This window comes from Streptomyces glaucosporus (assembly GCF_039533345.1).
GTDB lineage: Bacteria > Actinomycetota > Actinomycetes > Streptomycetales > Streptomycetaceae > Streptomyces > Streptomyces glaucosporus.
Map to the genome: position 1 here is coordinate 56,858 of NZ_BAAATJ010000023.1, position 44,298 is coordinate 101,155.

Below are 44,298 nucleotides of genomic sequence, written 5' to 3' on the forward strand. Positions count from 1 at the left end.
CCGGCGCTCGCGCTGCGCATCCGGCGCGGCCGTTCGCCCGCACTCCCCGCCGTGCCCGCAGCCGCACCCCCCGCCGTGCCCGCAGCCCGGCCGCGGGCCGGACGGGCTGGAGCCTCGGGAAGCCGCCCCTTGAGGGGCCCCCACTCGTTGGGATCGGGCACGCCCGGCGGCAGCGCCTGCCGCCGCCTCGGACCGCCCGCGCCGGACTCCCCCGGCTCCTTGGCCCCCGGCCACGCCTTGGCGACGCGGGCCGCCAGCACGAAGTCCTTCCGCAGCGGATGACCCTCGAAGCCGTCGGGCAGCAGCAGCGGCGCCGGGTTCGGGTGGCCCGCGAAGACGACGCCGAACATCTCGTACGTCTCCCGCTCGTGCCAGGCCGCCCCGGCGTACACCCCGGTGGCGGTGGGCAGCTCGGGCGCCTCGTGCGGCACGGTGGTCCGTACCAGCAGCCGCCGCACCGGCGTGCCCAGCGCGGCCAGGTGGGCGCAGACGCGGAAGCCCGTGCCCGGCTCGTCCACGGCGCTCAGCCAGTCGAAGTAGGTGCAGCCCAGCCCGTCGCGCGCGGCCGTCAGCGCCTGGATCCAGCGCTCGGCCGGCACGTCGACGGTCAGCAGCCCGTACGCCTCCGAGGCGCTCGCGCCCGCTCCGAAGACCTCCTCGGCCGGCCGGGGCAGCCATCCGGTGCCGGACGGGTGGGGACCGGTCACGTGCGGTCCTCCTCCGCTGCCGCGCCCGGGGCCGGGGGCGGGGGCGGGGGGACCAGGCCGCTGGTCAGGGCGGCCTTCGAGGGCGCGGACGGCGCCGGCGGCCCGGACGGCGCGGCTCGGTGGCCGTGGCGCTCGGCGGGCGACTCCCGGGCGATCTTCTCCTGGAGCTTGAGGATGCCCTGGAGGAGCGCCTCGGGCCGCGGCGGACAGCCGGGCACGTAGACGTCGACCGGGATGATCTGGTCCACGCCCTTGGTGACCGAGTAGGAGTCCCAGTAGGGGCCGCCGCAGTTGGAGCAGGCCCCGAAGGAGATCACGTACTTCGGTTCGGGCATCTGCTCGTAGAGCCGCCTGACCGCCGGGGCCATCTTGTCGGTGACCGTGCCCGAGACGACCATCAGGTCGGCCTGGCGCGGACCCGGCGCGAAGGGGATGACGCCGAGGCGGATGAAGTCGTGGCGGGACATCGACGCGGCGATGAACTCGATGGCGCAGCAGGCGAGCCCGAAGTTGAAGACCCACAGGCTGTAGCGGCGGCCCCAGTTCAGGACCACCTTCATGGGTTCCGGCGCCAGCCGGGCCAGCCCGCCCAGCCGGCGGGGCTCCGGCAGGTCCGCGGGCGGCGGAGAGGCGGGCGGTGCGGTACGGGGGGTCACGTCCATGCCAGGACGCCCTTCTTCCATGCGTAGAGCAGCCCCACGGCCAGGAAGCCGAGGAAGACGAACATCTCCACCAGTGTCACCCCGCCGAAGCCGGGTGCGGCGAAGACCGTGGCCCAGGGGAAGAGGAAGACCGAGTCGACGGCGAAGACGACGTAGAGGAAGGCGTACACGTAGTAGCGGACCTGGGTGTGCGCCCAGCCCTCGCCGACGGGATCGACCCCGCACTCGTACGTCAGCAGCTTCTCCGGCGTCGGCGCCTCCGGCCTCAGCAGCCGTCCGGCGCCGAAGGCCGCGGCCACGAAGAGCACCCCGACGACCGCGACCAGCCCGACGACCGCGTAGCCGTGGAAGTAGTCCGGCACGTCCGTCCCTCGCTCGGTGGTGTTCGCATCAGTGCAGCGCTCCGTCGGTAGGCGAGTCTAGGCCCTGCGTCCGCCGGAGGGACCGCCCCGTCCGGGGGCGGGGTGGGGCCGGCCCCCTTCCCGTGTCGCCCGCCCGCCCCATGGCGGCGCGCACCCGGCGCGCGGCAGTCTGTGCGCATGACCGCGAGTTCCCCGACCCCCGGCCGCGTACGGCACGACGGCCCGCACAGCACCCGCGTCCCCGGCGCCGTCCGCGGTTCCGGAACCGGTTCCGGAAGGAAGCACGACGGCGGCGACGGCGACCGGCTGCCCCCGCCGCGGCCCCCGCTCGGCGCGCCGACCGTGAAGGAGATCGCCCACCTCCTGCTGAACCTGCCGCTGGACGTCCTCGGCTTCGTCTACGTCTGCGCGTGGTTCTTCTGCGGGGCGCTGCTGTCGGTCACCGTGGTCGGGCTGCCGGTACTGGTCCTCGGCCTGGTGGGCTGCCGCCGGCTCGGCGCGCTGGAGCGCGCCCGGGCCCGGGTGCTGCTGGGCGTGCGGATCGACGCGCCGACCCCGATCCCGCACCGGGCGCACGGCGGTCTCCTCCCCCGGCTGTGGGCGGGGCTGAAGGACCCGGTCGGCTGGCGGCACGCGCTCTACTCCTTCATCCGCCTGCCGTGGGGGATCACCACCTTCGCCGTGACCCTGGCCTCCCTCTTCGTCGCCTGGCCCGTCCTGCCCTGGCTGGCGCGCGGACTGACCCACGTGGACCGGGTGATGGTGCGCGCGCTGCTGTCCCCCTCGGACGAACTGGAACGGCGGATCGCCGAGCTGGAGTCGGGGCGGCGGGTGGTCGCCGACACCGCCTCCGCCGACCTGCGCCGCATCGAACGCGACCTCCACGACGGCGCCCAGGCCCGCCTCGTCGCCCTCGCCATGGACCTCGGCCTGGCCAAGGAGAAACTCCTCGAAGACCCCCAGACCGCCGCCCGCATGGTCGACGAAGCCCACGGCGAAGTGAAACTCGCCCTCGCCGAACTCCGCGACCTCGCCCGCGGCATCCACCCCGCCATCCTCACCGACCGCGGCCTCGGCCCCGCCCTCTCCGCCCTCGCCGCCCGCTGCACCGTCCCCGTCACCATCACCGACGACCTCACCACCCGCCCCGCCCCCGCCATCGAGGCCATCGCCTACTTCACCGCCTCCGAACTCCTCCAGAACATCAGCAAACACAGCCACGCCACCACCGCCACCCTCGACCTGTGGCGCACCGACGACCGCCTCCTCCTCCAGATCACCGACAACGGCCACGGCGGCGCCACCCCCGCCCCCGGCACCGGACTCGCCGGCCTCACCGAACGCCTCGACTCCGTCGACGGCCTCCTCCTCATCGACTCCCCCACCGGCGGCCCCACCACCATCACCGCCGAACTCCCCTGGCGGAACTGAACCCGCACACCCACCACCGCGCCCCGGTTCCCCGGACCGCGGCGGTGGGGAAAACCCCCGGGCCGGGACGCCGACACGCTCCATGGCCCCGCTCCCCGCCACGGACGACCCTGGGGTGCGGGCCGCGCGGCGGCCCGGCCCGCACCCGGACGACGCCCACGGACACGCCCACAACACGTCCGCGGGCACGTCCACGGAGACGCCCCCAGAACGGATGGCCCCATGACCACCGCCCGCCCCCTCCCGGCGGCCCGCCGGCCTCGTGTCCCCGCGGCGCTGCGCGCCCCCTTCGGGGGGCACGCCTGGCGGGAGTTCCTCCACGTCCTGACCGGTCTGCCGCTCGCCGCCGCCGCCTTCGCCCTCACCCTCGCCCTGACCTCGGCCGGCATCGGGCTGCTGGTCACCTTCCTCGGCGTGCCGCTGCTGGCCCTCGCCCTGGCGACCGCGCGGGGCATCGGCGCCCTGGAGCGCGCCCGCGCCCGCGCCCTGCTGGGCATGGAACCGGGCGACCCGGAGCCGGTCGGCGCCGAACGGCGCGGCAGGGGCGCGACGGCGTGGGTGTGGGCGCTGCTGCGGAGCGGGACGTCCTGGCGGCACCTGCTGTACGCGCTGCTCCACTTCCCGTGGGCGGTGTTCTCCTTCTGCGTGGCGCTGCCGTTCTGGGCGCTGGGCTGGGGGATGGCGGCGTACCCGCTGTGGTTCTGGGTCCTCCCCCGCTACGCCGACCAGCCGGGGCTGCAGATGTACGGGGACGGCCGCGGCAACGGCTGGTACCTGGACAGCCCGCCGGAGATCGCCGCGACCTGCGCCACCGGGCTGGTGCTCGTCCTGCTCGCGCCGTGGGTCGTGCGCGGGCTGACCGGGGTGGACCGGGTGCTGGTCCGGGGCCTGCTGGGGCCGTCGCGTCTGGCCTCCCGGATGCGGGAGCTGGAGTCGGGGCGGCGGGTGGTCGCCGACACCGCCTCCGCCGACCTGCGCCGCATCGAACGCGACCTCCACGACGGCGCCCAGGCCCGCCTCGTCGCCCTCGCCATGGACCTCGGCCTGGCCAAGGAGAAACTCCTCGAAGACCCCCAGACCGCCGCCCGCATGGTCGACGAAGCCCACGGCGAAGTGAAACTCGCCCTCGCCGAACTCCGCGACCTCGCCCGCGGCATCCACCCCGCCATCCTCACCGACCGCGGCCTCGGCCCCGCCCTCTCCGCCCTCGCCGCCCGCTGCACCGTCCCCGTCACCATCACCGACGACCTCACCACCCGCCCCGCCCCCGCCATCGAGGCCATCGCCTACTTCACCGCCTCCGAACTCCTCCAGAACATCAGCAAACACAGCCACGCCACCACCGCCACCCTCGACCTGTGGCGCACCGACGACCGCCTCCTCCTCCAGATCACCGACAACGGCCACGGCGGCGCCACCCCCGCCCCCGGCACCGGACTCGCCGGCCTCACCGAACGCCTCGACTCCGTCGACGGCCTCCTCCTCATCGACTCCCCCACCGGCGGCCCCACCACCATCACCGCCGAACTCCCCTGGCGGAACTGAACCCGCACACCCACCACCCGCACGCCCCCCGTGCGTCCCGCGGCCCGGCTCCCGCCCGGTCCCGAATCCTGGGATGCTGGGGGCGGCATCGGTACTACCGGGGGGGACGGAAAGCGTGGAGAACACGGTGCGGGTGGTCATCGCCGAGGACTCGGTGCTGCTCCGGGAGGGCCTGACCCGCCTCCTGACCGACCGCGGCCACGAGGTCGTCGCGGGTGTCGGCGACGGCGAGGAGCTGATCGAGGCGGTCGGCGGGCTGGCCGCCGCCGGAGAGCTGCCGGACGTGGTGGTGGCGGACGTGCGGATGCCCCCGTCGCACACCGACGAGGGGCTGCGGGCGGCCATCAAGCTGCGTGCCGAGTACCCGGACCTGGGGGTGCTGGTGCTCTCGCAGTACGTCGAGGAGCAGTACGCCACCGAGCTGCTGGCCGGGGCGGGCCGGGGCGTGGGCTACCTGCTGAAGGACCGGGTCGCCGAGGTCCGGGAGTTCGTCGACGCGGTGGTCCGGGTGGCGCGGGGCGGTACGGCGCTCGACCCCGAGGTGGTGGCGCAGCTCCTGGGCCGCAGCCGCAAGCAGGACGTGCTGGCGGCGCTCACGCCGCGCGAGCGCGAGGTGCTGGGCCTGATGGCCGAGGGCCGCACGAACTCCGCGATCGCCCGGCAGCTCGTGGTCAGCGACGGCGCGGTGGAGAAGCACGTCGGCAACATCTTCCTCAAGCTGGGGCTCGCGCCGAGCGAGGGGGACCACCGCCGGGTGCTGGCCGTGCTGACGTACCTGAGGTCGTAGGTCCTCGGGCGGAATTCCGGGGGGATTCGACCACGGCCGGGAATATGGGGACCGCCCGTGATTGTCGTCTCATCCGGCCGTCCAGCATGTGACCGACCCCAGGAAGGTCACCCTTACCCACGTACCATGGCTGGCGAGTCGCCGCCTCGAGGAGGTCCTGTCCCGTGACCAGCCAGGTCAGTAGCCCAGCCGATCAGCAGCGTCCGCCCGGCTCGCCGGCCAAGGAGGTCAGGCGGCTGGAGCGCGTGATCATCCGCTTCGCCGGCGACTCCGGTGACGGCATGCAGCTGACCGGCGACCGCTTCACCTCCGAGACGGCGTCGTTCGGCAACGACCTCTCCACGCTGCCGAACTTCCCGGCCGAGATCCGGGCGCCCGCCGGCACCCTGCCGGGCGTCTCGTCGTTCCAGCTCCACTTCGCGGACCACGACATCCTCACCCCCGGCGACGCCCCCGACGTTCTGGTGGCGATGAACCCGGCCGCGCTGAAGGCGAACCTGCCGGACCTGCCGCGGGGCGCTGAGATCATCGTCAACACCGACGAGTTCACCAAGCGGGCCATGGCCAAGGTCGGCTATGCCGCCAACCCGCTGGAGGACGGCTCGCTGGAGGCGTACCGGGTCCACCCGGTGCCGCTGACGACGCTGACGCTGGAGGCGCTGAAGGACTCCGGGCTGGCCCGCCGGGACGCCGAGCGGGCGAAGAACATGTTCGCGCTGGGTCTGCTGTCGTGGATGTACCACCGGCCGACCGAGGGCACCGAGTCCTTCCTGCGGAAGAAGTTCGCCAAGAAGCCCGAGGTGGCCGAGGCGAACGTCACCGCCTTCCGGGCGGGCTGGAACTTCGGCGAGACCACCGAGGACTTCGCCGTCTCCTACGAGGTCGCCCCGGCCTCGGCCGCCTTCCCGCCGGGCACCTACCGCAACATCTCCGGCAACCTGGCGCTGTCCTACGGACTGATCGCAGCGTCTCGCCAGGCGGACCTGCCGCTCTACCTCGGCTCGTACCCGATCACCCCGGCCTCGGACATCCTCCACGAGCTGAGCCGGCACAAGAACTTCGGCGTGCGCACCTTCCAGGCCGAGGACGAGATCGCGGGCATCGGCGCCGCCCTGGGCGCGGCCTTCGGCGGCTCCCTGGCCGTGACCACCACCTCCGGCCCCGGAGTGGCGCTGAAGTCGGAGACGATCGGCCTGGCCGTCTCCCTGGAGCTGCCGCTGCTGATCGTGGACATCCAGCGCGGCGGCCCCTCCACCGGCCTGCCGACCAAGACCGAGCAGGCCGACCTGCTCCAGGCGATGTACGGCCGCAACGGCGAGGCCCCGGTGCCCGTCGTGGCCCCGGCCACCCCCGGCGACTGCTTCGACGCGGCGCTGGACGCGGCCCGGATCGCGCTGACCTACCGCACCCCCGTCTTCCTGCTGTCCGACGGCTACCTGGCCAACGGCTCCGAGCCGTGGCGGATCCCGGACCCGGAGGAGCTGCCGGACCTGCGGGTGCAGTTCGCCACCGGGCCCAACCACACCACCGAGGACGGCACCGAGGTCTTCTGGCCGTACAAGCGCGACCCGCAGACCCTGGCCCGTCCCTGGGCGGTGCCGGGCACGCCGGGTCTGGAGCACCGCATCGGCGGCATCGAGAAGCAGGACGGCACGGGCAACATCTCCTACGACCCGGCCAACCACGACTTCATGGTCCGCACCCGCCAGGCGAAGGTCGACGGCATCGAGGTGCCGGACGTCCGCGTCGACGACCCCACCGGTGACGCGCGGCTGCTGGTGCTGGGCTGGGGCTCCACCTACGGCCCGATCACCGCCGCGGTGCGCCGCCTGCGCGCCGCCGGCGAGAAGGTCGCCCAGGCCCACCTGCGCCACCTCAACCCCTTCCCCCGCAACCTCGGCGAGGCGCTGAGGCGCTACGACAAGGTGGTCGTCCCCGAGATGAACCTCGGGCAGCTCGCCACCCTGCTCCGCGCCAGGTATCTGGTTGACGCCCAGTCCCACACACAGGTGCGCGGCCTGCCGTTCAAGGCCGAGCAGCTCGCCACCGTTCTGAAGGAGGCCCTCGATGGCTGAGACCGCTACGGAGGCGCCCGCCTACCCGGCGCTCTCCCTGGTCCCCAAGGCCGAGACCAAGCAGACCGCGAAGGACTTCAAGTCCGACCAGGAGGTCCGCTGGTGCCCCGGCTGCGGCGACTACGCCATCCTGGCCGCCGTCCAGGGCTTCATGCCCGAGCTGGGGGTGGCGAAGGAGAACATCGTCTTCGTCTCCGGCATCGGCTGCTCCTCCCGCTTCCCGTACTACATGAACACCTACGGGATGCACTCCATCCACGGCCGCGCCCCGGCCATCGCGACGGGGCTGGCCACGTCCCGGACCGACCTGTCGGTGTGGGTGGTCACCGGTGACGGCGACGCGCTGTCCATCGGCGGCAACCACCTCATCCACGCGCTGCGCCGGAACGTGAACCTGAAGATCCTGCTGTTCAACAACCGGATCTACGGGCTCACCAAGGGCCAGTACTCGCCCACCTCCGAGGTCGGCAAGATCACCAAGTCGACGCCGATGGGGTCGCTGGACGCGCCCTTCAACCCGGTCTCGCTGGCCATCGGCGCCGAGGCGAGCTTCGTGGCCCGCACGGTGGACTCCGACCGCAAGCACCTCACCAGCGTGCTGCGCGCCGCCGCCGCCCACCCGGGCACCGCCCTGGTGGAGATCTACCAGAACTGCAACATCTTCAACGACGGGGCCTTCGACGCCCTCAAGGACAAGGACCAGGCGCGGGAGGCCGTGATTCCCCTGGAGCACGGGCAGCCGATCCGCTTCGGCGCCCCGGCCGAGGACGGCCTGGGCTCCAAGGGCGTGGTCCGCGACCAGGCCACCGGTGACCTGCGGGTCGTCGACGTGGCGGTCGAGGGCACCGACGGGATCCTGGTGCACGACGCCCACGCCGCCTCTCCGACGACGGCCTTCGCCCTCTCCCGGCTGGCCGACCCGGACACCCTCCACCACACCCCGATCGGCGTCTTCCGCGACGTGGACCGCCCGGTCTACGACACGCTGATGTCCGACCAGCTGGACCAGGCCGTGGAACAGCGCGGCAAGGGCGACCTGGGCGCCCTCCTGGCCGGCAACGACACCTGGACGGTCGTGGGCTGACCCGTCCGCCCGTCCGTGGGAAGGGGCCGGTTCCGCAGCGGCGGAACCGGCCCCTTCCCCATGTGCGCGGCTCCGTTCCGTGCCGGTCCGGGGGTGGAGCCGTCCGGCCGGAGCGGGCGGGGCGGCGGCGAGCCGGGACTCGTCAGCACCGTATCGTTGAAACGGAAATGACAGGCGGGGTGCGCGGCGTTACCGTCGTCGGATCGGTCACCGTCCCGGAGGAGGAACATTGGAGTCGCACGGCGAGCACCGCACGGGTCTGCTGCTCGGCTTCGCCGCCTACGGGATGTGGGGGCTGCTCCCGCTCTACTGGAACGTGCTGGAGCCGGCGGGCCCCGTGGAGGTCCTGGCCCACCGGATGGTGTGGTCGCTGCCCACCGCCCTGGTCATCCTGGCCCTGCTGCGCCGCTGGTCGTGGCTGCGGCCATTGCTGCGCGAGCCCCGCAAGCTCGGGCTGATCACCGTCGCGGCCGCGCTGATCTCGGTCAACTGGTGGCTGTTCATCTGGGCGGTCGGCACCGGCAAGGTCATCGAGGCGTCGCTGGGGTACTTCATCAATCCGCTGATATCCATCGCCCTCGGCGTCCTGCTGCTGCGCGAGCGGCTGAGGCCCGCCCAGTGGGCGGCCGTCGGCATCGGTGCGCTGGCGGTGGCGGTGATGGCCCTCGCCTACGGCCGGGTGCCCTGGCTCTCCATCGCCCTGGCCGTGTCCTTCGCCCTCTACGGACTGATCAAGAAGCGGGTCCGGCTGGACGGGGTGGAGAGTTTCGGTGCCGAGACCGCCGTGCAGTTCCTGCCCGCGCTCGGCATCCTGCTCTTCCTGGGTTCGCGGGGCGAGGCGACCTTCACCACCGAGGGGACCGGGCACACCGTGCTGCTCTCCCTGGCCGGGCTGGCCACCGCGCTTCCGCTGATCTTCTTCGGCGGGGCTGCGGTACGGCTGCCGCTGTCCACGATCGGGCTGCTGCAGTACCTGGCGCCCGTCTCGATGTTCCTGCTGGGGCTGCTGGCCTTCGGCGAGGAGATGCCGCCCGAGCGCTGGGCCGGCTTCCTCCTCGTCTGGACCGCCCTGTCCGTGCTGACCTGGGACGCCCTGCGCACCGCGCATCGCTCGCGGGCGCGGCTGCGCGACGCCGCGGGAGCCGCCGCGGCCGCCTCCGCCGCGAAGGCACGGGAGGCGGAGGCACGGAAGGCGGAGGACCGGCCGACGGCGGCCGGGGTCCCGTCGGACACCGCACAGGACTGAGTTCACACGAACAGCCCATCCCAGGGCGGGAAACCATCTCGGGTCGGCGCGCTCCGGTGCGCCGACCCGAGCCATGTCAGAGCAGACGCGTCCGATATTCGGATGCATATGTCCGGATTTCGCCCTTGACGTCATTCCAGTGCCACATCAGCATCATGTGCACGTCAACCCCCGCACAGGAGGCACCGATGCTCACACGCGCTGGACGGCGGCTTCCCCGGAGCGCCCCTCTGCGCCGCACCGCCCTGGGAGCCGGACTGGCCGGTGCGCTCGCGGCCGGACTGCTCACCTCGTCCGCCACGACGGCCGCCGCCGGAACCACCGCGCCGACCGTCGCGGCACCGGACATCCCGGTCGCCAACGTCAAGGCACACCTGTCGCAGCTCCAGTCGATCGCCACGAGCAACGGCGGCAACCGCGCCCACGGCCGGCCCGGCTACCGGGCCTCGATCGACTACATCAAGGGAAAGCTGGACGCCGCCGGCTTCACCACCTCCATACAGCAGTTCACCTCCGGCGGAGCCACCGGCTACAACCTGATCGCCGACTGGCCCGGCGGCGACACCGGCCGGGTCGTCATGGCCGGAGCCCACCTGGACTCGGTCAGCAGCGGCCCCGGCATCAACGACAACGGCTCCGGATCCGCCGCCGTCCTGGAGACCGCCCTCGCCGTGGCCCGCGAGGGGTACCGGCCCGACAGGCATCTGCGGTTCGCCTGGTGGGGAGCCGAGGAGCTGGGCCTGGTCGGATCGCGGCACTACGTCGGCAGCCTCTCCGCCACCGACCGGTCGAGGATCGGCGCCTACCTCAACTTCGACATGATCGGCTCGCCGAACCCGGGCTACTTCGTCTACGACGACGACCCGGCCATCGAGAAGGTCTTCAAGGACTGGTTCGCCGCCAGAGGCGTGCCGACCGAGATCGAGACCGAGGGCGACGGGCGCTCCGACCACGCCTCCTTCAAGAACGCCGGCATCCCCGTCGGCGGGCTCTTCACCGGCGCCGGACGGACCAAGACCGCCGCACAGGCCCAGAAGTGGGGCGGTACCGCGGGGCGGGCCTTCGACCCCTGCTACCACTCCTCCTGCGACACCCTCTCCAACATCAACGACACGGCCCTGGACCGGAACAGCGACGCCCTGGCCCACGGCGTGTGGACGCTCGGCTCCGGAACCACCACCCCGCCCCCGACGGGTGACACGTTCGAGAACACCACCGACGTCTCCATCCCCGACGGGGGCTCGGCCGTGGAATCGCCCATCTCCGTCACCGGACGCTCCGGCAACGCCCCGAGCGCGCTCCAGGTCGGCGTCGACATCAGGCACACCTACCGCGGCGACCTCGTCATCGACCTGATCGCACCCGACGGCAGCGCCTACCGGCTGAAGGGCTCGAACAACGACTCGGGCGACGACGTGATCACCACCTACACCGTCAACGCCTCCACCGAGACGGCCAACGGCACCTGGAAGCTCCGCGTCCGGGACCTCTACCGCTCCGACAGCGGCTACATCAACAGCTGGAAGCTCACCTTCTGACCGGCCGGACCGGGGCGGACGGACTCCCGTCTTCTCCACCCCCCTTCCCTGCCGGACGCGCGCCGTCCGCCGGTGATCCACCGGCGGACGGCGCGTCGGCGTATCACCGCCGGGCGGCCGTTCCCGGCGGGAGCGGGGCGCCCGCCGGCCGCGGACCCGCGCCCCGCGGGCGCCCCGTCACTCCTCCTCGCGGCGGGCGCGCAGCGCCCGGACCTTGTGGCGGTTCCCGCAGCGCTCCATCGAGCACCAGCGGCGGCGGCCGGGGCGCGAGGTGTCCACGAAGACCAGCTGGCAGTCGTCGGCGGCGCACTCCCGTATCCGGCGGGCGTACGGGCCGCCGAACAGGTCGACGGCGTCGCGCGCGACCGTCGAGAGCAGGTGCGCCCCCGTCGCCCCGGGCCCCCACTCCCTCCGCCAGCCCGTGCCTCCGTCCGGCCGCAGCAGCCGGACGGGCAGCGGGGGGCCGGACGCGGTGTCGTTGACCACCGCCACGTCCTGCGGGCGCGGTGCGCGGCCGTACGCCTGGTCCACGGCCATCCGCCACAGGGCGGCGCGCAGCTCCTTGGCGGCGGCCAGTTCCACCTCGGTCACCTCCGGCAGGGACGAGACGCGCAGCCGGGACCGGGAGGCCCACACCGCCAGGTTCACCGGCTCGTGCAGCACCTCGTACCGCGCGTGCCCTCCCGGGCCGCCCGTGGGGAGCAACTCCAGGCAGAGCGCCCCCGGGTCGAAGCGGTAGGGCACCCCTTCGGGTGAGTGCAGGACCAGACCTGTTGCGGGCTCCATCACGTAACCACTATAACTGGTTACGCACGGCGGGGGCGGGAGCGCCCTGGAGAAACGAGAGAAGAAGGAGCGGGAGGAGAAGCCATGGCGGACACCACGAACGTCCCGGGCGCGGCGGGGAGCGCCCGGGAGACACTCCACTGGAAGCTCGTGATCGACTGCGCCGACCCGCACCGGCAGGCCGACTTCTGGGCCGCGGCCCTGGGCTACGAGGTGGAGGACAACAGCGCCCTGATCGAGCGCCTGCTCGGCTTCGGCGCCGTGAACGAGGACATCCTGGTCGAGCACCACGGCCGCCGCGCCTGGCGCGACCTGGCGGCGGTACGCCACCCGGAGGACCGGGTCGACCCCGAGAGCGGCGCGGGGCTGGGGCGGCGCCTGCTCTTCCAGCGCGTTCCGGAGGCCAAGACGGTCAAGAACCGGCTGCACATCGACGTCCACGCGGGCGCCGGGCGCCGTGAGGAGACCGTCGCCCGGCTGGAGGGCCTGGGCGCGACGGTCATACGGCAGGTGAAGGAGCAGGGCGGCGAGTGGACGGTGATGTCGGACCCCGAGGGAAACGAGTTCTGCGTGTCCTGAGGGGCCGACCGTGCCGCACGCGTCAGACCGTGATGTCGCGGCTGGTGAAGCGGGCCCAGGCAGCCGATCCGAAGACGGCCGTGTACAGGCCCTGGAGGAGCAGGTTGTCGAGCAGCCCCTCCCAGTAGACGGGATCACGGAGTAGGTCGGCGAAGGACATCCAGTGGTGCGGGAAGAGGTAGGGGTGAAGCACCTCCAGTTGCGGGATCGCGCCGAGGATCTGCACGGTGATCAGCAGGCCGACGGTCGTGGCCATGGCGGCGACACCGCTGTTGGTCAGGGTCGAGACGAACAGGCCCAGCGCCGCCAGACCGGCCAGTGAGGCGGCGACCACCACCGCTATGGCCAGAGCCCTCAGCAGTCCCTCCTCGAAGGACACCGTGGTCCCGGACAGCAGGGTCACCTCCCCGACCGGGAAGAGCAGAGCACCGACGGCCAGGGCGGAGACCGCCACCGTCAGGGTCGCCGCCAGGCAGAAGGCCAGGACGGCGGTGAACTTGGCGAGCAGCAGCCGTGTGCGTCCGGCCGGGGCGACCAGCAGGTAGCGCAGGGTACCCGTGGCCGCCTCTCCCGCGATCGAGTCGCCCGCGACGACTCCGACCGCCATGGGGAGGAAGAACGGGAGGGTGGCGGCCAGCGCGGTGAAGACCAGGAACAGGCCGTTGTTGGTGATCTGGCCGATGAACGCCGGCCCTTCGCCTCCCCTTCCCCCGCCGGCCGTACCGCCGTCACCGGTCTCGATCCTGACGGCGATCCCGACCAGCAGCGGGATCCCCGCCAGCACGATCAGGAGCGCCAGGGTCCGCCAGCGGCGGAAGGTGACGGCCAGCTCGCTGCGGAACAGCGCCGGCGACCACAGCGGGCCGGGGCGGCGCGGGGACGTGCTCCGGTCCTCCACCGGTGCGGTACCGCCCCGCCCGGCCCGCGGCGGGTCGGTCCGCGGTGTCCCGGTCCTCGGAAGTTCAGCCCGCGACATCGAATCCCTCTCCGGTCAGTGCCACGAACACGTCCTCCAGCGAGGCGCGTTCGGTTCCGAAGGCGCGTACGCGGACGCCGGAACCCACCAGGGCCGCGTTGAGGTCGGACGGATCGGGTGGATCGACGGTCGGCAACTCGCCGGTGACACGGTCGTCGGTGACGGTCAGACCGGTCACGCCCCACTCCTTGAGGACACGGACGGCCTCCGCGGTGTCCGGGGTGGCGACCGCGAGCCGACCGCGGGCCTCCGCCGCCAGCTCGGCCACCGGGCCCTGGGTGAGCAGCCTTCCGCGGGCCATCACGGCCGCATGCGTACAGACCTGCTCGATCTCGTCCAGCAGGTGGGAGGAGAGGAAGACCGTGGTGCCGTCGTCGGCGAGTTCGCGCACAAGGGCGCGGATCTCGCGCATGCCCTGGGGGTCGAGTCCATTGGTCGGCTCGTCCAGGACGAGCAGTTCGCGCGGCTGCAGCAGCGCCGCCGCCAGACCGAGCCGCTGCTTCATGCCCAGCGAGTACGTCTTCGCCTTCTTCCCCGCGGCGGCCGTGAGCCCCACCCGCTCCAGCGCCCTTCCCACCCGGGACGCGCGGGTACGGGGGTCGGCGGTCGGATCGGCCGCGTCGAAGCGCACCAGGTTGTCGCGCCCGGAGAGGAAGCCGTACAGCGCCGGCCCCTCGATCAGCGCGCCCACCCTCGGCAGCACCCGCCGGGCCGTGCCCGGCATCGGCTCCCCGAGCAGCCGCACACTGCCGCCGCTCGGCTCGATCAGCCCGAGCAGCATCCGGATCGTCGTGGTCTTCCCCGAGCCGTTGGGCCCCAGGAAGCCGAAGACGCTGCCGCGCGGCACGGTCAGGTCGAGTCCGTCCACGGCGAGTTGCCCGCCGCGGTACCTCTTGGTGAGGCCGCGGGTCTCGACGACCGCGTCCCGGTCCGGCGGGACGGACGCTGACTGCATGCTGCTCCCCGGGGTCGGGTGGACGATCCGGCGCGGCGGCGCCGCACCGGCCCCTCCAGCTCCACCGGACGGCGGGCGGAGGGGCCGTGCGGCGCTCCGGTCACTCGGCCGCGTTCGCGGCCTCGACCAGACCGTCCCGGGTGACGGCTCCCACGTACACGGTCCCATCGTCGGTGATCAGGGCGTTGACGAGACGGGTCTTGAAGAGCCGGCCGGTGCCGAACTCCCCCTTGACCTCGTCGGTGAAGCTGCCGAGCAGGTCCCGCGCCTCCGGTGCCTTCACCCCGTCGGCGGCGCCTTCCGGCAGTTCGATCTCGGCGACCGAGTTCCAGCCCTCGCCGATGACCTTCAGGCCGGAGGGCATGCCCCGCCGGTCCTCCTTCCCGCCCGCCGCGGCGGATCCCTCCCGCGCGCCGTCGACCCTCTCCTCGGTGATCTCCGCGCCCTTCGGGGGCTTGAACGCGAAGGTCTCCGCGTCCGGCTTGGAGAAGTCCACCTGGGTGTAGCCCACGTCGATCGCGGCCTTGCCGCCGTCCTCGGGGGTGAGCGTGAACCTCAGCGGCACACCGCTGTCCGCGTCCACCGTGATCCGCACCGACTCGACCGTGCTGTTCGACTGCTTCGGCCGGACCAGCAGCTGGTACGCGTCCTGTCCGGCCACCTTCGCCGTCCCGTCGACGGTGACCGAGGTCGTCTCGTCGACCGCCTTGAGCACGTGCGCGGCCGCCTTCTGCGGAGTGATCGACTCAAGCCCCTCGGGCGCCTTCTCCCGTCCGGCGTCCTCCGGGAGGACGGTGTGGTGGACGGTGTTGCTCGCGCTGTCGTACGCCCACACGTCCTCGCCGTTGCGGATGAGGCTGTACTCCGCGGCCTCCTCGACGATGGAGACGCGCTGCCTGTCCGGTCCGTCGGCGGCGACGCGCAGGGTGTGGCTCCCGGAGGACAGCTCCGCCAGTTTGCCGCGCGGATCGGCCTCGGACGCCTTCTCCCCGCCGCGTCCCTCACCGCCGCGGTACCCGTCCTGGCCCAGGGCGGACAGGGCGGGGAATCCCAGGTCGGTGGTGATCCTCACCGTGCCGGACAGATGCTGGACGTCCGACGCGGCGATCTTCGCCACCAGCTCCTGTGCGCTGATCTCCGGCAGGTCGGGATCGCCGCCGGGAGTCGCCAGCGCCGGTACGAGGCCGACGGTCGCCGCTGCCGCTCCGGCAACCGTGGCCGGCACGGCGTAGCGCAGCGCCTTCTTGAACGATCGGGTCTGTGCCATGTGTGCGCGTACCTCCGTGGTCGGCGGCGGTTCGTCCGTGGCTCGCACTCGTCCACCCCTAGCCGCCATTCTCACCCAATCCGGTGGATGCTGACGGGTTTGATCCCATCAAATTGCTCCGGACAGGGCGTCAGCCGACAGGGGCAAACCGACGTACTACCGCAGGATGAGAGCGCTGCGCCGTCTCCTCCCCCTCGGGGGAACCACGGGCCCGGGAGAGCCCACCGGAGACTGCCGGACACGGCCGGACCAGGGAGAACACGAGCCGGCGGGGACTCAGCCCGCCCGGTGGACCACCGCGTCGCACAGGGAGGAGAGCGCGTCCTTGGCCGGGCAGTCCGGCAGGGGCGCGAGTATCGCCCGGGCCTCATCCGCACAGCGGACCGTGTCGCGGCGGGCCTCCTCCAGCGCCGGGTGCTCGCGGAACCTCGCCAGTACCTCCGCGTGCCGGGCGTCGTCGGTCAGGTCCCCGTCCAGCAGCTCGCACAGGGCCAGGTCCTCCGGCGAGCCCTCCCGCGCCGCGCGGGCGCGCAGACGGAGCACCGGCAGCGTCTCGATCCCCTCGCGCAGGTCCGTGCCGGGCGTCTTGCCCGACTCGTGCGAGTCGCTGGCGATGTCGAGCACGTCGTCCGCGAGCTGGAAGGCCGTCCCGATCCGCTCCCCGTACTGGGTGAGGATGTCGGTGACGTCCTCGTCCGCGCCCGACATGGTCGCGCCGAGACGCCCGGCCACCGCGATCAGCGATCCGGTCTTGCCCGCGATCACGTCGAGGTAGTGGTCGATCGGGTCGTCGCCCTCGCGCGGCCCCGTCGTCTCCAGGATCTGCCCGGTCACCAGCCGTTCGAAGGCCTCGGCCTGGATACGGACCGCCTCCGGGCCCAGCCCCGCCACGATGCGGGAGGCCCGCGCGAAGAGGAAGTCGCCGGTGAGCACGGCCACCGAGTTGTCCCAGCGGGCGTTCGCGCTCGGCACCCCGCGCCGCACGTTCGCCTCGTCCATCACGTCGTCGTGGTAGAGCGTCGCCAGATGCGTCAGCTCCACGACCACCGCCGAGGGCACCACCCCCGGAGCCCGGGGGTCGCCGAACTGCGCCGCCAGCATCACCAGCAGCGGGCGGAACCGCTTGCCGCCCGCCCTCAGCAGATGCTGCGCCACATCCGTCATAAAGGGGAAGTCGCTCTTGGTGGCCTCGATGAGGGCCTCCTCGACAGCCGCCAATCCCGCCTGGACATCGGCTTCCAGTGCCTGGTCCCGCACGCTCAGCCCGAGGGGCTCGACGACGGTCACGAGGGATTCTCCTGTCTGCGTACGATCAGCGAACGTCACGCGGCTTGTGGCGGCCGTCACGGTGCGTCACCTCGCCGCTGGGCCGCTGTCGCCATCATCATCCCTGGCAGCGTAGCCGGTCCCATGACGATCACTCCCCCCGCGTACCGCTGTATCCGCCTCCCGTACCGGCCCTCTTCCCGGCCCTCTTCCCGGCCTGCCGCGCGCCGCTTCTGCGGGAGATCACCACCGCGTAGCCTGTTCGCGGCCCTGACCGGCGACGACCTCGAAGGCGAGGCATCCCACCCATGTCCGACGCGACTCCGCTCCGGCTGCCCGACGACGACCTCTTCGGCCCGGACAACCTTCCCTACGGCGTCTTCACCACCGAGGACGATCCCGACCTGCGCCGGATCGGCGTCCGCTACGGCGACTACGTCCTGGACGCGGGCGCGGCGGCGGACGCCTGCGGCTCCCCCCACACCGACCTGCTCCAGCGGCCGAACCTCAACCCGCTGATGGCGGCGGGCCGGCCGGTCTGGCAGGCCGTGCGCGCCGAGGTGCGCTCCTGGCTGACCTCCCCCGAGCACGCCGACACCGTCACCCACAACCTGATCAGGCTGGAGGACGTCACCCTCCACCTGCCCTTCGAGGTCGCCGACTACGTCGACTTCTACGCCAGCGAGCACCACGCCTCCAACGTCGGGCGCATCTTCCGCCCCCAGGGCGAGCCGCTCACCCCCAACTGGAAGCACCTGCCGATCGGCTACCACGGCCGCGCCGGCACGGTCGTGGTCTCCGGCACCCCCGTCGTCCGTCCGCAGGGCCAGCGCAAGACCCCCGACGAGACCGCCCCCGTCTTCGGCCCCTCCCGCCGTCTGGACATCGAGGCCGAGGTCGGCTTCGTCGTCGGCACCCCCTCGAAGCAGGGCGAACGCGTCCCGCAGTCAGCCTTCCGGGAGCACGTCTTCGGCGTCTGCCTCCTCAACGACTGGTCGGCGCGCGACATCCAGGCATGGGAGTACGTGCCGCTGGGACCGTTCCTGGGGAAGTCCTTCGCCACCTCGATCTCCGCCTGGGTCACCCCGCTCGACGCCCTCGACGCCGCCCGCACGACCCCGCCCGAGCGCACCCACCCCCTGCTGGACTACCTGGAGGACTCCGCCGCCGGGGAGCCCTGCGGACTGGACCTGAGGCTCTCCGTCTCCCTCAACGGTCACACCGTCGCCGAGCCGCCCTTCTCCGCGATGTACTGGACCGCCGCCCAGCAGCTCGCCCACATGACCGTCAACGGCGCCTCGCTGCGCACCGGGGACCTCTTCGCCTCCGGCACGGTCAGCGGACCGGAACCCCGGCAGCGCGGCTGCCTGCTGGAACTGACCTGGTCCGGCCGCGACCCGCTCGAACTGCCCGGTGGCGAGCGGACGTTCCTGGAGGACGGCGACGAGGTCGTCATCACCGCCTGGGCCCCCGGCCCAGGCGGTTCCCGCATCGGTCTCGGCGAGGTGTCCGGGCGCATCCACCCGGCCGTGTAGCAAGCCCGGAACAGGGCCGCCGAGTCCTCTCGGCGGCCCTGTCCGGTCTGCTAGCTTGACGTGTCCTTTAACACGCATGGAGGGGGAGCACGTGCGCACGTCAGCACGGTACGCGGGAGCGGCCGCCGCCCTGGCCGCGGTGCTGCTGGTCGGCGGCTGCGGAAGCGGGGGCGGCGAATCCGGAGATCCCGAGCCGAAGGAGACCGCCCGGGAGACCGCCGAGCCCACCCAGGACGCCGGCGACAGCCCCTCGAAGGGCGGCGTGGAGGGCACCTGGAGCACCAAGAACGGCGCCGACGCCCTGGTTCTGAGCATCAGCAACGGCCAGGCGGCCCTGCTCGGCGAGACGGCCTGCTCGGGCCCGGTGGACACCGGCGCGGACCCGGTCACGTTCACGCTCAAGTGCACCGACGGAAGCACCGACCGCACCGAGGGCACGGTGAAGAGCGTCGACGGCGAGAGCCTCACGGTCGCCTGGAAGTCGGGGTCCACCGACACCTTCACCAAGGTGGAGGTCCCCACCGAGATCCCCACCGACATCGGCGACCTCCCGACCGACCTCGGCGACCTCGCCGAGGAGTGACCCGGCCGGCCCGGCGCCCCCGGACACCGCGGCACCGCGCGTACGACGGCCGCCCGGCACGGATGCCGGGCGGCCGTCGTGTGTCTCGCACGGGTGTGCGGCGGTCTCAGCGCACGAAGACCCCCGCCTGGGACGCCAGGTCCAGGAAGTACTGCGGGGCCACGCCCAGGACCAGCGTCACCGCCACGCCGATGGCGATCGCCGTGGAGGTCAGCGGGCTCGGCACGGCGACCGACGGCCCGCCCGCCCGGGGCTCGCTGAAGAACATCAGGACGATGACGCGGATGTAGAAGAACGCCGCGACGGCCGAGGCGATCACACCCACGACCACCAGCGCTCCCGCGCCGCCCTCCGCCGCCGCCTTGAAGACCGCGAACTTGCCCGTGAAGCCGGAGGTGAGCGGAATGCCGGCGAAGGCCAGCAGGAAGACCGCGAAGACCGCGGCCACCAGCGGCGAACGGCGCCCCAGCCCGGCCCACTTGGACAGGTGCGTGGCCTCGCCGCCCGCGTCCCGCACCAGCGTCACCACGGCGAAGGCCCCGACCGTGACGAAGGAGTAGGCGCCCAGGTAGAACAGCACCGACGAGATCCCCTCGGGCGTCGCCGCGACCACACCGGCCAGGATGAAGCCGGCGTGCGCGATCGAGGAGTACGCCAGCAGCCGCTTGACGTCGGTCTGGGTGATGGCGATGACGGCGCCGGCCGCCATCGAGGCGATCGCCACACCCCACATCACCGGCCGCCAGTCCCAGGTCAGCCCCGGCAGGACGACGTACAGCAGCCGCAGCAGGGCGCCGAAGGCGGCGACCTTGGTGGCCGCGGCCATGAAGCCCGTGACGGGGGTCGGGGCGCCCTGGTAGACGTCCGGGGTCCACATGTGGAACGGCACGGCGCCGACCTTGAACAGCAGGCCCATCAGCAGCAGTGCCCCGCCGATGAGCAGCAGGGCGTCGTTGCCCGTCGTGGCGGCGAGCGTCTCGGTGACGCCGCTGTTGGTGTCCGAGACGACCTGGGCGATGCCCGCGTACCTCACGGTGCCCGCGTAGCCGTACAGCAGCGCGACGCCGAAGAGGAGGAAGGCGGAGGAGAAGGCGCCGAGCAGGAAGTACTTGAGCGCGGCCTCCTGGGACATCAGCCTCTTGCGGCGGGCCAGCGCGCACAGCACGTACAGCGGCAGCGAGAAGACCTCGAGGGCGATGAAAAGGGTCAGCAGGTCGTTGGCGGCCGGGAAGACCAGCATGCCGCCGACCGCGAAGAGCAGCAGCGGGTAGACCTCGGTGGTGGTGAACCCGGCCTTGACCGCGGCCTTCTCCCCCTCGCCGCCGGGGACGGCGGCGCCCTCGGCGGCGAAGGAGTCCACGTGTCCGGCGTGCGTCCGCGGGTCCAGCCGCCGCTCGGCGAAGGTGAACACCGACACCAGCCCCACCAGCAGGATCACGCCCTGGAGGAACAGCGCCGGGCCGTCCACCGCGAGGGCCCCCATGGCGATCAGGCCCGCCTCGGTGGAGGCGCTCCCGGCGGCGGCCAGTCCGACGACGGCCGCGAAGGCCGAGGCCAGGGCGAGCCCCGACAGCAGGGCCTGGGCCGCGTACCGGGCCCGGCGCGGCAGGAACGCCTCGAACAGGACGCCGACGACGGCGGCTCCGATGACGATGAGCACCGGCGCGAGCTGCCCGTACTCGATGTCGGGCGCGGGGATGGTCTCCTGCGCCCGCAGGATGAGTTCCGTGGTGGTGCTCACTTGGCGGCCTCCACCTCAGGCTTGGGGTCGGTCTTCCGCACGTCCGAGAGGGTGTGCTGGACCGCCGGGTCGACGATGTCCGTCAGCGGCTTCGGGAAGACGCCGAGGAAGATCAGCAGGGCGATCAGCGGCGCCACCACCGCCAGTTCCCGCACCCTCAGGTCGGGCATCCGCTCGACCCCGGGTTTGACCGGGCCGGTCATGGTGCGCTGGTAGAGCACCAGCACGTACAGCGCCGCCAGGACGATGCCGGACGTGGCGACGATCCCGGCCACCGGGTAGCGGGTGAAGGTCCCCACCAGCACCAGGAACTCACTGACGAATGGCGCCAGGCCCGGCAGCGACAGGGTGGCCAGGCCGCCGATCAGGAAGGTGCCGGCCAGCACCGGGGCGACCTTCTGCACCCCGCCGTAGTCAGCAATGAGCCGCGAGCCGCGGCGCGAGATCAGGAAGCCGGAGACCAGCATCAGGGCCGCGGTGGAGATCCCGTGGTTGACCATGTAGAGCGTCGCCCCGCCCTGGCCCTGGCTGGTCATCGCGAAGACGCCCAGGACGATGAAGCCGAAGTGGGAGATAGAGGCATAGGCGATCAGCCGCTTGATGTCGCGCTGGCCGATGGCGAGCAGGGCTCCGTAGACGATGCTGACCAGCGCCAGCACCACGATCACCGGGGTGGCCCACTGGCTGGCGCCGGGGAACAGTCCCAGGCAGAAGCGGAGCATCGCGAAGGTGCCCACCTTGTCCACGACCGCCGTGATGAGCACGGCCACCGGGGCGGTGGACTCGCCCATCGCGTTCGGCAGCCAGGTGTGCAGCGGCCACAGCGGCGCCTTGACCGCGAAGGCGAAGAAGAAGCCCAGGAAGAGCAGCCGCTCGGTGCCGGCGGCCATCGTCAGCTCGCCGGAGGCGCGGGCCTCGGTGATCGCCTGGAGCGAGAAGGTGCCCTCGCCGAGCTGGTCGGCGGTGACGGCGTAGAGGCCGATCACCGCGGCCAGCATGATCAGGCCGCCGGCCAGGTTGTAGAGGAGGAACTTGACGGCCGCGTAGGAGCGCTGCTTGGCCGTCTCCTCCTCGCCGTGCGGGCCCGCCCGGTCCCCGAAGCCGCCGATGAGGAAGTACATCGGGATGAGCATGGCCTCGAAGAAGATGTAGAAGAGGAAGACGTCGGTGGCCTCGAAGGAGATGATCACCATCGCCTCGACGGCCAGGATCAGCGCGAAGAAGCCCTGGGTGGGCCGCCACCGGCGGTTGGGCCTGTCCTCCTCCTCCGGGGCGTCGGCGTCGTGCCAGCCGGCGAGGATGACGAACGGGACGAGCACGGCGGTCAGCGCGATCAGGGCGACCGCGATGCCGTCCACGCCCAGTTCGTAGCGGACGCCGAAGTCGGCGATCCAGGTGTGGGACTCGGTGAGCTGGTAGCGGTCGCCGCCGGGATCGAAGCGGAAGGCGACGGCCGCGGCGAGGACCAGGGTCGCCAGGGAGACGGCCAGTGCCAGCCACTTGGCCGCGGTGCGCCTGGCGGCGGGTACGGCGGCGGTGGCGACCGCGCCCAGCGCGGGCAGCACCGCCGTTGCCGTCAGCAGGGGAAATGACATGGGATCAGACCGCCCTCATCAGCAGGGTCGCGGCGACCAGGATCGCCGCACCGCCGAACATCGAGACCGCGTACGAGCGGGCGTAACCGTTCTGGAGCCGCCGCGTCCGGCCGGACAGGCCGCCGACCGCCGCGGCGGTGCCGTTGACGGCGCCGTCGACGACCTTGTGGTCGAGGTAGACCAGACCGCGGGTGAGGTACTCGCCGGGCTTGACCAGCACCACGTGGTTGAAGTCGTCCTGGAGCAGGTCGCGGCGCGCGGCCCGGGTGAGCAGCGAGCCGCGCGGGGCGACCGCCGGCACGGGCTTGCGTCCGTACTGCGCCCAGGCCAGTCCGGCGCCGAGCACCAGGGCGACGACCGTGGCCGCGGTGACGGTGAGGGCGCTGACCGGCGGGTGGCCGTGCTCGAAGCCGGTGACCGGCTCCAGCCAGTGGACGAAGGCGTCGCCCCAGCTGAACAGGAAGCCCGCGAACACCGACCCGAAGGCGAGGACGATCATCGGGATCGTCATCGACTTCGGCGACTCGTGCGGGTGCGGGACGCTGTACTCGCCCCGCGCGGCCGGCTCCACGTCCGGCTGCTCCGGCGACGGGGCGGGCGCGTTGCGCCAGCGCTCCTCGCCGAAGAACGTCATCAGCATCACGCGGGTCATGTAGAACGCGGTGACGGCCGCGCCCAGCAGGGCCGCGCCGCCGAGGATCCAGCCCTCGGTGCCGCCCTTGGCGAAGGCCGCCTCGATGATCTTGTCCTTGGAGAAGAAGCCGGACAGGCCGGGGAAGCCGATGATCGCCAGGTAGCCCAGCCCGAAGGTGGCGAACGTGACGGGCATGTACTTCCGCAGGCCGCCGTAGCGGCGCATGTCCACCTCGTCGTTCATGCCGTGCATCACCGAGCCGGCGCCGAGGAAGAGCCCGGCCTTGAAGAAGCCGTGGGTGACCAGGTGCATGATCGCGAAGGCGTAGCCGACCGGTCCCAGACCCGCGGCCAGGACCATGTAGCCGATCTGCGACATCGTCGAGCCCGCCAGGGCCTTCTTGATGTCGTCCTTGGCGCAACCGACGATCGCACCGAACAGCAGCGTGACCGCGCCGACGACCGTCACGGTGGTCTGCGCGGCGGGCGCCGCCTCGAAGACCGCGCCGGAGCGGACGATCAGGTAGACGCCGGCGGTGACCATGGTCGCGGCGTGGATGAGGGCGGAGACCGGGGTCGGGCCCTCCATCGCGTCGCCCAGCCAGGACTGGAGCGGCACCTGCGCCGACTTGCCGCAGGCGGCCAGCAGCAGCATCAGGCCGATGGCGGTGGCCGTGCCCTCGCCCGTCTCGCCCACCGACTCCAGGACCGGGCCGAAGGCGAAGGTCCCGAAGGTGGCGAACATGATCATGATGGCGATCGACAGGCCGATGTCGCCGACGCGGTTGACGATGAACGCCTTCTTCGCCGCCGTCGCCGCGCTGGGCTTGTGCTGCCAGAAGCCGATCAGCAGGTACGAGGCGAGACCCACGCCCTCCCAGCCGGCGTACAGCAGCAGGTAGTTGTCGGCGAGCACCAGCAGGAGCATCGCCGCGAGGAACAGGTTGAGGTAGCCGAAGAAGCGGCGGCGCCGCTCGTCGTGCTCCATGTAGCCGATCGAGTAGACGTGGATCAGCGTGCCCACGCCCGTGATCAGCAGGACGAAGGTCATCGAGAGCTGGTCGAGCCGGAAGGCGACGTCCGCCTGGAAGCCGCCGACCGGGATCCAGCTGAACACGTGCTGGTGCAGGGCCCGCTCGTCCCCCTGGCGGCCGAGCATGTCGGCGAAGAGGACGGCCGCGAGGACGAAGGACGCCGCGGCGAGCACGGTGCCGATCCAGTGGCCGGTGCGGTCCAGCCTCCGGCCGCCGCACAGCAGTACGGCCGCGCCCAGCAGCGGGGCCGCGACGAGCAGTCCGATCAGAGTCTCCACTGTTCGCTACCCCTTACAGCTTCATCAGACTGGCGTCGTCGACCGAGGCCGAGTGGCGGGAGCGGAAGATCGTCACGATGATCGCCAGACCGACCACGACCTCGGCGGCGGCGACGACCATCGTGAAGAACGCGATGATCTGGCCGTCGAGGTTGCCGTGCATCCGGGAGAAGGTGACGAGCGCGAGGTTGGCCGCGTTCAGCATCAGCTCGACGCTCATGAACACGACGATCGCGTTCCGCCGCAGCAGTACCCCCGAGGCCCCGATGGTGAACAGCAGGGCGGCCAGGAAGAGGTAGTTGACCGGGTTCACTTGGCGGCCTCCCTGTCACGGTCCCCGGCACGGCCGCCGCCCGTGTCCGGTGCGTCGTCGGAGATGTCGTCCCGGACGTCCGCCGCGCTCCGCACGGCACGCGGCACCGTCCCCTTCCGCCCCAGGTACTCCCCGGTCCGCCGCTCCAGCGCCGCCAGGTCGGCCAGGGCCTCGCGGGAGACGTCCCGCACCTGGCCGCGCTCGCGCAGGGTGGCGTTGACGGTGAGTTCGGAGGGAGTGCCGTCGGGCAGCAGGCCGGGGATGTCCACGGCGTTGTGCCGGGCGTACACGCCGGGCGCGGGCAGCGGCGGCAGGTGCTTGCCCTCGCGGACTCGCTGCTCGGCCAGTTCCCGCTGGGTCTTCCGGCGCTCGGTGCGCTCGCGGTGGGTGAGCACCATGGCGGCGACGGCCGCGGTGACCAGCAGCGCGCCGGTGATCTCGAAGGCGAACACGTAGTCCGTGAACAGCGCCCGGGCCAGGCCCTGGACGTTGCCGCCGGCGTTGGCCGCGCCGAGGCCGGCGAAGCTCTCGACGGAGGCGCTGCCGATCCCGGCGATCAGCAGGATGCCGAAGCCGAGGCCGCACAGGGCCACCAGCCAGCGCTGGCCCCTGATCGTCTCCTTCAGCGAGTCGGCGGCGGTGACGCCGACGAGCATCAGCACGAACAGGAAGAGCATCATGACCGCGCCCGTGTAGACGACGATCTGGACGATGCCCAGGAAGTACGCGCCGTTGGCCAGGTAGAAGACGGCCAGGACGATCATGGTCCCGGCGAGGCAGAGCGCCGAGTGCACCGACCGCTTCATCAGGACGGTGCCGAGCGCGCCGAGCACCGCGACGGTGCCCAGGATCCAGAACTGGACCGCCTCGCCGGTGGAGGTCGAGGTCGCCGCGAGGAGGGTGGTGGCGGTCACTTCCCGCTCACCGCCTCGGAGGCCGGTTCCCCGGGACCGAAGGTGCTGGAGGCCTCCTGCGGCGCCGCGCCCCCGGAGCCCTCCTGGTCCTTGGAGCGGGCCTCCTGCCGGACCGTGCCGGGGGCCGCCCCGGTGACCATGCCGCGGTAGTAGTCCTGCTCGGTCGTGCCCGGGTACATCGCGTGCGGGGTGTCGACCATGCCGTCCTGCAGCCCCACGAGCAGCTCCTCCTTGGTGTAGATGAGCGACTCGCGGGACCGGTCGGCCAGTTCGTACTCGTTGGTCATGGTCAGCGCCCGGGTGGGGCACGCCTCGACGCACAGGCCGCACAGGATGCAGCGCAGGTAGTTGATCTGGTAGACGCGGCCGTAGCGCTCGCCCGGCGAGTAGCGCTCCTCGTCGGTGTTGTCGGCGCCCTCCACGTAGATCGCGTCCGCCGGGCAGGCCCAGGCGCACAGCTCGCAGCCGACGCACTTCTCCAGCCCGTCCGGGTGGCGGTTGAGCTGGTGCCGGCCGTGGAAGCGCGGCGCGGTGGGCTTCTTCTGCTCGGGGTACTGCTCGGTGAGCCGCTTCTTGAACATGGCCTTGAAGGTCACGCCGAAGCCGGCCACCGGGTTGTCGAACTCAGGCATCGTCGGCCTCCCTGGCCTTGCCGGTCTCGCTGGACTCGCCGTCCGCGCCGGCCGTCACGCCCACGGTCTCCCGTTCGCGGCGCGGCCGCCTGCGCGGTACGGGCGGCAGGGTCTGTCCCGGCAGCGGAGGCACGGGGTAGCCGCCCGCCATCGGGTCGAAGGGTTCGGATCCGGCCGCCTTCACGCTCTCCTCCTCCGCGCGCTCCCTGCGTTCGCGGAAGGTGTCGTAGACGAAGGACAGCACGACCATCACCAGCGCCGCGCCGGCGACCCACAGCACGATGTCGCCGAATCCGTAGCCCTCGTTCCGCAGCGCCCGCACGGTCGCGACCAGCATCAGCCAGACCAGCGAGACGGGGATGAGGACCTTCCAGCCCAGCTTCATGAACTGGTCGTAGCGCACCCGCGGGAGCGTGCCGCGCAGCCAGACGAAGAGGAACAGCAGCAGGTTCACCTTGAGGACGAACCACAGCATCGGCCACCAGCCGTGGTTGGCGCCCTCCCAGTAGGTGCTGATCGGCGCGGGGGCGCGCCAGCCGCCCAGGAAGAGGGTGGCCGCCAGGGCCGAGACGGTGACCATGTGGACGTACTCGGCGAGCATGAACATCGCGAACTTGATCGACGAGTACTCGGTGTTGAAGCCGCCGACCAGGTCGCCCTCGGACTCGGGCATGTCGAACGGCGCCCGGTGGGCCTCGCCGACCATCGCCACCATGTAGATGAGGAACGACACCGGCAGCAGCACCGCGAACCAGGTGTCGGTCTGCGCCCCGACGATCGTCGAGGTGGACATCGACCCGGAGTAGAGGAAGACCGCGGCGAAGCTGAGGCCCATCGCCACCTCGTAGGAGATGACCTGCGCCGTCGCCCGCACACCGCCGAGCAGCGGGTAGGTGGAGCCCGACGACCAGCCGGCCAGCACCACGCCGTAGGCGGCGACGGAGCCGGTGGCGAGGATGTACAGGGCCGCCACCGGCAGGTCGGTGAGCTGGAGCGCGGTGCGGGTGCCGAAGATCGACACCTCGTTGCCGGGCGGGCCGAAGGGGATCACCGCGATGGCCATGAAGGCCGGGATCGCGCCGACGATGGGGGCCAGGATGTAGACGGCCTTGTCGGCCGCCTTGACGTTGACGTCCTCCTTGAGCATCAGCTTGATGCCGTCGGCGAGCGACTGGAGCATGCCCCAGGGGCCGTGCCGGTTGGGGCCGATCCGCAGCTGCATCCAGGCGACGACCTTGCGCTCCATCACGATGGAGATCAGCACGGTCAGCATCAGGAACGCGAAGCAGAAGACCGCCTTGAGCGCGATCAGCCACCAGGGATCGGTGCCGAACATCGACAGGTCCTCCTCGGCGAGGAGTACCGTCCCGGCGGACAGGACCGGCGAGCTCATCACGCCTCCACCCCCTTCGTCTCCTCCGTGTCCGCGACGGTCGCGGCAGTCGGGGCGGTCGCGGCGGACCCGGCGGCCGGCGACAGCCTCACGAGCCGCCCGGGCACGGTGCCCAGGTCGCGGTGGACGCCGTTCCCCACCGAGTTGACCGGCAGCCACACCACGCGGTCGGGCATCGGCGTGACCGCCAGCGGCAGGGTCACGCTCCCGGCCGGACCGGTGACGGTGAGCTCCTCGCCGTCGGCGACCCCGGCCTCGGCGGCCGTGGCGGCCGACAGCCGGGCGACGGCGGCGTGCCGGGTCCCGGCGAGCGCCTCGTCACCGTCCTGGAGCCGGCCCCGGTCGAGGAGCAGCCGGTGGCCGGCGAGCACCGCCTCCCCGGCTGCGGGACGCGGGATCTGCCGCGTGGTCTCCTCCGGGCCCGTGGCGCGCGGCCCCTGCCAGGTGCCCAGCCGCCGCATCTCGGCGCGGATCGTCCGGACGTCCGGCAGTCCCAGGTGGACGTCGAGGGCGTCGGCGAGCATGTGGAGGACGCGGGCGTCGGCGGGGACGCTGCGGCGGGTGAGCTGGTCGGGTTTGATCGCGGCCTCGAACGGCCGGTGGCGTCCCTCCCAGTTGAGGAAGGAGCCGGCCTTCTCCACCACCGCGGCGACGGGGAAGACCACGTCGGCCCGCTCGGTGACCTCGGAGGGCCGCTGCTCCAGGCTGACCACGAAGCGCGCCTCGTCCAGCGCCCGGAGGGCCAGTTCCGGGTCGGGCAGGTCGGCGACCTCGACGCCGGCGACCACCAGCGCGGCGAGTTCGCCGTTCGCGGCGGCCTCGACGATCCGGCCGGTGTCGCGGCCGTGGCGGTGCGGCAGGTCGGCGACGCCCCAGACGGCGGCGGTCTCCTCGCGGGCGCGCGGGTCGTCGATGGGGCGTCCGCCGGGCAGCAGCGTCGGGATCGCCCCGGCCTCGACGGCGCCGCGCTCGCCGGCCCGGCGCGGGATCCACACCAGGCGGGCGCCGGTGGCGGTGGCGGCCCGGACGGCGGCGGTGAAACCGCCGGGCACGGCGGCCAGCCGCTCGCCGACGACGATCACCGAGCCCTCGGCGCGCAGCGCCTCGGCGGCCTTCTGTCCCTGCTCGTCGAGCCCCACGCCGCCGGCCAGCGCGTCCAGCCACTCGGTCTCGGTGTGGGGCGCGGCGGGCAGCAGGGTGCCGCCGGCCTTCACCAGGCCGCGGGTGGCGTGGGTGGCCAGGGCGTAGGTGCGCTGTCCGTGCTTGCGGTGCGCCTTGCGCAGCCGCAGGAAGACGCCGGGGGCCTCCTCCTCGGCCTCGATGCCGACCAGCAGGACGGTCGGGGCCTTCTCCAGCGCGGTGTGGGTGACGCCCGACCCGTCGACGTCCACTCCGCGTCCGGCGACGTGGGCGGCGAGGAAGTCGGCCTCCTCGGCGCTGTGGACGCGGGCTCGGAAGTCGACGTCGTTGGTGCCGAGGGCGACCCGCGCGAACTTGGCGTACGCGTAGGCGTCCTCCACCGTCAGCCGTCCGCCGGTGAGCACCCCGGCGCGGCCGCGGGCCGCCGACAGGCCGCGGGCTGCGGCCTCCAGGGCCTCGGGCCAGCTCGCGGGCCGCAGTTCGCCGGTGCCGGGGTCGCGCACCAGCGGGTGGGTGAGCCGGTCGCGCTGCTGGGCGTAGCGGAACGCGAAGCGGCCCTTGTCGCAGATCCACTCCTCGTTGACCGCGGGGTCGTCGGCGGCCAGCCGCCGCATGACCTTCCCGCGCCGGTGGTCGGTGCGGGTGGCGCAGCCCCCGGCGCAGTGCTCGCACACGCTCGGCGAGGAGACCAGGTCGAAGGGGCGGGAGCGGAACCGGTACGCCGCCGAGGTGAGCGCGCCCACCGGGCAGATCTGGATGGTGTTGCCGGAGAAGTACGACTGGAAGGGCTCGCCCTCTCCGGTGCCGACCTGCTGGAGCGCTCCCCGCTCCACCAGTTCGATCATCGGGTCGCCCGCGATCTGGTTGGAGAAGCGGGTGCAGCGGGCGCACAGCACGCAGCGCTCGCGGTCCAGCAGCACCTGGGTGGAGATCGGCACGGGCTTGTCGTAGGTCCGCTTGCGGCCCTCGAAGCGGCTCTCGGCCTGCCCGTGGGACATGGCCTGGTTCTGCAGCGGGCACTCGCCGCCCTTGTCGCAGACCGGGCAGTCCAGCGGGTGGTTGATGAGCAGCAGCTCCATCACGCCGCGCTGGGCCTTCTCGGCCACGGGCGAGGTGAGGTGCGTCCTGACGACCATCCCGTCGGTGCAGGTGATCGTGCAGGACGCCATGGGCTTGCGCTGGCCCTCGACCTCGACGATGCACTGGCGGCAGGCGCCGGCCGGGTCCAGCAGGGGGTGGTCGCAGAAACGGGGGATCTCGATCCCGAGCAGTTCGGCGGCGCGGATGACCAGGGTGCCCTTGGGCACGCTGATCTCGATGCCGTCGATCGTCAGCGAGACCGTGTCCTCTTTCTTCTCGGGCGGCCGGGCCTCGTCCCCGGAGGCCTTGGCGTCGGTGGTGACGGTCACGCGTTCACCTCCAGGTGTGCGGTGGTGTCGTCGGCCCACAGGGTCGACTTGGCCGGGTCGAAGGGGCAGCCGCGCCCGGTGACGTGCTGTTCGTACTCCTCGCGGAAGTGCTTCAGGGAGGAGAAGATCGGGCTGGCCGCGCCGTCGCCGAGGGCGCAGAAGGACTTGCCGTTGATGTTGTCGGCGATGTCGGCGATCTTGTCGAGGTCGGCCATGGACGCCTTGCCGGCCTCGATGTCGCGCATCAGCTGGACCAGCCAGTAGGTGCCCTCGCGGCAGGGGGTGCACTTGCCGCAGGACTCGTGGGCGTAGAACTCCGTCCAGCGGGTCACCGCGCGCACCACGCAGGTGGTCTCGTCGAAGCACTGGAGCGCCTTGGTGCCGAGCATCGAGCCGGCGGCGCCGACGCCCTCGTAGTCCAGCGGGACGTCGAGGTGCTCGGCGGTGAGCAGCGGGGTCGAGGAACCGCCCGGGGTCCAGAACTTCAGCCGGTGGCCGGGGCGCATGCCGCCGCTCATGTCGAGCAGCTGGCGCAGGGTGATGCCCAGCGGCGCCTCGTACTGGCCGGGGTTGGCGACGTGGCCGCTGAGCGAGTAGAGCGTGAAGCCCGGGGACTTCTCGCTGCCCATCGAGCGGAACCACTCCTTGCCCCGGTGGATGATCGCGGGAACCGAGGCGATGGATTCGACGTTGTTCACCACGGTGGGGCACGCGTACAGGCCCGCGACGGCCGGGAAGGGGGGACGGAGCCGGGGCTGGCCGCGCCGCCCCTCGAGGGAGTCGAGGAGAGCGGTCTCCTCGCCGCAGATGTACGCGCCCGCGCCCGCGTGCACGGTGAGCTCGACGTCCAGGCCCGAGCCGAGGATGTTCTTCCCGAGGTAGCCCGCCCGGTAGGCCTCGCGCACGGCCGCGTGGAGGCGCCGCAGCACGGGGACGACCTCGCCGCGCAGGTAGACGAAGGCGTGGTTGGAGCGGATCGCGTGGCAGGCGATCACGATGCCCTCGATGAGGGCGTGGGGGTTGGCGAAGAGGAGGGGGATGTCCTTGCAGGTGCCCGGCTCGGACTCGTCGGCGTTGACCACCAGGTAGTGGGGTTTGCCGTCGCCCTGCGGGATGAACTGCCACTTCATGCCCGTGGGGAAGCCCGCGCCGCCGCGGCCGCGCAGGCCGGACTCCTTGACGTAGGCGATGACGTCGTCGGGCTTCATGGCCAGCGCCTTGCGCAGGCCCTCGTAGCCCTCGTGCGCCCGGTAGGTCTCCAGCGTCCAGGACGTGGGGTCGTCCCAGAAGGCCGAGAGCACCGGTGACAGCAGCTTCTCCGGCGATTCGGCGGCCATCACTCACCCTCCTTCGTCACCGGTCCGGTCGGGTTGTCGGGGTCGGAGGCGGCGGTCTTCCGCGGGGCGTCGTGGGAGCTGGGGTGCGGGTCGGGCGCCTCGCCGGTGGGGGTGGTGGGCCGGCCGGCCGAGGCGGGCGCCTCCCCGCCGCGCGGCGGGACGACCTTCGGTCCCGGCGTCTCGCCCTTGGCGAGCCTCAGCCCGGCCAGCGAGGCGGGCCCGGCGCTGCCGCTCGCCTCCACGGCTCCGGGGCGCTCGTCGGGGAAGCCGGCGAGGATGCGCGCGGTCTCCTTGAAGGTGCACAGCGGGGCGCCGCGGGTGGGCCGCACCTCGCGTCCGGCGCGGAGGTCGTCGACGAGCCGCTTGGCGCTCTCGGGCGTCTGGTTGTCGAAGAACTCCCAGTTGACCATCACCACGGGCGCGTAGTCGCAGGCCGCGTTGCACTCGATGTGTTCGAGGGTGACCTTGCCGTCCCCGGTGGTCTCCTGGTTGCCGACGCCGAGGTGCTCCTGGAGCGCCTCGAAGATGGCGTCGCCGCCCATCACCGCGCACAGGGTGTTGGTGCACACCCCCACCTGGTAGTCGCCCGACGGCTTGCGCCGGTACATGGTGTAGAAGGTGGCGACCGCGTTGACCTCGGCCGTGGTCAGGCCGAGCATCTCGGCGCAGAAGCGCATTCCGGTGGGCGTGACGTGCCCCTCCTCGGACTGCACCAGGTGGAGCATCGGCAGCAGCGCGGAGCGGCTGCCGGGATAGCGGGCGATGATCTCCTTCGCGTCCGCCTCCAGCCGGGCGCGGACCTCGGCCGGGTAGTCGGGGGCGGGGAGCTGGGGCATCCCGAGCGATACCTCTGTCACCGGTCGACGCCTCCCATCACGGGGTCGATGGACGCGACGGCGACGATGACGTCGGCGACCTGGCCGCCCTCGCACATCGCCGCCATGGTCTGCAGGTTGGTGAAGGACGGGTCGCGGAAGTGGACCCGGTACGGCCGTGTCCCGCCGTCGCTGACCACGTGCACGCCCAGCTCGCCCTTGGCGGACTCCACGGCGGCGTACGCCTGGCCGGGCGGTACCCGGAAGCCCTCGGTCACCAGCTTGAAGTGGTGGATCAGGGCCTCCATCGAGGTGCCCATGATCTTCTTGATGTGGTCCAGGGAGTTGCCCAGCCCGTCCGGGCCGATCGCGAGCTGCGCGGGCCAGGCGATCTTCTTGTCGTCCACCATCACCGGGCCGGGCTCCGCCAGCCGGTCCAGGCACTGTTCGACGATCCTCAGCGACTGGTGCATCTCCTCCAGCCGGATCAGGAAGCGGCCGTAGGAGTCGCAGGTGTCGGCGGTGGCGACCTCGAAGTCGTAGGTCTCGTATCCGCAGTACGGCTGGGCCTTGCGCAGGTCGTGCGGGAGGCCGGTGGAGCGCAGGATGGGCCCGGTGGCGCCCAGCGCCATGCAGCCGGCCAGGTCCAGGTAGCCGATGTCCTTCAGGCGGGCCTGGAAGACGGGGTTGCCGGTGGCGAGCTTGTCGTACTCCGGCAGGTTCTTCCGCATCTTCTTGACGAACTCGCGGACCTGGTCGATCGCGCCGGCCGGGAGGTCCTGGACGAGGCCGCCGGGGCGGATGTAGGCGTGGTTCATCCGCAGGCCGGTGATCAGCTCGAAGAGGTCCAGGACCATCTCGCGGTCCCGGAAGCCGTAGATCATGATCGTGGTGGAGCCCAGTTCCATGCCGCCGGTGGCGATGGCCACCAGGTGGGAGGAGATCCGGTTGAGCTCCATCAGCATCACGCGGATGACGCTGGCCCGGTCCGGGACCCGGTCCTCGATGCCCAGCAGCTTCTCCACCGCCAGGCAGTACGCCGTCTCGTTGAAGAACGGCGTCAGGTAGTCCATGCGCGTGACGAAGGTCGTGCCCTGCGTCCACGTCCGGTACTCGAGGTTCTTCTCGATGCCGGTGTGGAGGTAGCCGATGCCGCAGCGGGCCTCGGTGACCGTCTCGCCGTCGATCTCCAGGATGAGCCGGAGCACGCCGTGCGTGGACGGGTGCTGCGGCCCCATGTTGACGATGATCTTCTCGTCGTCGCCCCTGGCGGCCGCGGCGGCGATCTCGTCCCAGTCCCCGCCGGTGACGGTGTAGACGGTGCCCTCGGTGGTCTCGCGGGCACTGGCGGACGCGGTGGCGTGCGGGGTTGCGTGCGAGGTGCTCATCAGCTGTACGACCTCCGCTGGTCGGGAGCCGGGATCTGGGCGCCCTTGTACTCGACGGGGATGCCGCCGAGGGGGTAGTCCTTGCGCTGCGGGAAGCCCTGCCAGTCGTCGGGCATCATGATCCGCGTGAGCGCGGGGTGGCCGTCGAAGATCAGGCCGAAGAAGTCGTAGGTCTCGCGCTCGTGCCAGTCGTTGGTCGGGTACACCGAGACGATCGACGGGATGTGCGGGTCGCTGTCGGGCGCGGCGACCTCCAGCCGGATGAGCCGGTTGTGGGTGATCGAGCGCAGGTGGTAGACGGCGTGCAGTTCGCGTCCCTTGTCTCCGGGGAAGTGGACGCCGCTGACGCCGGTGCACATCTCGAACCGCAGCGCGGGGTCGTCGCGGAGGATGCGGGCCACGGCCGGGAGGTGCTCGCGGGCGATGTGGAAGGTGATCTCGCCGCGGTCCACGACCGTCTTCTCGATCACGTTCCCGGGCACCAGCCCCTCTTCCTCGAGCGCGCCCTCCAGCTCGTCGGCCACCTCGTCGAACCAGCCGCCGTAGGGGCGGCTCGACGCGCCCGGCAGCCGCACGGTGCGCACCAGTCCGCCGTAGCCGGAGGTGTCGCCGCCCTCCTTGGCGCCGAACATGCCCCGGCGGACGTCGATCACCTCGCCGGAGTCCTCGCGCGGCGCGGGGACGGCGCCGTTGCCGCCTGTCTGTCCGTCGCTCATCGGAGCAGCCCCTTCATCTCGATCGTCGGAAGCGCCTTCAGCGCCGCCTCCTCCGCCTCGCGCGCGGCCTGCTCGCGGTTGACCCCGAGCTTCTCCTCCTGGATCTTCCGGTGGAGCTTGAGGATCGCGTCCAGCAGCATCTCGGGGCGCGGGGGGCAGCCGGGCAGGTAGATGTCGACGGGCACGATGTGGTCGACGCCCTGCACGATCGCGTAGTTGTTGAACATCCCGCCGGAGGAGGCGCAGACGCCCATGGAGATGACCCACTTGGGGTTCGGCATCTGGTCGTAGACCTGCCTCAGCACGGGCGCCATCTTCTGGCTGACCCGCCCGGCCACGATCATCAGGTCGGCCTGGCGGGGGGAGCCGCGGAAGACCTCCATGCCGAAGCGTGCGAGGTCGTAGCGGCCGGCTCCGGTGGTCATCATCTCGATGGCGCAGCAGGCGAGACCGAACGTGGCCGGGAAGACCGAGGACTTGCGGACCCAGCCCGCTGCCTTCTCGACGGTGGTCAGCAGGAAGCCGCTCGGCAGTTTCTCTTCGATACCCATGTGTACGCCCCTAGTCCCATTCCAGGCCGCCGCGCCGCCAGACGTAGGCGTAGGCGACGAAGACGGTGAGCACGAAGAGCAGCATCTCCACGAGCCCGAACAGCCCCAGGGCGTCGAAGGTGACGGCCCAGGGGTAGAGGAAGACGATCTCGATGTCGAAGACGATGAAGAGCATCGCCGTCAGGTAGTACTTGATCGGAAAGCGCCCGCCGCCCGCGGCATGCGGGGTGGGCTCGATGCCGCACTCGTACGCCTCGAGCTTGGCCCTGTTGTAGCGCTTGGGGCCGACGATCGAGGCCATCACCACGGAGAAGACCGCGAAGCCTGCCCCGAGGGCTCCCAGTACGAGGATGGGCGTGTAGACGTTCACCGCTCCTCGCTCCTTCCAGTCGACGACGCTGTCGGCGGGCCGCTGCGGGCCGTTTCCGGACCGGTGTGCCGTTCGCGAAGATCGCGCACATGTGAGGCAGTTCACAAGCCCGATTCGACTGCATCCTATGCCCGTCACTCTGTGATCTGCGACACGGGGTGCGGCAACGACTTTGTGATCTTCACCACCTGACGAAGGATCATGAAGGCGGATGGAGGGCGATCTTCACACGCGAAGCGGCCAGCCGATCACCACACGTGACATTCCACCGCGTCGTCGCTGGTCGGAGGCGTTCTGCAATATCAAATGGTGACCACTACACGCAAATTTGCGCTGGACGCGTTCACTTGTTAAAGGCGCACTCCGCTCCGGGGCACCCGCCGGAATCGCCCCCGGCGGGCCGCCGGACGCCTCTGCGGACGCCCCCGCCGGGCCGCCGGGCCCGGCGAGATCGTGAAACCGTGCTCAACCTGTGACCTTCGCCACGGCGACCGCCTCCGCGGAACCGCGGCTTTGCACCGGGAGGACCCCGCGTGCTAGCTCCGGAGAGCGAAATGGATCAATCGGACAATGTCATGGTCACAGCCCTCTAGCGGGGCAATGATCGGCTTCCGGAAGAGGCCGCAGGAGTGCGTGGCAAGACCTCAACCGGACGCGTACACGGCGAGTGTGGCGCAACACACCTTTGTTGAACGGAACCCGCGGCGACTGGTAGCCGTGGTGTCATGTCCCAGACCGCCCACATACGCAGCCACCGGAAACCCCGCCGTGCGAGCAGGAACCCCCTGCTGCGGACGGGCGTTGCCGGTGGCGTCCTCAGCACCCTCGCGGTGACCGCCGCGGCGGCTCCCTCCTCCGCCCAGGAGAAGCAGCCGGCCGCCGACACCGTGGAGATGCCCACGATCACCTCCGACCTGGCGGCCGGAACCCAGCAGGCCGTCGACGCGACGCAGGCGATCGCGGTCCGGTACGAGGCGGAGGCCGCGCGCACCCAGGCCGCCGAGAAGGCCATCGACCAGGCCGCCGAGCGCGCCAAGGCCGAGAAGGAGGCGAAGCGGAAGGCCGCGGAGGCCGCCGCACGGGAACGCGCCGAGCGCGCCGCCCGGGAACGCGCCACCCGCGACGCCCAGCGCACCACCCTCACCACCACCGCCACCGCGGAGACCCCCGCCCCGACCGGCGGCGGCAACGTGGCGACCCTCATCGGCTTCCTCCGCGCGCAGGTCGGCAAGTCCTACGTCATGGGCGCCACCGGCCCCAGCGCCTACGACTGCTCGGGCCTCACCCAGGCCGCCTTCCGGCAGATCGGCATCAGCCTGCCCCGGACCTCCCAGAGCCAGTCCACGGCGGGCACCCAGGTCTCCCTGAGCAACCTCCAGCCCGGCGACATCCTCTACTGGGGCGGCGCGGGCAGCGCCTACCACGTCGGCGTCTACATCGGGAACGGCCGCTTCGTCGGCGCCCAGAACCCCTCCACCGGCGTCGTCGAGCGGTCCCTCGACTACGACCCGCCGACCGGCGCGGTCCGCGTCCTCTGATCACCCGGCCACCGCCGGGCCGTCGTCCCCTCCCCCCGGCGGGAGGGGACGACGGCCCGGCACAGGTGCGTCCCGCGGCACGTCCACACCACGGAACTCCCTGGTGAGCGGGTGTCCGGATAGCGGAGACTGCTCCCCATGACGACATCCGCGCGGCCTCGTGCCGACCTCCCCGCTCCTCCCCTCCCCCTCCTGCCACCCGGCACCGCCCGCCCCGGCGCGCCGATACCCCCCGCCGGCCGGGTGCCGGACGCGTACGGCCGCGGCAGGAGCGTTCGGACCGGTGCATGACCTGACCCTCACCACGGCGGTGCTGCTGTGCGTCGCCGCCGCGCTGGCGGGCTGGGTGGACGCGGTGGTCGGCGGCGGCGGGCTGCTCCAGGTGCCCGCGCTGCTGATCGCCTTCCCGCAGCTCGCCCCCGTGTACGCGCTCGGCACCAACAAGGCCGTCAGCGTCGTCGGCACCTCGGCGGCGGCGGTGACGTACGCCCGCAAGGCGCCCGTCGACGTGCGGCTCGCCGCCCGGCTCGGCGGGGTGGCGGCCCTGGCGGCGGTCGGCGGCGCCTTCTTCGCGGCCGGGGTGGACAGCGCCGTCCTGCGCCCCCTGATCATGGTGCTGCTGCTGGCGGTGGCGGCCTTCGTCGTCCTGCGGCCCCAGTTCGGGCAGAAGCCGGGCGGCGGCGCGGTCACCCGGCGACGGGTGGTCACGGCGATCGTGGTCGTCGGCGCCGGCATCGGCTTCTACGACGGGCTGCTCGGCCCGGGCACCGGGACCTTCCTGGTGATAGGCCTGGTCGCCCTGCTCTCGATGGACATGGTGACGGCGTCGGCGACCGCCAAGGTCGTCAACGTCGGCACGAACCTGGGCGCGCTCGCGATGTTCGCCTGGCAGGGGACGGTGCTGTGGGCCCTCGCGCCGTTCATGGCGCTGTTCAACCTGGCGGGCGGCACCCTGGGCGCCCGCATGGCCCTCAAGCGCGGCAGCGGCTTCGTGCGGATCGTGATGCTCGTCGTCGTGGTCGCGCTCGTCGGCAAGCTCGCGCACGACCAGTGGGGCGGCTGACCCGCCCCTCCCCCGGCTCCCGGGCCGGTGCGCGGCGCGCACCGGCCCGGGACCGGTTCAGGCCCTCGGGGCCACCTTCGTCAGCCCGTTGATGATGCGGTCCATCGCGTCGCCGCCCGTCGGGTCCGTCAGGTTGGCCAGCAGCTTCAGCGTGAAACGCATCAGCAGCGGATGCGTCAGACCGCGCTCGGCGGCCAGCTTCATGATCTTCGGGTTGCCGATCAGCTTCACGAACGCCCGGCCCAGCGTGTAGTAGCCGCCGTAGGTGTCCTTGAGGATCCGCGGGTAGCGGCGCAGCACCAGCTCCCGCTGCGCCGGGGTCTGCCGGGCGTGCGCCTGGACGACGACGTCGGCCGCGATCTGCCCGGACTCCATGGCGTACGCGATGCCCTCGCCGTTGAACGGGTTGACCATGCCGCCCGCGTCGCCGACCAGCAGCAGGCCCCGCGTGTAGTGCGGCTGCCGGTTGAACGCCATCGGCAGGGCCGCGCCGCGGATCGGACCCGTCATGTTCTCCGGGGTGTAGCCCCACTCCTCGGGCATCGAGGCGCACCACGCCTTGAGGATCTCGCGCCAGTCCAGCTCCTTGAACGACGACGAGGTGTTGAGCACGCCCAGTCCGACGTTGGAGGTGCCGTCGCCCATCCCGAAGATCCAGCCGTAGCCGGGCAGCAGCCGGTCCTCCGGGCCGCGCCGGTCCCACAGCTCCAGCCAGGACTCCAGGTAGTCGTCGTCGTGCCGGGGCGAGGTGAAGTACGTCCGCACGGCCACGCCCATCGGCCGGTCGTCGCGCCGGTGCAGGCCCATCGCCACCGACAGCCTCGTGGAGTTGCCGTCGGCCGCGATCACCAGCGGCGCGTGGAAGGAGACCGGCTTCTTCTCCTCGCCGAGCTTCGCCTCGACGCCGGTGATCCGCCCCGTCCGCTCGTCGATGATCGGGGCGCCGACGTTGCACCGCTCGTACAGCCGCGCCCCGGCCTTCTCGGCCTGCCGGGCCAGCTGCTCGTCGAAGTCGTCGCGCTTGCGGACCAGTCCGTAGTCCGGGAAGCTCGCCAGCTCCGGCCAGTCGAGCTGGAGGCGGGTGCCGCCGGCGATGATCCGCAGGCCCTTGTTCCGCAGCCAGCCCGCCTCCTCGGAGACGTCGATGCCCATCGCGACGAGCTGCTTGACCGCGCGCGGCGTCAGTCCGTCGCCGCAGACCTTCTCCCGGGGGAAGGCCGTCTTCTCCAGCAGCAGGACGTCCAGCCCGGAGCGGGCCAGGTGGTAGGCGGTGGTGGATCCGGCGGGACCGGCCCCGACCACGATCACGTCGGCGCTGTGCTCGGAGACTGCCTTCGCGGAGGATTTCGAGGGGGACTTCGAGGAGGACTCGGCCACGACGGACTCCCGCGGGTCTCGGTGTTCAACGTGCCGGTCGCGCCGGGCACTGGACGTGTGCAGTCTAGGGGGACCGTCCGACCGCCCGTCCGGAAGGGACGCCCCCGCCGTCCGCCCCTCCCGGCCCGTCAGGAACCGCCCCTACGCGGCGAATCCCCGGTGGAGGGCGACGATCCCGCCCGTCAGGTTCCGCCAGGCCACCCTCGTCCAGCCCGCGTCCTGGAGCCGGCGGGCCAGGGCGGGCTGGTCCGGCCAGGCGCGGATGGACTCGGCGAGGTAGACGTACGCGTCCGGGTTGCTGGACACCGCGGTCGCCAGCGGCGGCAGGGCCCGCATCAGGTACTCGGTGTAGACGGTGCGGAACGGCGCCCAGGTGGGGTGGCTGAACTCGCAGATCACCACCCGCCCGCCGGGCTTGGTCACCCGCAGCATCTCGCGCAGCGCCGCGTCGGTGTCGTGGACGTTCCGCAGCCCGAAGGAGATGGTGACGGCGTCGAAGACGTCGTCCGCGAACGGCAGCCGCGTCGCGTCGCCGGCCGTGAACGGCATCCACGGCTCGCGCTTCTTCCCCTCGCGCAGCATCCCGAGGGAGAAGTCGCACGGCACGGTGTACGCCCCGGCGCTCGCGAACGGCACCGACGACGTCCCCGTCCCGGCCGCCAGGTCGAGCACCCGCTCCCCCGGCCTCGCGTCCACGGCCCGGGTGACCGCCCGCCGCCACACCCGGTCCTGGCCGAGGGAGAGCACGTCGTTGGTGAGGTCGTACCGGGCCGCCACCTTGTCGAACATCGCGGCGACTTCACGGGGCTGCTTGTCCAGGGATGCGCGCGTCACGCGGCCATTGTGGCAGGGACGGCCTCCGCCCCTTTGGGCCGCCCCGGCGGGGGACGCCGGGGACGACCGCGGCCCGCGTTCCGTGAGCGACCGCCGCGTCCGGCCCGCGCCGGGCCCCGCGGTGTTCACCGCGGCGCGAGGCGGCACCTCCCGGCCCGGTGGCCGCGCGCCCCACCGGTGGCTCGAAAGAGACGGTGCACCACACCTCCTGCGTCAACTCTTTGGTCTCCGGACGCCGGACCGGTTACACAGAGAGTCCGGAAGTGTCGGCGCTGTGATCACAGGGGGAGCCGTGTCGTTCGACGAGGAGTGGGCCCAACTCGTGGCCAAGGCCACGCAGGAGCGGGAGACCCGCATGAGCCTCAACGGGCACGGCGGGGGTGGTTCCGGAAAGAAGCTCCGTGTCACCCCCGGCGAACTCACCGAGCGCGCCGGCAGAACCGACGCCATCCGAGGCGACTTCGCCAAGGCGGACAACGCCGCGATGAAGGAGACGGAACAGATCGCCGACGGGTTGAAGGGCTTCAAGTCCGCCGCCGCGTTCGCCACCTTTCAGGAGCGCTGGCGCGAACAGATGAAGTACCTCCAGAACTTGCTGGACAACGGTGTCGCAAAGCCGCTGCGCTCGGCGGCCAGTGAACTCCAACGCGAGGACAGCGACCAGGCCAAGGTGATCGACGGGCTGAAGCAGGACGAGAAGGACGAGAAGAAGTGACACTGAGCTACGACGCCGTCAAGGACGCCGACCTCTCGCCGCTGTCCGAGGCGGTCGCCAAGTGGAAGAACCTCCCGGGCCAGTTCGACACCATCTCCACTTCCTTCAAGTCCGAGGTGTCCAAGTCCCTGCGCAACTCCGACTGGGAGGGGGAAGCGGCGGAGGCGGCCTTCAAGAAGTTCGATCAGGTCGAGAAGCAGATGGACAACGCCTCGGAGGAGGCCAAGGACGTCCATCGGCTGCTCGACAGCGCACTGGAAAGCTTCCGTTCCGCCCAGAAACGGATCCGCGACGTCGCCGCGGAGGTCGCCGAGGACCGGAACCTGAAGCTCTCCCCCGCCGGGCTGGTGTACCTCGACCCGGATGACAAGAAGGAGCCGAATCGGCTCGCCGTCCTCAAACAGTCCTACGAGGACGTGATCCGGGGCTACAACGACCGGATCAAGACCGCCCTCGCCGACGCCACCGAGGCCGACACCGCACTGCACTGGGCACTGTCCCAGGACCCCAACGGGCGCTCCCCCGGCTTCCATCCGGACATGTTCAACAGCATCGGGGACGCCCAGAAGGGACGTCGCGAGGCCCGCAAGGACGCCGACGCTCTCGTCGAACTCGCCTCGCTCGGACGGGACATGACCGACGAGCAGCTCGTGCAGTTCAACCGGCTGCTCAGGAAGCACGAGGGCGACCCCTACTTCGCCGAGCGATTCGCCACCAAGGTCGGCCCTGAAGGGGTCCTGCGGTTCTGGCAGAGCGTCGCCGATCAACGGCAACACTCCGACGACGAGGCCAGGAAGACCCTGGCGAAGATCCAGAAGTCCCTCTCCCACACACTCGCCGCCGCCACCCACTCGCAGAGCGACGCCATGCGGGAGTGGAAGAAGGAGATGGTCAAGCTCGGTGACGAGCGCATCTACTTCACTCACTCGGGCGCAGCGGCGATGACCCCGAGCCAAGGGTCTTACGGCTTCTCAATCATGAGCAGCCTGATGCGGCACGGCGAATTCGAGACCGAGTTCCTGAAGGACTACGGAACCGAACTCTACTACTTCGAGAAAGAACACGAAGGAGATCTCAAAGAACTCTGGTATCTCGGTGAACACAAAGCACGCCTCAGCTTTGGTTCCGACTCGGGGAACGATCCCATGGCCGGCTACATGGAGGCCCTGGGACACAATCCAGAGGCCGCCAAGGTGATGTTCGAATCTGTGCCATGGGCAATAGAACCCAGCCCTGAAGGTAACCTCAGCCCTTTTCTCGACTATTTGATGCGCGAACGTGATTGGATCCAGGACTCAACCACCGGCGAAAAGCCAAACAAAGGGTACGGTTACGAAGAACTGGGGCATGCTCTGGAGGCTGCTGCTCTCGGCGTTCCCTATGACCGCCCTGATCTCGGCCTGAACCGTGATGACGCGACAGCGAACGTCATGAGCCAAGTTGTCACTGTGGTCAGCGACGATGTGGACTACGCCGCTGACCGGCCTGGTATCGGAAGCAGTCTGGCAAGGATGGGGGCCGGCTACATGGATGACCTGGCCTGGGCTGTATCGGACTTCGGGAGCGCCGAGTACAACGAGAACACTCGGGGAGCAGCTTTCCGACACAAGGAGGGTCCCGGCCACTTCGATGTCGACGCAGATGTAGCAGCAAAATTCCTCGCTTCGGTGGGAAGACAAGAAGGAAGCTACGAGATTCTCGCGGCGGCTCAGCAAGAATACACCGCATCCCTGATGAGAGTACATCCCGAACCAGACAGCGAAGCAAAGATCATCGTTGAAACAGGAGCCAAATTCAACGGAATTATTGATGGCGCACGGTCTCTCGACATTCAGAATGAATACAACGAAGAAAAGGAGGAGAAAGAGCGCAAGTTGACTGAAGCGGCAGAGTGGGAAAAATTTGCATTGGGTCAGGGGATTGGAATCGGCGTAGGCATCCTGACTCTACCCTTTGGAGGGGGAGCTGCCACCCTGGCGACTTTCGCGGTTCCTGCAGTCATTGAAGGAGTGGCAAGTGCCACAGAAACGCAGTACGAGATTTCCCTCAACCGGCAATTGGAAGAGCGAATGAAGGAGTTCGAGAAGGAGAACGACATCGACCCAACCGAGTTCTACAACCGCGGAAAGATCAGGTCCGTGGACCCGCTTGACGCTTTTGTCAATGCCCACGGGATTCCAGAGGATGACCCTTGGCTGAATAATCTGAACCTCGAGAGCCTGTACGACAGCGGACGCAACGACATCGCCCCGCTATTCGAGTGAAGAGGATCAATACCCTGAGCAGGAAATAAAACTCCAGAAAGAAAGCCACAATAACATATCCGCGATCCTGACACGAAATCGACATCCGGCACCTTGGGAACTGAAAACTTTTCCATGAAAATAAACAAGCCATCCATAAATTCCGTCCTGCTTGCCGGGCTCGCCATACTGACTGCATCTGCCTGCTTCAACAATACCGAAGGTGAAAAAATTGCTGCGGAATCGGTATGTGGAGGACTTTCGAAAGTGGCCGCTTCTGCCGTCGAAAAAGTGACGGCGTCAAAATCATTCAAAAAAGAATCCAGTGCAGACTTGAAGGCATTCGCCGCCCAGGCATCAAGCACACTGAGAGGGGCCGGAAAAGAAGAATCCCAGGTGTTCTGTCGAATCAATCCCGCGGAAGGAGACGATCCTCCGACTCCACGAATCTCTTTCGAGCCCTACGACCGAAAGGAGGTTCCTCCCGATAGGAAAACAAAAGTGGTCGGCGAGATGTATTTTCCATTCTCTCTGCAAGCGCTGTCAACATACACTTACGCCGATATCTACTTTGAGTGCCGTCCGCTTGGAACCAGAGAGGAAGGGAAAGCTCCCCCCGTGATACACGGAAGATTCTCCTACGGCCACCGGCTTGTCGGAGGCAAGGGCGGTCTGGACTCGATCACATTGAACATGGACATCCTCCAGCACGTGGCGCGCAATGTCGCCGGACACCTGGGGTGCGAGAACCACGGGGACATACCAAAGCGCGACAAGCCCTGGTGAGGTCAAGCCCGGCGGTGGAGCAGGCGGCCGGCGAGGACCGTGGCCAGGCAGAGGCCGTCGGTCTCGTCGTGGACGGCGAAGTCCGCGCGGGCGCCCGGA

39 protein-coding genes (1 of these 39 running past the window's edge) are annotated in these 44,298 nt (G+C 71.0%); 15 read left to right on the top strand and 24 right to left on the bottom strand.

The features are described from left to right. The 3 genes in view from ABD358_RS21715 to ABD358_RS21725 are tightly spaced (each overlapping or abutting the next) and all read right to left on the bottom strand, a layout consistent with a single transcriptional unit that may run on beyond the window. Positions 1-707 carry the 5' portion of an NADH-quinone oxidoreductase subunit C gene (locus tag ABD358_RS21715; protein WP_344632774.1) on the bottom strand. The gene continues 526 nt to the left of window position 1, outside the view, so only the first 707 of its 1,233 coding nucleotides appear in the window; the start codon lies at positions 705-707; its stop codon lies off the left edge, out of view. Further along, the gene (locus tag ABD358_RS21720) at positions 704-1,369 is read right to left on the bottom strand and encodes an NADH-quinone oxidoreductase subunit B (protein WP_344632775.1); all 666 of its coding nucleotides are present in this window, start codon (positions 1,367-1,369) and stop codon (positions 704-706) included. The genes ABD358_RS21715 and ABD358_RS21720 overlap by 4 nt, the downstream gene beginning before the upstream one ends. Further along, positions 1,360-1,731, bottom strand: a complete 372-nt coding sequence (locus ABD358_RS21725) for an NADH-quinone oxidoreductase subunit A (RefSeq protein ID WP_344632776.1) — start codon at positions 1,729-1,731, stop codon at positions 1,360-1,362. The genes ABD358_RS21720 and ABD358_RS21725 overlap by 10 nt, the downstream gene beginning before the upstream one ends. A gap of 177 nt (positions 1,732-1,908) precedes the next feature. Here ABD358_RS21725 and ABD358_RS21730 point away from each other — a divergent pair, with 177 nt between their 5' ends. From ABD358_RS21730 to ABD358_RS21760, 7 genes are all read left to right on the top strand, one after another. Beyond that, a complete protein-coding gene (locus ABD358_RS21730) occupies positions 1,909-3,162 on the top strand; it encodes a sensor histidine kinase (protein WP_344632777.1) in 1,254 nt (417 codons plus the stop codon). A gap of 222 nt (positions 3,163-3,384) precedes the next feature. Beyond that, a complete protein-coding gene (locus tag ABD358_RS21735; protein WP_344632778.1) occupies positions 3,385-4,707 on the top strand; it encodes a sensor histidine kinase in 1,323 nt (440 codons plus the stop codon). Between the two features lie 127 nt (positions 4,708-4,834). Further along, a complete protein-coding gene (locus ABD358_RS21740) occupies positions 4,835-5,494 on the top strand; it encodes a LuxR C-terminal-related transcriptional regulator (protein ID WP_344632814.1) in 660 nt (219 codons plus the stop codon). A 164-nt stretch (positions 5,495-5,658) separates the two neighbouring features. After that, positions 5,659-7,569 (top strand): 2-oxoacid:acceptor oxidoreductase subunit alpha, encoded by a 1,911-nt coding sequence (locus tag ABD358_RS21745; RefSeq protein WP_344632779.1) that lies wholly within the window; start codon positions 5,659-5,661, stop codon positions 7,567-7,569. Continuing rightward, positions 7,562-8,653, top strand: a complete 1,092-nt coding sequence (locus ABD358_RS21750; protein ID WP_344632780.1) for a 2-oxoacid:ferredoxin oxidoreductase subunit beta — start codon at positions 7,562-7,564, stop codon at positions 8,651-8,653. The genes ABD358_RS21745 and ABD358_RS21750 overlap by 8 nt, the downstream gene beginning before the upstream one ends. Before the next feature lie 229 nt (positions 8,654-8,882). Further along, a complete protein-coding gene (rarD, locus tag ABD358_RS21755; protein ID WP_344632781.1) occupies positions 8,883-9,899 on the top strand; it encodes an EamA family transporter RarD in 1,017 nt (338 codons plus the stop codon). Positions 9,900-10,087: 188 nt separating this feature from the next. Continuing rightward, a complete protein-coding gene (locus tag ABD358_RS21760; RefSeq protein WP_344632782.1) occupies positions 10,088-11,437 on the top strand; it encodes a M28 family metallopeptidase in 1,350 nt (449 codons plus the stop codon). Between the two features lie 177 nt (positions 11,438-11,614). On the opposite strand, the gene ABD358_RS21765 is transcribed toward ABD358_RS21760, so the two are convergent. Further along, positions 11,615-12,223: a CGNR zinc finger domain-containing protein gene (locus ABD358_RS21765; RefSeq protein WP_344632815.1), complete on the bottom strand. Its 609-nt coding sequence runs from the start codon at positions 12,221-12,223 to the stop codon at positions 11,615-11,617. Between the two features lie 84 nt (positions 12,224-12,307). On the opposite strand from ABD358_RS21765, the gene ABD358_RS21770 reads away from it, so the two are divergent. Beyond that, complete coding sequence (locus tag ABD358_RS21770; RefSeq protein ID WP_344632783.1) at positions 12,308-12,802, top strand: VOC family protein; 495 nt, start codon at positions 12,308-12,310, stop codon at positions 12,800-12,802. A gap of 22 nt (positions 12,803-12,824) precedes the next feature. On the opposite strand, the gene ABD358_RS21775 is transcribed toward ABD358_RS21770, so the two are convergent. The 4 genes from ABD358_RS21775 to ABD358_RS21790 form a co-directional block, all read right to left on the bottom strand. After that, positions 12,825-13,778 (bottom strand): ABC transporter permease, encoded by a 954-nt coding sequence (locus ABD358_RS21775; protein WP_344632784.1) that lies wholly within the window; start codon positions 13,776-13,778, stop codon positions 12,825-12,827. Continuing rightward, the gene (locus tag ABD358_RS21780; RefSeq protein ID WP_344632785.1) at positions 13,765-14,733 is read right to left on the bottom strand and encodes an ABC transporter ATP-binding protein; all 969 of its coding nucleotides are present in this window, start codon (positions 14,731-14,733) and stop codon (positions 13,765-13,767) included. The genes ABD358_RS21775 and ABD358_RS21780 overlap by 14 nt, the downstream gene beginning before the upstream one ends. A 100-nt stretch (positions 14,734-14,833) precedes the next feature. Next, positions 14,834-16,000, bottom strand: a complete 1,167-nt coding sequence (locus ABD358_RS21785) for a LolA family protein (protein WP_344632786.1) — start codon at positions 15,998-16,000, stop codon at positions 14,834-14,836. Between the two features lie 276 nt (positions 16,001-16,276). Then, positions 16,277-17,287 (bottom strand): polyprenyl synthetase family protein, encoded by a 1,011-nt coding sequence (locus ABD358_RS21790; RefSeq protein ID WP_344632787.1) that lies wholly within the window; start codon positions 17,285-17,287, stop codon positions 16,277-16,279. Positions 17,288-17,574: 287 nt separating this feature from the next. Here ABD358_RS21790 and fahA point away from each other — a divergent pair, with 287 nt between their 5' ends. Beyond that, a complete protein-coding gene (fahA, locus tag ABD358_RS21795; protein ID WP_344632788.1) occupies positions 17,575-18,801 on the top strand; it encodes a fumarylacetoacetase in 1,227 nt (408 codons plus the stop codon). Between the two features lie 91 nt (positions 18,802-18,892). Beyond that, positions 18,893-19,384, top strand: a complete 492-nt coding sequence (locus ABD358_RS21800; RefSeq protein WP_344632789.1) for a hypothetical protein — start codon at positions 18,893-18,895, stop codon at positions 19,382-19,384. A 106-nt stretch (positions 19,385-19,490) separates the two neighbouring features. Here the strand turns inward: ABD358_RS21800 and nuoN are convergent, their stop codons facing one another. Genes nuoN through ABD358_RS21870 form a run of 14 tightly spaced genes read right to left on the bottom strand, consistent with a single transcriptional unit; the run spans position 19,491 to position 35,643 of the window. Then, the gene (gene nuoN / locus ABD358_RS21805; RefSeq protein WP_344632790.1) at positions 19,491-21,125 is read right to left on the bottom strand and encodes an NADH-quinone oxidoreductase subunit NuoN; all 1,635 of its coding nucleotides are present in this window, start codon (positions 21,123-21,125) and stop codon (positions 19,491-19,493) included. After that, on the bottom strand, positions 21,122-22,720 hold the full coding sequence (locus tag ABD358_RS21810) for an NADH-quinone oxidoreductase subunit M (protein WP_344632791.1): 1,599 nt from the start codon (positions 22,718-22,720) through the stop codon (positions 21,122-21,124). Before ABD358_RS21810 ends, nuoN begins: the two co-directional genes overlap by 4 nt. A 4-nt stretch (positions 22,721-22,724) precedes the next feature. Continuing rightward, complete coding sequence (gene nuoL, locus ABD358_RS21815; protein WP_344632792.1) at positions 22,725-24,665, bottom strand: NADH-quinone oxidoreductase subunit L; 1,941 nt, start codon at positions 24,663-24,665, stop codon at positions 22,725-22,727. 13 nt (positions 24,666-24,678) lie between these two features. Beyond that, positions 24,679-24,978 (bottom strand): NADH-quinone oxidoreductase subunit NuoK, encoded by a 300-nt coding sequence (nuoK, locus tag ABD358_RS21820; RefSeq protein ID WP_344632793.1) that lies wholly within the window; start codon positions 24,976-24,978, stop codon positions 24,679-24,681. Continuing rightward, positions 24,975-25,892: an NADH-quinone oxidoreductase subunit J gene (locus tag ABD358_RS21825; protein ID WP_344632794.1), complete on the bottom strand. Its 918-nt coding sequence runs from the start codon at positions 25,890-25,892 to the stop codon at positions 24,975-24,977. The genes nuoK and ABD358_RS21825 overlap by 4 nt, the downstream gene beginning before the upstream one ends. Then, positions 25,889-26,524 (bottom strand): NADH-quinone oxidoreductase subunit NuoI, encoded by a 636-nt coding sequence (gene nuoI / locus ABD358_RS21830; RefSeq protein ID WP_344632795.1) that lies wholly within the window; start codon positions 26,522-26,524, stop codon positions 25,889-25,891. The genes ABD358_RS21825 and nuoI overlap by 4 nt, the downstream gene beginning before the upstream one ends. Next, on the bottom strand, positions 26,517-27,917 hold the full coding sequence (nuoH, locus tag ABD358_RS21835; RefSeq protein WP_344632796.1) for an NADH-quinone oxidoreductase subunit NuoH: 1,401 nt from the start codon (positions 27,915-27,917) through the stop codon (positions 26,517-26,519). The genes nuoI and nuoH overlap by 8 nt, the downstream gene beginning before the upstream one ends. After that, on the bottom strand, positions 27,917-30,466 hold the full coding sequence (locus ABD358_RS21840) for an NADH-quinone oxidoreductase subunit G (RefSeq protein ID WP_344632797.1): 2,550 nt from the start codon (positions 30,464-30,466) through the stop codon (positions 27,917-27,919). The genes nuoH and ABD358_RS21840 overlap by 1 nt, the downstream gene beginning before the upstream one ends. Then, entirely contained in the window at positions 30,463-31,803 is a 1,341-nt protein-coding gene (gene nuoF, locus ABD358_RS21845; RefSeq protein ID WP_344632798.1) for an NADH-quinone oxidoreductase subunit NuoF, read from the bottom strand. The genes ABD358_RS21840 and nuoF overlap by 4 nt, the downstream gene beginning before the upstream one ends. Continuing rightward, on the bottom strand, positions 31,803-32,660 hold the full coding sequence (nuoE, locus tag ABD358_RS21850) for an NADH-quinone oxidoreductase subunit NuoE (RefSeq protein WP_425576383.1): 858 nt from the start codon (positions 32,658-32,660) through the stop codon (positions 31,803-31,805). Before nuoE ends, nuoF begins: the two co-directional genes overlap by 1 nt. After that, positions 32,657-34,006: an NADH-quinone oxidoreductase subunit D gene (locus ABD358_RS21855; RefSeq protein WP_344632799.1), complete on the bottom strand. Its 1,350-nt coding sequence runs from the start codon at positions 34,004-34,006 to the stop codon at positions 32,657-32,659. The genes nuoE and ABD358_RS21855 overlap by 4 nt, the downstream gene beginning before the upstream one ends. Further along, positions 34,006-34,722, bottom strand: coding sequence for an NADH-quinone oxidoreductase subunit C (locus ABD358_RS21860; RefSeq protein ID WP_344632800.1), 717 nt, complete (start codon positions 34,720-34,722; stop codon positions 34,006-34,008). Before ABD358_RS21860 ends, ABD358_RS21855 begins: the two co-directional genes overlap by 1 nt. Beyond that, positions 34,719-35,273 (bottom strand): NuoB/complex I 20 kDa subunit family protein, encoded by a 555-nt coding sequence (locus ABD358_RS21865; protein WP_344319907.1) that lies wholly within the window; start codon positions 35,271-35,273, stop codon positions 34,719-34,721. Before ABD358_RS21865 ends, ABD358_RS21860 begins: the two co-directional genes overlap by 4 nt. A gap of 10 nt (positions 35,274-35,283) precedes the next feature. Continuing rightward, the gene (locus ABD358_RS21870; RefSeq protein WP_344632801.1) at positions 35,284-35,643 is read right to left on the bottom strand and encodes an NADH-quinone oxidoreductase subunit A; all 360 of its coding nucleotides are present in this window, start codon (positions 35,641-35,643) and stop codon (positions 35,284-35,286) included. Between the two features lie 725 nt (positions 35,644-36,368). On the opposite strand from ABD358_RS21870, the gene ABD358_RS21875 reads away from it, so the two are divergent. Both ABD358_RS21875 and ABD358_RS21880 read left to right on the top strand, forming a co-directional pair. Continuing rightward, positions 36,369-37,181 carry a C40 family peptidase gene (locus tag ABD358_RS21875; protein WP_344632802.1) on the top strand — a complete coding sequence of 271 codons (813 nt, stop codon included), beginning with the start codon at positions 36,369-36,371 and terminating at the stop codon, positions 37,179-37,181. Between the two features lie 283 nt (positions 37,182-37,464). Then, positions 37,465-38,244 (top strand): sulfite exporter TauE/SafE family protein, encoded by a 780-nt coding sequence (locus ABD358_RS21880; RefSeq protein WP_344632803.1) that lies wholly within the window; start codon positions 37,465-37,467, stop codon positions 38,242-38,244. A gap of 57 nt (positions 38,245-38,301) precedes the next feature. Here ABD358_RS21880 and ABD358_RS21885 read toward each other — a convergent pair whose 3' ends face one another. Both ABD358_RS21885 and ABD358_RS21890 read right to left on the bottom strand, forming a co-directional pair. Continuing rightward, a complete protein-coding gene (locus tag ABD358_RS21885) occupies positions 38,302-39,621 on the bottom strand; it encodes a geranylgeranyl reductase family protein (RefSeq protein ID WP_344632804.1) in 1,320 nt (439 codons plus the stop codon). A 141-nt stretch (positions 39,622-39,762) separates the two neighbouring features. Beyond that, the gene (locus ABD358_RS21890; protein ID WP_344632805.1) at positions 39,763-40,455 is read right to left on the bottom strand and encodes a demethylmenaquinone methyltransferase; all 693 of its coding nucleotides are present in this window, start codon (positions 40,453-40,455) and stop codon (positions 39,763-39,765) included. 274 nt (positions 40,456-40,729) lie between these two features. Here ABD358_RS21890 and ABD358_RS21895 point away from each other — a divergent pair, with 274 nt between their 5' ends. From ABD358_RS21895 to ABD358_RS21905, 3 genes are all read left to right on the top strand, one after another. Further along, positions 40,730-41,170 carry a WXG100 family type VII secretion target gene (locus tag ABD358_RS21895; RefSeq protein WP_344632806.1) on the top strand — a complete coding sequence of 147 codons (441 nt, stop codon included), beginning with the start codon at positions 40,730-40,732 and terminating at the stop codon, positions 41,168-41,170. Next, on the top strand, positions 41,167-43,434 hold the full coding sequence (locus ABD358_RS21900; RefSeq protein WP_344632807.1) for a PPE domain-containing protein: 2,268 nt from the start codon (positions 41,167-41,169) through the stop codon (positions 43,432-43,434). The genes ABD358_RS21895 and ABD358_RS21900 overlap by 4 nt, the downstream gene beginning before the upstream one ends. Before the next feature lie 114 nt (positions 43,435-43,548). After that, positions 43,549-44,199, top strand: coding sequence for a hypothetical protein (locus ABD358_RS21905; RefSeq protein ID WP_344632808.1), 651 nt, complete (start codon positions 43,549-43,551; stop codon positions 44,197-44,199). Positions 44,200-44,298: the final 99 nt, after the last annotated feature.

What these genes read in the sequence shown, in the direction of transcription:
- ABD358_RS21785 (WP_344632786.1), bottom strand. Translation starts at nt 16,000, where the DNA reads ATGGCACAGACCCGATCGTTCAAGAAGGCGCTGCGCTACGCCGTGCCG.
- ABD358_RS21770 (WP_344632783.1), top strand. Translation starts at nt 12,308, where the DNA reads ATGGCGGACACCACGAACGTCCCGGGCGCGGCGGGGAGCGCCCGGGAG.
- ABD358_RS21810 (WP_344632791.1), bottom strand. Translation starts at nt 22,720, where the DNA reads ATGTCATTTCCCCTGCTGACGGCAACGGCGGTGCTGCCCGCGCTGGGC.
- ABD358_RS21780 (WP_344632785.1), bottom strand. Translation starts at nt 14,733, where the DNA reads ATGCAGTCAGCGTCCGTCCCGCCGGACCGGGACGCGGTCGTCGAGACC.
- ABD358_RS21750 (WP_344632780.1), top strand. Translation starts at nt 7,562, where the DNA reads ATGGCTGAGACCGCTACGGAGGCGCCCGCCTACCCGGCGCTCTCCCTG.
- ABD358_RS21730 (WP_344632777.1), top strand. Translation starts at nt 1,909, where the DNA reads ATGACCGCGAGTTCCCCGACCCCCGGCCGCGTACGGCACGACGGCCCG.
- ABD358_RS21855 (WP_344632799.1), bottom strand. Translation starts at nt 34,006, where the DNA reads ATGAGCACCTCGCACGCAACCCCGCACGCCACCGCGTCCGCCAGTGCC.
- ABD358_RS21720 (WP_344632775.1), bottom strand. Translation starts at nt 1,369, where the DNA reads ATGGACGTGACCCCCCGTACCGCACCGCCCGCCTCTCCGCCGCCCGCG.
- ABD358_RS21875 (WP_344632802.1), top strand. Translation starts at nt 36,369, where the DNA reads ATGTCCCAGACCGCCCACATACGCAGCCACCGGAAACCCCGCCGTGCG.
- ABD358_RS21860 (WP_344632800.1), bottom strand. Translation starts at nt 34,722, where the DNA reads ATGAGCGACGGACAGACAGGCGGCAACGGCGCCGTCCCCGCGCCGCGC.
- ABD358_RS21775 (WP_344632784.1), bottom strand. Translation starts at nt 13,778, where the DNA reads ATGTCGCGGGCTGAACTTCCGAGGACCGGGACACCGCGGACCGACCCG.
- nuoI (WP_344632795.1), bottom strand. Translation starts at nt 26,524, where the DNA reads ATGCCTGAGTTCGACAACCCGGTGGCCGGCTTCGGCGTGACCTTCAAG.
- ABD358_RS21735 (WP_344632778.1), top strand. Translation starts at nt 3,385, where the DNA reads ATGACCACCGCCCGCCCCCTCCCGGCGGCCCGCCGGCCTCGTGTCCCC.
- ABD358_RS21865 (WP_344319907.1), bottom strand. Translation starts at nt 35,273, where the DNA reads ATGGGTATCGAAGAGAAACTGCCGAGCGGCTTCCTGCTGACCACCGTC.
- nuoH (WP_344632796.1), bottom strand. Translation starts at nt 27,917, where the DNA reads ATGAGCTCGCCGGTCCTGTCCGCCGGGACGGTACTCCTCGCCGAGGAG.
- fahA (WP_344632788.1), top strand. Translation starts at nt 17,575, where the DNA reads ATGTCCGACGCGACTCCGCTCCGGCTGCCCGACGACGACCTCTTCGGC.
- ABD358_RS21905 (WP_344632808.1), top strand. Translation starts at nt 43,549, where the DNA reads ATGAAAATAAACAAGCCATCCATAAATTCCGTCCTGCTTGCCGGGCTC.
- ABD358_RS21760 (WP_344632782.1), top strand. Translation starts at nt 10,088, where the DNA reads ATGCTCACACGCGCTGGACGGCGGCTTCCCCGGAGCGCCCCTCTGCGC.
- ABD358_RS21765 (WP_344632815.1), bottom strand. Translation starts at nt 12,223, where the DNA reads ATGGAGCCCGCAACAGGTCTGGTCCTGCACTCACCCGAAGGGGTGCCC.
- nuoF (WP_344632798.1), bottom strand. Translation starts at nt 31,803, where the DNA reads ATGGCCGCCGAATCGCCGGAGAAGCTGCTGTCACCGGTGCTCTCGGCC.